This window comes from Enterobacter sp. JJBC (assembly GCF_036936505.1).
GTDB classification, from domain to species: domain Bacteria; phylum Pseudomonadota; class Gammaproteobacteria; order Enterobacterales; family Enterobacteriaceae; genus Enterobacter; species Enterobacter hormaechei_C.
In genome coordinates this window covers 345137-402807 of sequence record NZ_CP136935.1, presented here as the reverse complement: position 1 = coordinate 402807, position 57671 = coordinate 345137, and the positions used below count along the sequence as shown (strand labels likewise).

Below are 57671 nucleotides of genomic sequence, written 5' to 3'. Positions count from 1 at the left end.
CTTCAGCGCTCTGTCGCGAGGTGGCGTATATTACGCTTTCCTCTTTCAGAGTCAACCCTGATTTTCAGGATTTTTTCTCTTCAACCGACCGGGTTGTTTGTGAAGTGATTCACATCCGCCGTGTCGATGGAGGCGCATTATAGGGAGTTCCCGAGCGACCGCAACAGAAAAGTTGCAAAAAAATGACTGATTGCTGTATTCCCCAGCAAAACCCCGCCTTATACCTTTTTACGCACAGACTTATCCACAATCCATTGACGATCCCGGTGTGATCCAGCGATTTGAACACTATACTAGCGGCAAATATTTCTCTCGCGGGTCAACCTCATGACGACACAACGACTTCAACGTGACTGGCGTCTCCCAACCGCCGGGCTCGCCGTGCTGGTGTTACTTATGGCAGGTTTTGCACTGCATGGGCACTGGAATGCTTTTATTCAGTGGTGCCTCGCCACCCAGATCACCCTGCACCGTTATCTGGTGATGTATTTGCTGCAACTTAATAATCATCAGTACAGCGGTGGGCTGTGGTTGTTAACCGGTGCGTTTCTTTATGGTGTACTCCATGCCGTTGGACCGGGACACGGCAAATTCATCGTCACCACGTATCTCACCACCAATAAAGAGAGCCAGCTCGCGGCGCGCGTCGTACCGTTTATCGGTAGCCTGATGCAGGGCGTCAGCGCAATCGCCTTTGTCTTTATCCTGGCGGTTGGATTGAACTTCGCGTCAGGGGATATCAGCACCAGCCGTTGGTACGTCGAGAAAATCAGCGCCCTACTGATTGCCGCCTTCGGTGCATTTATCATTTATCAGGCGCTCAGCAGCCTGCGTCCGCGCAAAATGGCGATTAGCGCCATCAAGCCGCTTCACCAGCATAATGAACATTGTGGCTGCGGCCATCACGGCGTAGGGGTGGATCTGGCTAAAAGCGACTGGAAAACCCGTCTGGGCGTGGTGCTGGCCATAGGCGCACGCCCGTGCAGCGGGGCAATTATGATCCTGATGTTCTCGAATGCGCTCGGCATTATTAGCTGGGGGATTGCTGCTGTGATGACAATGTCGCTGGGCACGGCGCTGTCGATTATGGGGCTGTCGCTGGCAGTACGTTACGCACGTGAACGCACAGTAGCCTGGTTTGGTGGCGGCACGTCCCTGAACTGGATAATGCCGATGGTCAAAATTGCCGGAGGGGTTGTTCTGATACTGTTCGCGACGGTCCTGTTTCTGACGGTGATCCCCGTCAGCGCTGGCGGCGACTACATCGCCGCAGGATGCTAATAAAAGAAAACCCGCCAGCGGCGGGTTTTTTTATCACTCGTTAATTCTCGGATGCTGGTCAACCAGGCGAGAACGTTTTTTCTGGAGCGCCTCGATCTCTGCGTCAATATCTTCAATCTTCTGCTCTACATTATCGTAGTGCTCACGCAGGATCTCTTTCGCTTCCTGAATATCAGACGCCGCAGGCGTTGCCCCTTTCAGGGGACGATTCGCCGTCTCCTTCATGGTAATACCGGTAATCAGGCCGACCACCGCAATGACCATCAGATAGTAAGCAGGCATCATCAGGTTCTGCGTGCTCTCCACCAGTGAAGCAGCAAGTGTCGGCGTCAGGCCCGCAATCAGAACGGAGATATTAAAGGCTGCCGCCAGCGCACTGTAGCGAATATGCGTCGGGAACATTGCCGGCAGCGTAGAAGCCATCACCCCGATGAAGCAGTTGAGGATCACCGCCAGCATCAGCAGACCGGCGAAAATCAGCCCCAGCACATTGCTGTTAATCAGAATAAAGGCCGGAATTGCCAGTGCGAACAAGGCGACGCTGCCGAGAATAATGAATGGCTTACGGCCAAAGCGGTCGCTCAACAGACCCATAATCGGCTGCACAAACAGCATACCTACCATGATGGCGATAATAATCAGCACACCGTGGTCTTCCGAGTAGTGCAGGTTATGCGACAGGTAGCTCGGCATGTAGGTCAGCAGCATGTAATAGGTGACGTTGGTGGAAATCACCAGACCAATACAGGTCAGCAGGCTGCGCCAGTGTTTGGTCGCAATCTCCTTGAACGACACTTTCGGGCCATCCTGTAACCCTTCACGGTCACCCTGCTCCAGCTTTTCAACGTGCTGCTGGAACGCAGGCGTCTCTTCCAGGGCGTGACGCAGGTAAAGCCCAATGATGCCCAGCGGCAGCGCCAGGAAGAACGGAATACGCCAGCCCCAGTCAAGGAAGTTCTCTTCACCCACTACGGTTGAGATCAGAACGACAACCCCCGCGCCCATGACGAATCCGGCAATCGAACCAAAGTCCAGCCAGCTGCCCATAAAGCCGCGTTTACGGTCCGGAGAATATTCGGCGACAAAAATCGATGCACCGGTATATTCGCCGCCAACGGAGAAGCCCTGCGCCATCTTACAGATCAACAGCAGAATCGGCGCCCATATACCAATAGTCGCATACGACGGAATAAGGCCGATACAGAATGTACTTATCGACATGATGACAATGGTAATAGCCAGGATTTTCTGGCGACCATATTTATCACCCAGCATGCCGAAGAAAAGACCACCAAGAGGGCGAATCAGGAAGGGAACGGAGAACGTACCCAGCGCGGCAATCATCTGCAAGCTGGGATCGGCACCGGGGAAGAACACTTTACCAAGTGCATAGGCCACAAAGCCGTAAACACCAAAATCGAACCACTCCATCGCATTACCGAGCGAGGCCGCTGTAATCGCTTTGCGCAGTTTCGCGTCATCAATAATGGTGACATCGCGCAGCGTGATGGGTTTTACTTTTTTCCTTCTAAGCATAGCTTTCCTCGTAGACTCAGCCCCGTCCGTTTCACAGCGCATTTTGCAAGCTGTGAACCAGAGATCCGCTCCATGCGAATCTCCTTATTCAAGCGTAGCAGGTTTACTTACATTGACGTTTTACCTCAATACAACCGAACCTGTTGACGCCTGTCTGGGCAGTTAAAGACCTTTTTACCCTACCAGCGTTTATATATGTGATCAACTTCACATATATTTTTCCTGTTCGTAAGATGCCTTCAGCTTTTGTCAATTCACGATAAGTAAGGTCATTCTCAACCCCCTTATCAAACAGATCTTAACGCCCGTTATTATTCATTCCCAAACAAAATACAGACACATTTCTTCACAGCGAATTTACACAAAATTTAATTATTAACCATGGGCAAACCTGTTTCCATTCAATATGTGACGGAGATAACTAAAACAGCGTTTCGTTTTGATTGAATCGCAATTCCAAAGATCGCATGATAAATCCGAACACGATATCTCAGCGGCTTTCAAATGAAGGAATACTGAACGCCTTAATTTCACTTTACAGCATAAGTAACGAATCGATTGGCCTCCAAAAAGGCAATCATTTGAATTTGTTGATCTATTTTTTGAGATTTCCGCCAGCCACGCGGGCGAGATGTGAGGGTTAATGATGAAGATTAAAGCAACTATAGAACGCATCCCGGGCGGGATGATGCTGGTCCCGCTGGTACTTGGCGCGATATTAAATACGCTGGCCCCGAATACCGGTGCTTATTTTGGCGGTTTTACAAAAGGTATGATCACCGGAACGGTACCGATTCTGGCAGTCTGGTTCTTTTGCATCGGCGCATCTATTAACTTGCGTGCAACAGGTACGGTATTACGTAAATCAGGGACGTTGGTCATTACTAAAATTGCGGTCGCCTGGGTTGTTGCCATGATCTGTGCGATGTTCATTCCGGAGAATGGAATTCAGACTGGCTTCTTCGCCGGATTATCCGTTCTGGCCATTGTCTCAGCAATGGATATGACCAACGGCGGTCTCTATGCCAGCCTGATGAATCAATATGGCACCAAAGAAGAATCGGGCGCGTTCGTGCTGATGTCCCTGGAGTCGGGTCCACTGATGACGATGTTGATTCTGGGTTCTGCTGGCCTTGCCTCCTTTGAACTACACCATTTTGTCGGGGCGATCCTGCCGTTCCTGATTGGTTTTGCGCTGGGTAACCTCGATCACGATCTGCGCGATTTCTTCAGCAAAGCCACCCCGGTACTGATCCCGTTCTTCGGCTTCGCGTTGGGCAATACCATCAACCTGAACGTAATTCTGGAAACCGGCCTGCTGGGTATTGTGCTGGGTGTTGCCGTCATCGTCATCACGGGTATTCCGCTGATTATTGCAGACCGCGTCATCGGGGGCGGCAACGGAACCGCGGGTGTGGCCGCCTCTTCGGCCGCAGGCGCTGCGGTAGCCAACCCGGTGATTATCGCCCAGATTAACCCGGCCTTTGAACCCGTAGCCGCTTCCGCCACGGCTCTGGTTGCCGCCAGCGTGATTGTGACGGCAATTCTGGTCCCTATCATCACGGCACTGTACGCCAGACGCTTTGGGCATGTGCCTGAGTCCCGGACAGAACATGAAGCGGTAGAAATGCACCACTAACCCTTTCGCCCCCCTCTTTAAAAAGAGGGGGGCAATCACGTACCAAATATCTCTTCCACCATGCCATCCACAAGCCGTTTTGCCGAACAGAGTCTTGGCATCCCCAGCGCGACCGTTTGCCAGCTCTGCGTCACTGACCAGCTCACCGGATGTTTTTCCGCCTGACACCAGTCCCCCAGCCAGCCCAGCATATCTTTATAATCAATCAGACCGGGAGAAGCGGGCGTCGTCAGCCACTGATGGTAAAAATGCCGGGTGGTGGGAGAAGCATTAATCTCCTGTGCCAGATAATTTGCGGCCATGCTGCGCAGGTTATCTTTCAGCATGGCCGCCACATCACTATTCGCCAGACGACAGGCATCGCCAAACGCCCCCCAGCGCAACTCTTCCAGCACGATAAAGCAGCGGCCAGCCAGCGACCAGCCGTCATACTGCCCGGCTCGCCAGCGGGTAAAAATTTGCTCGCTGTGCTCACCCGCCTGAACCGTAAGGCCTCGCTGCGCGAGCGCTTTCTCTTTATAGGCGGCACGCTGGTTGAAATGTGCGGAGAGCTCCTCGTACTGTTGCAACAATCCGGGAGGTTGAGGGAGGCGTGGATTCACCTGCTGGCGCAGGGCTACCAGCCTGTCGGACATACGGGTCAGCGCAAGGTGTCCGGGGTCGAGCATACCGGCAAGTTTCTCCGCCAGACCCAGCCGCAGTGCTGCATTTTCGTTGAGCATTCCCGCCATTGCCCACGGCCGCAGCCGGGTCTGCGTAATGATCTCCTGCGTCAAACGCTCACGAAATTGTAGTTGCTGTGGCCCCAGGAGGGCGTGACGTGCAGCATCCGCCCCCTGGACCAAATCGACCATAAATTTTGGATGAATACACTCCAGCGTCCGCCCGGGACCGTCCAGTAGCTGTGTTGTCATGGTTGCTCTGCCGCGAATAAGGTTTGAATATCATCGCGTAACAGTCGGGTATCTTCCTGAATCCACGCCGCAGTGGTCATACTTTGCTTCAACAACTGGCTAAGCGCCCGGGTTGAATGCTCATTCTGCTGCCGAACGGCAAGGCTATCACGCAAGCTTTCCTGTAACCCGGTCAGGCACAACGAAAACTCTGCAAAGAACGTTGCCATACCTGCCGTAACAGAGACATCGACCTGCGCGGCCAAAGCTTTACGAATTTGATCGCAAAACTGATCGGTATGTTGCGTAAATTTGCCATGAAGCTGAGCGATGTCGATGACATAGCGTGTGCGCGTCACGACATACTCCTCCCAGCCCCAGCCGGGATTATTGAGCCAGCGCGAGACGGTATTACGTACGCTGCCTGCCCCTGCTGGCTGACTGGCGGGAGGGGTGTCCTGCACAATGGCATCATTAAATAACCCGCGCGTATTGAAATTAAGCTGGTTTGCCTGAAACGCCGGGAAGCTAATCCGCGCCCGAAATCCGGCATGACTGAGCTGTTCCTTAATTCGCGTCTCGATGGGTCGCATCGCCTCATTCAACGATCGGGCGAGCGTAGACTCCAGCTGATCGAAGCGTAACGCCAGCTCCCGGCCAATTCTGCTCTGCGCATTCAGCATAATCTGCTCGCATGACGATCGGATCTTGCTCAGGACAATCTGCGCATGCCCTTCATCGTCAAGCACCAGCTGCTGGATCGCATCCGCGTCGTCTTCACGCAAACTGGATGGCTCGCGGCCTGCTAAGTCAAGAATAGACGGGCGGCTAAAAATGTCGCCCAGCGCCTGGTGAAGTTCATCTTTCTGGCGAAGCAGAAAAGCATCCGTTGCGTTGAGCGCCTCTTCAACTTCATGCTGGACCTCATCGCTCACCACGCTCTGCCGCTGACGCAGCATCGTCATATCCTCTTCCAGGCGCGCAATATTCAGCTCCAGCTCATCAAAAGCGACCGTCAGTCCCTGATGGCGAAAGTCCAGGTATTCTCTGGCATTTTGCGCATAGTTCAGCAGCTTATGCGATGCCGACCGTAAAGCGAACAGTGAGGCGTTGGCGTAAGCCGCGTAAATCAGTTTGCGGATGGGCTGTTCGAACAGCGAATCCTCCCACAGCAGATCCGCCGCATGGCGAATATGGTCAATATCGTCCAGGTCGGCCGTTCGCCAGCGGCGGCCCAGCGCGGCCTCGGCAAAATCCTGTACCCAACGCTGATCCTGATGATCGGGAAGGCGCCCATGGACGTTCATCTCATAGCGGGCGCGGTTTGCCAGATAGGCCCACATGGAAGAGACCGGATAAATTTGCCCCGGAGAAATATTCCCTTTCATCAGCGTGCCGGAAATCATCGCCCGCACCTGCTCTTCATCGTCGCTATTACGATCTTTCTGATCGAATTTGTTGACCAGGGCGTAAAGCGGCACGGATTTCCCGGCAGCCGAAATTGCCTGACGAACCTCAGCATCAGAAATGGATTTAAGCTGGGTGTAGTCCATCACCGCCAGAACGGCGGAGGCGCGCGCCAACTGCTCATTGAGCATTTTTTGCAGGTGCGGCTGACCGGCCTCGTTCGGCCCCGGCGTGTCGAGCAGCGTCAGTTGCCCCAGGTGCGCATCCAGACCGGCGAGATGCACAAACTCCACCTCAATCACCGGAATATGTTCAATCGCGGCATACTCAGAGAACGGAAACTCCACGCCTAGCGCCTGAGAAAGCCGCACCAGATCGTTCAGGCTTTTCAGACAATGAAAGATGGGCTCCGCGCCCAGGTGATGTTTTTCAAACGCCTCACCTCTTTCTATGCGCTCCAGCAGCGTATTCATGTCCTTGTCGATTTCCAGACGCCGCGCCAGCTTGCCGCGATCTTTATCGCACAGTTTTTTCTGCAACTGGGTAATCAGGGTATCGATGGGCGAAACGTGCAAAAAATGCAGCACCGGCTCCTTCTGGCCCGGCGTATGGCGGATCAGCGTGGGAAGCGCCGTCATCGGACGATTGCGGTTCGGCAGCACTTCCGTGCCCACAATCGCATTAATGGTGGTCGATTTTCCCGCTTTCATGGTACCCACAATCGCCAGTACCATTTCGAGGCGGGTTATTTTGCGTAATTCATTATTCAGCATCGCCTGCTGAGCGTCGACACCTCGTGCGCTAAAATGCAATGGCAAAACGTTGTTATTAACGCCGCTCATGGCAGCGGTTGTGCTATCCAGTTTTGCAATCGGCATAGATTTTAATGAATCAAGATTGTTCAGAGCGAGCTGTAACAAACGTTCAGCTTCCTGGCTTAATTCAAATATGGTCTGTGTGTGCATGATAAAAGCCTTCCCTTAACGCAAATTTATTACTTTTATTAAGCCACGATGTTTTAATTATACTTTTCAGGCTTATATGATCACGTATGGAAAACATGTTCATTTAATACAACTAACTGAAGATAATGAGAATTTAAAACCCACCCTCGTAATACGTGTAAAACATCCCCTGGCCAGAAAGCCAAAAGTGAATAGACAAAACGCATTTTCAGGAAACATCAGGATATATCATCGTTATTTACCCACCAAAAAAGAGAGGTATTCCCTGACGCCAAAAGATGTATGTCGTCAGAGGAGGGTAGATAAATAACGGCTTGTTCCTTCACCTTATCCGAAATGGCACAGCGTAGCAATTTGCTGTAATAAAATATTCGATACATTTAGCATGATTACGATCTCTGCCGTTCAGGGCATACGCTTCTCTTAATTCACTGACAGTTCGTGTCATCGCTTGCGCATTTATGCGCTATTTTTATAAAACAATATCACCGACAAAAGTGGGGATTTGCGTTATACTCGCTGCCTTTTTCGGCACACTGCCGTCATTTAGCTGGCGTTTTCCAGCGTGTTAACACTTTTGAGGATACCCACATGCAACTTCCACACTGCCCGAAATGCAATTCTGAATACACCTATGAAGACAATGGCATGTTCGTTTGCCCGGAATGCGCCCATGAATGGAACGATGCGGAGCCTGCGCAGGACAGCGATGCGCTGATCGTGAAAGACGCGAATGGCAACCTGCTGGCAGACGGCGACAGCGTTACCGTTGTGAAAGATCTTAAGGTAAAAGGCAGCTCCTCCATGCTGAAGATCGGCACTAAAGTTAAAAATATCCGTCTGGTTGAAGGCGATCATAATATTGACTGCAAAATTGACGGCTTCGGTCCGATGAAACTGAAATCTGAGTTCGTGAAAAAGAACTGATTGTCCCGCCCGGTGACGCTTCGCTTACCGGGCGTTCGGGAACTACACTTAACGGGCTTTTCTTACGTGAGGTAAAGATTATGCCGTTAAGTCCCTACATCTCTTTCGCCGGCAACTGTGCGGAGGCGACGGCCTTCTATCAGCAGGCCGTCGGCGCAGAACTCCTCTACAAAATCACCTTCGGCGAAATGCCCAAAGACGAAAACAGCGAAGAAGGCTGTCCGTCAGGCATGAACTTCCCGGATACCGCCATCGCCCACTCTAATGTCCGCATTGCCGGCAGCGATATCATGATGAGCGATGGTCTGCCACCCGGTAGCAGCACGCAGTACGCCGGATTTACGCTGGTGCTCGACACGCAGGACGTGGATGAAGGCAAACGCTGGTTCGACAACCTCTCTGATGGCGGCAATGTCGAAATGGCCTGGCAGGAGACTTTCTGGGCGCACGGATTCGGGAAAGTCACCGATAAATACGGCGTGCCGTGGATGATTAATGTCGTTAAATCATAGGCCGCATAAGCGCAGCGCATCCGGCAACAGCGCCCGGTCGCGCTGCGCTGGCCGGGCCTAGGGTGATTGTCATCAAACTCCCCTCAACTCTTCAAACTCCCGCAACCAACACTTAACCTGAATGTCATATTGATGCGCCAGCATGAGGCCACATTTATCGTGAGGCCGGGCACATGCAAACTGTCATTCGCGTCGAGAAACTGAGCAAAACCTTCCATCACAACAAGGCGCTGCATGCCGTTGATCTGACCGTCCAGCAGGGCGAAATGGTGGCGCTGTTGGGGCCGTCTGGTTCAGGTAAATCCACCCTTCTTCGTCACTTGAGCGGCCTGATTACCTGTGACAAAACGCCGGAAAGCCGCGTCGAACTGCTGGGGAACACCGTGCAACATGCGGGGCGTCTGGCGAGCGATATTCGCAAAAGCCGCGCTCAGACGGGCTATATCTTTCAGCAGTTCAACCTGGTGAACCGCCTGACCGTGCTCGAGAACGTGCTGATTGGCGCGCTCGGCAGCACCCCGTTCTGGCGCACCTGCCTGCGCTGGTTCTCCCTATCCCAGAAGCAAGAAGCCTTACAGGCGCTGACCCGCGTCGGCATGGCGCATTTCGCCCACCAGCGCGTCTCCACGCTCTCCGGCGGACAGCAGCAGCGCGTCGCCATTGCCCGCGCCCTGATGCAGAAAGCCAAAATTATCCTGGCCGATGAACCTATCGCCTCGCTGGATCCGGAGTCCGCCCGCATCGTGATGGAAACCCTGCGCGACATCAATCAGAACGACGGCATCACCGTGGTGGTGACGCTGCATCAGGTGGATTACGCCCTGCGCTACTGCGAGCGCATCGTCGCCCTGCGTCAGGGACATGTGTTCTTTGATGGCGCAAGCCACCAGTTTGATAACGAACGTTTTGACCATCTCTACCGCAGCGTAAACCGCGTCGAAGAGCGCGCGCAGGCTGCATAACGACCCATAACGAGGAATGGAAATGAGCTATAAAACGGTTGCCGCGCTGGCCTTCACCAGCATGTTCAGCATCAGCACCCTGTTAAGCCCGGCCCACGCCGAGGAGCAGGAAAAAGCACTGAACTTTGGCATCATTTCGACAGAATCACAGCAGAACCTGAAACCCCAGTGGGAACCGTTCCTGAAAGATATGGAAACCAAACTGGGGATCAAAGTGAACGCGTTCTTCGCCCCGGATTACGCGGGCATCATTCAGGGAATGCGCTTCAACAAAGTCGACATCGCCTGGTATGGCAACCTCTCTGCTATGGAAGCGGTAGATCGCGCGAACGGCCAGGTGTTCGCCCAGACCGTTGCGGCAGACGGCTCTCCGGGCTACTGGAGCGTGCTGATCGTTAACAAAGACAGCCCGATCAACAACCTCAACGACATGCTCGCCAAACGCAAAGAGCTGACCTTTGGTAACGGCGACCCGAACTCTACCTCCGGCTTCCTCGTCCCTGGCTACTACGTCTTCGCGAAAAACAACGTCTCCGCCAGCGACTTTAAGCGCACGGTTAACGCCAGCCACGAAACCAATGCCCTGGCCGTGGCGAATAAGCAGGTTGACGTTGCTACCAACAACACTGAAAACCTCGACAAGCTGAAGACCTCCGCGCCGGAAAAGCTGAAGGAAATCAAGGTTATCTGGAAATCACCGCTGATCCCGGGCGACCCGATCGTGTGGCGCAAAAACCTCTCCGAGAACACCAAGGACAAGGTCTACGACTTCTTTATGAACTACGGCAAAACGCCGGAAGAGAAAGCGGTTCTGGCACGTCTGGGCTGGGCACCGTTCCGCGCGTCCAGCGATTTGCAACTGGTGCCGATTCGCCAGCTGGCGCTGTTCAAGCAGATGCAGGGCGTGAAGGACAACAAAGGCCTGAAGGACGAAGAGAAGAACAGCAAAGTGTCGGAAATTCAGGCGCAGCTGGACGATCTTGACCGCCTGACCGCCGCGCTCGGCGCCATGACCAGCGTGAATAAAGCGGTGCAGTAACGCCTTTCTCCCTCTCCCTCAAGGGAGAGGGGACTAAACCCAAAGGAGCCAACATGCAAACCATCACCCTCCCGCCGCCAAAACGCAGCTGGTTCTCGCTCATAAGCTGGGCTGTTCTGCTGGCGGTGCTCGTTATCTCCTGGAAGGGCGCGGAGATGGATCCGCTGCTGCTCTTCAGGGACTCAGGCAACATGGCGACCTTCGCCGCCGACTTCTTCCCACCGGACTTCAGCCAGTGGCAGGACTACCTCGGTGAAATGGCGATCACCCTGCAAATTGCCGTCTGGGGCACCGCCCTCGCCGTGATCCTCTCCATTCCGTTTGGCCTGATGAGCGCCGAAAACATCGTGCCATGGTGGGTTTACCAGCCGATGCGCCGCCTGATGGACGCCTGTCGCGCCATCAACGAAATGGTCTTTGCGATGCTGTTCGTGGTCGCCGTCGGCCTGGGTCCGTTCGCGGGCGTGATGGCGCTGTTCATCCACACCACCGGCGTGCTCTCCAAGCTGCTCTCCGAAGCGGTTGAAGCCATCGAGCCCGGCCCGGTGGAAGGCATCCGGGCAACCGGAGCGAACAAAATCGAAGAGATCCTGTACGGCGTCCTGCCGCAGGTGATGCCGTTGCTCATCTCCTATTCCCTGTACCGCTTCGAGTCCAACGTTCGCTCCGCCACCGTGGTCGGCATGGTGGGCGCAGGCGGCATTGGCGTCACCCTGTGGGAAGCGATTCGTGGTTTCCAGTTCCAGCAAACCTGCGCCCTGATGGTGCTCATCATCGTCACCGTCAGCCTGCTGGATTTCCTCTCTCAACGTTTGCGTAAGCACTTCATCTGAGAAGCGAGGCTTTGATTGGTATGCACTTATCCAGACATCCGACCAGTTACCCCACCCGCTGGCAAGAGATTGCGGCAAAGCTCGAAGTGGAGCTGCGCACGCACTATCGCTGCGGAGACTACCTGCCTGCCGAGCAGCAGCTTGCCGACCGCTACGAAGTGAATCGTCACACCCTGCGTCGTGCCATCGATCAACTGGTGGAGCGCGGCTGGGTCCAGCGTCGTCAGGGCGTCGGCGTGCTGGTGCTGATGCGTCCGTTTGACTACCCGCTCAATGCCCAGGCGCGTTTTAGCCAGAACCTTCTCGATCAGGGCAGCCACCCCACCAGCGAAAAGCTGCTGTCTGTCCTGCGCCCGGCCTCCCGCCACGTGGCGGACGCGCTGGGGATTCAGGAGGGCGACAACGTCGTTCACCTGCGCACGTTGCGCCGGGTGAACGGCGTGGCGGTCTGTCAGATCGACCACTACTTCGCGGACCTCACCCTCTGGCCCGTTCTGCAACATTTCGCCAGCGGTTCCCTGCATGATTTTCTTCAGGACGCGACGGGTATCGTGCTCAAACGCACCCAGACGCGCATCAGCGCCCGCCGCGCGCAGGCGAAAGAGAGCAAGGTGCTGGAGATCCCCAACATGGCCCCGCTGCTCTGCGTGCGCACCCTCAACCACCGTGACGGCGACGTCAACGCAACGGAATACTCCGTCAGCCTGACCCGCGCCGACATGATTGAATTTACCATGGAGCACTGAATGCACTTCGACACCTCCACTCGTCAGCGCTGGATGCGCGTGCTGGCCCACAGCCAGCCTGCTGCGCTGGCTGCCCGCATGAACGCGCTCGGCCTGACGCCGGATTACGACACGATCCGCGCGCCGGAGATCGGCCTGGTGCAGATCCAGGCACGCATGGGCGGCACCGGCGAGCGCTTCTTCGCCGGCGATGCCACCCTCACCCGCGCGGTGATCCGCCTGAAAAGCGGCACGCTGGGCTACGGCTACGTACTTGGGCGCGACAAAACGCACGCCGAGCGCTGCGCAGCGATCGACGCGCTTTTACAGGAACAGCCGCATTTTCAGACGTTAATGGAAACCCTTATTGCCCCGCTGGAAGCTGACCGCGCCGCACGCCTTGCCGCGCGTCAGGCCGAAGTAAATACCAGCCGGGTCGACTTCTTTACGCTCGTTCGCGGAGACAACGCATGACGCTTCAACCTGCTTTTACCCTGGCCGTCCAGGATGCCCAACAGAGTTTCCGTCGACTGCTGAAAGCCATGAGCGAGCCGGGCGTCATTGTCTCGCTGCACCAGCTCTCCCAGGGCTGGCTGCCGCTGAACCTCGCCTCTACCAGCGTGCTGCTGACGCTGGCGGACAACGACACCCCGGTATGGCTGTCAGGGGCATTGCTGAACGATATCGCCAGCCAGAACCTGCGCTTTCACACCAACGCGCAGCTGGTCGATCAGCCCCAGCAGGCGGTCTTCGCCGTGGCCGACGAGCAAATCAGCCATGAGCAACTTAATGCCCTGAGCGAAGGCAGCGCCGTCGCACCGGAAACCAGCGCTACGCTGATTTTGCAGGTCTCCAGCCTGAGCGGTGGCCGCATGCTGCGCCTGACGGGGGCAGGGATCGCCGACGAGCGGATGGTCGCCCCCCAGCTGCCGGAGTGCATCATTCATGAGCTGACCGAGCGCCCGCATCCGTTCCCGCTCGGTATCGACCTGATCCTGACCTGCGGCGAGCGCCTGCTGGCGATCCCGAGAACCACTCACGTGGAGGTGTGCTGATGTACGTTGCCGTCAAAGGGGGCGAGAAGGCGATCGCCGCCGCCCATGCCTTGCAGGAGCACAGACGCCGGGGGGATGACGCCTTACCCGAGCTGAGCGTCGCCCAGATTGAACAGCAGTTAAACCTGGCCGTCGACCGCGTGATGACCGAAGGCGGCATCGCAGACCGCGAGCTGGCGGCGCTGGCGCTGAAACAGGCCAGCGGCGATAACGTGGAAGCCATCTTCCTGCTGCGCGCTTACCGCACTACGCTTGCGAAGCTGGCGGTAAGCGAGCCGGTGAAAACGGCGGAAATGCGTTTAGAGCGCCGTATTTCTGCGGTGTACAAAGATATTCCTGGCGGCCAGCTGCTTGGTCCGACCTACGACTACAACCATCGCCTGCTGGACTTCACTCTACTGGCGAACGGTGAAACACCGCAGCTCAGCGTCTCTGACGCTGAACAAGACGCCTCTCCGCACGTCTTTAGCCTGCTGGCAAACCAGGGGCTGGCGAAGGCGGAAGAGGACACCGGCAGCACACCGGATGACATCACCCGCACGCCGCCGGTCTATCCCTGTTCGCGCTCGTCCCGCCTGCAACAGCTGATGCGCGGCGATGAAGGGTATCTGCTGGCGCTGGCCTACTCCACGCAGCGCGGCTACGGGCGCAACCACCCGTTCGCTGCAGAGATCCGCAGCGGTTATCTCGATGTCGAAATTGTGCCGGAAGAGCTGGGTTTTGCGGTGAACATCGGCGAACTGCTGATGACCGAGTGCGAAATGGTCAACGGTTTTGTCGCGCCAGAGAATGAAGATCCGCATTTTACCCGCGGCTACGGGCTGGTGTATGGCCTGAGCGAGCGCAAGGCGATGGCGATGGCGCTGGTTGACCGTGCGCTCCAGGCGCCGGACTACGGCGAGCATATTGCAGGCCCGGCACAGGACGAAGAGTTCGTGCTGGCCCACGCGGATAACGTTGAGGCCGCCGGCTTTGTCTCGCACCTCAAGCTGCCGCACTACGTCGATTTCCAGGCCGAACTGGAACTGCTGAAACGCCTGCAACGGGAGCGCGCCAATGGCTAACTTAAGCGGCTACAACTTTGCCTATCTGGACGAGCAAACTAAACGCATGATCCGCCGCGCCATCCTTAAGGCTGTGGCGATCCCCGGCTACCAGGTGCCGTTCGGCGGCCGCGAAATGCCGATGCCCTACGGCTGGGGCACCGGCGGTATTCAGATCACCGCCAGCGTGATCGGCGAAGCGGACGTGCTGAAGGTCATCGACCAGGGGGCAGACGACACCACCAACGCCGTGTCGATCCGCAACTTCTTTAAGCGCGTAACGGGCGTCAACACCACTGAAAAAACCGAAGACGCGACGCTGATCCAGACCCGTCACCGTATTCCGGAGACCCCGCTGACTGAAGATCAGATTTTGATTTTCCAGGTGCCGATCCCGGAGCCGCTGCGTTTTATCGAGCCGCGGGAAACCGAAACCCGCACCATGCACGCCCTGGAAGAGTACGGGATCATGCAGGTCAAACTGTATGAGGACATCGCCCGCTTCGGCCATATCGCCACCACCTACGCCTATCCGGTGAAGGTGAACGGCCGCTACGTGATGGACCCGTCGCCGATCCCGAAATTCGATAACCCGAAGATGGACATGATGCCCGCCCTGCAACTTTTTGGTGCCGGACGGGAAAAACGCATCTACGCCGTACCGCCGTACACCCGTGTGGAGAGCCTGGATTTTGACGATCACCCGTTTACGGTGCAGGAGTGGGACGAGCCGTGCGCCATCTGCGGCTCGAAGCATAGCTATCTGGATGAAGTGGTGCTGGACGACACGGGCAAACGGATGTTTGTCTGCTCCGACACCGATTACTGCCGCCAACAGAGCGAGGCGAACAGCCAATGAAACCGCTGCTTTCGGTTAATAACCTGACTCACCTTTATGCGCCGGGCAAAGGCTTTAGCGACGTGTCGTTTGAGCTGTGGCCGGGCGAAGTGCTGGGCATTGTCGGCGAGTCCGGCTCCGGTAAAACCACCCTGCTGAAGTCCATCTCCGCGCGCCTGACGCCGCAGAATGGCGACATTTTGTATGAGGGCGTGTCACTGTATGGCATGAGCGAAGCCGAGCGCCGCCGCCTGCTGCGCACCGAGTGGGGCGTGGTGCACCAGCACCCGATGGACGGCCTGCGCCGTCAGGTATCGGCGGGAGGCAACATCGGCGAACGGCTGATGGCCACCGGCGCGCGCCACTACGGCAACATCCGCGCCACGGCGCAGCACTGGCTGGAAGAGGTTGAAATCCCCGCCTCGCGCATCGACGACCTGCCGACCACCTTCTCCGGCGGCATGCAGCAGCGTTTACAGATTGCCCGCAATCTCGTCACCCATCCGAAGCTGGTGTTTATGGATGAACCGACCGGTGGGCTGGACGTCTCCGTGCAGGCGCGCCTGCTGGATCTGCTGCGCGGCCTGGTGGTGGAGCTGAACCTGGCGGTAGTGATTGTCACCCACGATTTAGGCGTTGCGCGCCTGCTGGCGGACCGCCTGCTGGTGATGAAGCAGGGTCAGGTGGTGGAAAGTGGGCTGACCGATCGGGTGCTCGACGATCCCCATCATCCGTACACCCAACTGCTGGTGTCCTCGGTATTACAGAATTAAGAGGCCAACATGATCCACGTTGAAAATGTCAGTAAAACCTTTGTGCTCCACCAGCAAAACGGTGTCCGCCTGCCGGTACTGCAAAATGCCTCATTAGAGGTCAGCAACGGCGAATGCGTGGTGCTGCATGGCCATTCCGGCAGCGGAAAATCCACCCTGCTGCGCTCCCTGTACGCCAATTATCTGCCGGACGAAGGCCATATCCATATCCGCCATAACAATGAATGGGTTGATCTGGTCCAGGCTCCCGCGCGCAAAGTGCTGGAAGTACGCCGCTCGACGATCGGCTGGGTCAGCCAGTTCCTGCGGGTGATCCCGCGGATCTCCGCCCTGGACGTGGTCATGCAGCCTCTGCTGGATCTCGGCGTGCCGCGCGAAACCTGCGCCGCTAAAGCCGCCAGCCTGCTGACGCGTCTCAACGTACCGGAGCGTCTGTGGCACCTCGCCCCGTCGACCTTTTCCGGCGGCGAGCAGCAGCGCGTCAACATCGCCCGCGGTTTTATCGTCGATTACCCGATTTTACTCCTGGATGAACCCACCGCCTCGCTCGACAGTAAAAACAGCGCAGCGGTGATAGAACTGATCGAACAGGCCAAAGCGCGCGGCGCGGCGATCGTCGGGATCTTCCACGACGACGCCGTACGCCATCGCGTGGCGGACAGACTGCACCCGATGGGGACAAACGTATGATTATCAATAATGTCAGGCTGGTGCTGGAAAATGAGGTCGTGAACGGCTCGGTTGAGGTGCGGGACGGTGTCATCCGCGCCTTTGCCGAAACCCAGAGCCGCTCACCGGACGCGATGGACGGCGAAGGCGGCTGGCTGCTACCGGGGCTGATTGAGCTGCATACCGATAATCTCGATAAATTCTTCACCCCGCGCCCGAAGGTGGACTGGCCTGCGCATTCAGCGATGAGCAGCCACGATGCGCTGATGGTCGCCAGCGGCATCACCACGGTGCTGGACGCGGTGGCGATCGGCGACGTGCGCGACGGCGGCGATCGCCTGGAGAACCTGGAGAAGATGATCAACGCCGTGGAGGAGACGCAAAAGCGCGGCCTCAACCGCGCCGAGCACCGCCTGCACCTGCGCTGCGAGCTGCCGCACCACACCACCCTGCCGCTGTTTGAGAAGCTGGTGGGCCGCGAGCCGGTCTCGCTGGTTTCCCTGATGGATCACTCGCCGGGACAGCGCCAGTTCGCCAACATTGAAAAGTATCGCGAATACTATCAGGGCAAATATTCTCTCAGCGACGCGGAGATGGCCCGTTACGAAGAAGAGCAGCTGGCGCTGGCGGCCCAGTGGTCGCAGCCGAATCGCCTCTCCATTGCCGCTATGTGCCGGGACCGTAATATTGCCCTGGCCAGCCATGATGACGCCACGCACGATCACGTGCGCGAATCCCACCAGCTTGGGAGCGTGATCGCCGAATTTCCCACCACGTTCGAGGCGGCAGAAGCATCGCGTAAGCATGGCATGAACGTCCTGATGGGCGCGCCGAACATCGTACGCGGCGGGTCGCACTCCGGCAACGTGGCGGCAAGCAAGCTCGCCTCGCTCGGCCTGCTGGATATCCTCTCCTCTGACTATTACCCCGCCAGCCTGCTGGACGCGGCGTTCCGGGTGGCGGACGATGAGGGCAACAGCTTCACGCTGCCACAGGCGATTCGCCTGGTGACAAAAAACCCGGCCAGCGCGCTCAACCTTCACGATCGCGGTGAGATTGCCGAAGGCAAACGGGCAGACCTGGTGCTGGCGCACCGCAAGGGCGAGCACGTTCATATCGACCACGTCTGGCGTCAGGGAAAAAGGGTGTTCTGATGGGAAGACTCATCTGGTTAATGGGCCCGTCCGGCTCCGGGAAGGACAGCCTGCTGTCGGCGTTACGGCAGCGGGAACATTCACAGCTGCTGGTAGCGCACCGCTACATTACCCGCGCGGCAAACGCCGGGAGTGAAAACCATATCGCCCTGAGCGAGCAGGAGTTTTTTACCCGCGCCGGGCAAAACCTGCTGGCGCTGAGCTGGCATGCCAACGGTTACTACTATGGCGTCGGCATCGAGATCGACCTCTGGCTGCACGCGGGCTTTGACGTGCTGGTCAACGGCTCGCGGGCGCATCTCCCGCAGGCTCGCGCCCGGTACGAAGCGGCGCTGCTCCCGGTCTGTTTGCAGGTTTCCCCGGACGTTCTGCGTAGCCGGCTGCAAAAGCGGGGGCGCGAAAACGCGCGCGAGATCGACCAGCGGCTGGAACGGGCGGCGCGTTACACCCCGTCGGGTTGCCATCTCCTCAATAACGACGGAAGTTTGCTACAGTCAGTCGAGACCTTTCTATCGCTTATTCGCCAGAAGGAGAAACAACATGCCTGACTGCCAGCTTCGCCCCGCCACCGCCGACGATGCGCCGATCGTTTACGCGCTGATCTGCGAACTTAAGCAGGCCGAGTTCGATCATCAGGCCTTTCACGCCGGGTATCTGGCCAACTTGCAGGATCACAATATGCGCTACCAGCTGGCCGAGCTGGACGGGCAGATCATCGGGATGATCGGCCTGCATATGCAGTTTCACCTGCACCACGCCCGCTGGATCGGCGAGATCCAGGAACTGGTGGTGATGCCGCAGGCGCGCGGATTAAAAGTGGGCAGCCAGCTGCTGGCCTGGGCAGAGGACGTCGCACGGCAGGCAGGCGCCGAGCTGACCGAGCTTTCCACCAGCGTGAAGCGCGTGGACGCGCACCGTTTTTATGTTCGTGAAGGGTATACGCAAAGCCATTTCCGCTTCACCAAACCGCTGTAGAGGTGCGTTATGAGTCTGACGATCACGCTGACAGGAACCGGAGGGGCGCAGCTGGTGCCGGTGTTTGGCTGCGACTGCGCGGCGTGCCGACGGGCGCGTTTACAGGAAAATTATCGCCGTCGCCCCTGTAGCGCGGCGGTGAAATTCAACGATGCGGTCACCTTGCTGGACGCGGGTATTCCACACCTGATGGACGACTGGCCTGCGGGCAGCTTCCAGCAGTTTTTGCTTACCCATTATCATATGGATCACGTTCAGGGGCTTTTCCCTCTGCGCTGGGGCGTAGGCGCCACCATTCCCGTCTACGGTCCGCCAGACGAGGCAGGCTGTGACGATCTGTTCAAACATCCGGGCATCCTGGATTTCAGCCACACGGTGGAGCCGTTTGTGACGTTTGAACTTCAGGGCCTGCGGGTGACGCCGCTGCCGCTCAACCATTCAAAACTCACGTTTGGCTATCTGCTGGAGTCCGCCCACAGCCGCGTGGCGTGGCTGTCTGATACCGCCGGACTGCCGGATAAAACGGTGACGTTTCTGCTAAACAATCAGCCGCAGGCGATGATTGTCGACTGTAGCCATGAACCGCGCCCGGAGACGCCGCGCAACCATTGTGATTTGAATACGGTGGTTGCGCTGAACGAGGTGATTGGCTGTCCGCAGGTGATCCTGACGCATATCAGCCATCAGTTTGACGTGTGGATGATGGATAACCCGCTACCGGAAGGGTTTGAAGCGGGCTATGACGGGATGGTGCTGGCGCTGGACTAGCTTTCTCTCTCTCCCCGTGGGAGAGCGCCGGAACGGATTTTCTCCCTCTCCCTGTGGGAGAGGGCCGGGGTGAGGGCATCAGGCCGCACGGTATCACCTATCGTAATCATCCTCTAACCGCCGCTCATCTTCCTCTAACTGCCGCCGATCGTCGTCGAGCTGGCGCTGACGTTCATCCAGGCGACGGCGTCTGTCCTCGAGCTGCCTGCGGCGATCGTCATACTGGCGGCTGTCCGTACGGCGACGATCGTCATACCGATCATCATCATCACTACGGCTGCTGCCAGGGTTATAGGCGTCGTTAATCGCCTGCTGAATGTTGCCAATGGCATCATCAATCACATCGGCATGAACCTGGCCGGTCAGCGTCAGCAGGCCAAATAACAGAGCGGTAGAGTAACGTTTCATAAAGCCAGTCTCGCAGCGGTTGAGCTGGCTTTACGGTAATGAACGGCGATAGGTCGGAGTAGTGGAGGAATCTCAATTCTGTTCCGCGCGCGCCATCAGACCTCAGGCATTTCCATTGAGCGAACCACGAAAAAGTTCTGCGAGATACCCGCCCCTTTTTCCACCGTTTGCAGATCGTGCACAAACCACGCATAGATTTCTGGCGGCACAGCGTCGAGGGGAAACGGCTGCGGTTTGCCGAGATTCGCCGCGTGGAAATAGTCGAGAAACCGCTTCGCGCGCCGCAACGCTGAGTCATACACCTCAGGTACAATTTCTCTGCGCCTGTCCGCCGGGTTTTGTTCCATACTGTTTCGCATTTTGATTGCTGCATCCTTCACGTCGTCGAGCCATCCCCAGTGCTGTTGTAACACGCTGAGTTCACTGGCGTACTCTCCGGCTCTGTTTTTCGCCTCCTGCGTAATGCCAGCAAACCCCGCAGATGCCCCAGCAGAGGCCAGCGTATCGCCGCGCTGCTTTTCATATTTCATGCATTCCGTGCGGTACTGATAGTATTGACGGCCCAGCCAGTCGATATAGCTGTCCAGATGACGGTTCTGGTTTGCCGTGTTTACTGACGTAAGCGGCAATGCGCTCTGGTACGCCTTTGCCCACTGAAGAACGGACTGATTTTTGACGTTGTCCTGGACGATGAAATAAGCAGCTACATCCGTATCTGTTTTATCAAGCATCTGAAAATAAGGGAAAGGCACGCCCGCCATGGTCGCCTCACGGTACATTCTGTGCAGCGCCACCCGGCAGAGTTCCGCACTCGGTTTCTGTTCGTCCGGTTTCAGCCCCCCGCCGATATCCTCCGCGCACCCGGGATAGAGTTCTTCCTTATGCGCTGGATTACTGCCGGTGCGGTACAAGCAGCGCCAGACGCGGGTTTCATGGGCGGCAACCAGATGCAGGCTTTTCTTTACCGCTTCTGGCAGTGAGGTATCCTGGTCGATAGATTTATCCCCCAGTAATACGCTGATCCCTTTTACCGGACCGCCGAACGCAGAGATAAAGTAATCCACGCCGTTGTTGTTGCTGGCAGATGTACGCCGCGAGCAGTCAAACAACCCGGTAAAGACAATATCGACCGGTATGCCCTGGTAAGTGTATTTATCGCCCTGTTTCTTACAGATATCTTTCAGCAGACTGTCCAGGAATTTACGTGCCAGGGTAGCGCCGAGATCAAAACCGAACAGTGAAACAGAGATGAGCCTGATGGGAACCGGGCTTTTTTTAATAGCTTCTTTGTAGCCTTCTTGAAACGTTAGCTTTGTGGAGGTGATACGGGTATCGACGCCTGTTACCAGCATATCGGCTACCGTAGGATTATCACGCAGCCAGGGCGTTGATTCGATACTAACTTTTTTAACAGCATTTTTAGCCGTATCAAAGGCCAGGTTTTTCCATTCCGTCGGGTTAAGAAGTTTCTTTCCCTGATTTTTTAAAACCTCGTACCAGTTGTCGCCTTTTATAAAATCCATACCCGCTTCTTTGGCCATTTCACCGGGCTGGCCTGTTATATCATCCGTTATGCTGCCCAGACCGCTGTCCATGATGGTATGAAGTTTTTCGGCGATAGTTTCCCTAAAAGGGGTCCCTAATCCTGAAATATAAAATGCATCATAACTTTCTCGAGGAGTGTTTTGCTGTATGCTTGGGAATGCTCTATACAAGCGAGCAATATTGCTGAGGCGATGTTCTGGTGTATCCTTTTCTATATTGCGATGAATCCCATCAAAAAAGAAGCCCACATGCCATATCCGTGAACAGTTACCTAAATCAGCATCTTCCGCCTGCTGGGCCCGGTTTGCCGCGGCGATGAGACTTTCGATATCCATATGTTATTTTCCTTTTTTTAATTCTGTAGTTTGGTCATTAATATCGTGAGAGTCCGGATGATTAAATCCAGTGCTCCACCATAACCGGACAGTTTCTTCAGGCAGGAAATAAACATGGAGATAGTTTTCGCCCCACTGGCGTGCAGGCATAGTCATTACCGTGCGGCGTGTTTCTAATCTCATACCTTTAAGATATTGCTCATGCGTGATATCCAGCGTCCAGATAATTTCTGCTTTATCCCCGCTGATGCTGCCGCAGCAGGTAGCCCCACCGCCGCCATAAGCAAATGCATTCGCACCTGCCACGCCGTTTACGCTAAACTCTAAAATGGGCCTGTCAATTTCGTTGTGAATAATCAGCGTCACTGGCCCTGACGGCGGCCCCCAGATAGCAGCCCACACCGACCAGCCAAGGTAAATCACCACCGGCAATAGCAACACACCCCAGAGCCATTTTCCCCAGCGGGCATAACCCCGGTTCACCGCACCGTCAACTTTATCGAACGTTTTAAAAAATCCCATTTTAATCCCTTAAAATCAGTGCATATTCTGCCGACGTTTTTGCTCCACCCGGGCTGCAATATCGTCAGCCGTGGGACTGTTAAAACCTGTGCTCCACCATAAATAGACTTTGTCACCCGGCAGGAAATAGGTATGGAGATAGTTTTCGCCCCACTCACGTTTTGGCAAAAGAGTTGTTAGCTTGCGAGTCTCTTTACGAAGCCCTGCATTGTATTGGGCTCTTGTGGTACTGAGCGTCCAGATAATTTCTGCCTTATCCCCGCTGATGCTTCCGCAGCAAGTTGATTTACCAGGACCGGTCCCGTACGGATTGCTTTTATCACGCGCGAACGCATTCCCCCCTGCCATGCCATTCACGCTAAACTCTAAAATGGGCCTGTCGAGTTCGCTGTGAATAATCAGCGTCACTGGCCCTGACGGCGGCCCCCAGACAGCCGCCCATACCGACCAGCCAAGATAAATCACCACCGGCAGTAACAATGCCCCCCAGATCCCTTTTCCCCAGCGGGCATAACCCCGGTTAACCGCACCGTCTATTTTCTTATACGTCCTGAAGAATCCCATTCTGTATTTTCATCCCTGAGATTGCGCATGTTTGAATAACACATATTCCAGCGATACTTTTCCCTGAACCACTTTTTCGAGTGCAGCCTGAATATCATCTGACTCCAGGTTCTTTTTTCCGCCATTAAGATGATAAAGAGCATAAAGTTTTTGCTCTGTACCCGCTTTCATTTTCGCCTCTCTGGCCTTATTCAGTGCTTTTATAACCATGTCACGTTGAGCACAGGCGGGAAAATGCTGGCTGGATGGCATTTTCTGCCACGCGGCTAACACTACGGTGACAACAGGTTTATCCGTGATGTGTTGCCATTCTTCATGATTTAGCCGTATGGCACTGTCTCTGGCATTGATTACTGTTGAAGCGGGAATGTGCATCTGCTGCCATTCGTTTTCACCAGGTGCCCACCACTGAGAAATCTCCCTGAATAATAGGCTATGCCACTCACGTTCTTTCAGGCCCGCCAGCAGACGAATGACATCATGCATATAAAAACGCACTAAAGTCGCTGCTCCTTCCGGAGAAATCATTGTGCAGGCCGCAGAAAGCTGAACGGCTAACGCCCCTGCGGATTGTGAAGAGGCGATAACAGCAGTTAACCCCGGCGTTGAGGTAATACGGGCCGTTAACTCCTCTTTATCCCTTATTGCAAACAACCAGGGACCATAATCTCTGGCTTCGGTAAGTTGTGGATGAAGATACAACGAATACATAACTGCTGCGTTTTCGTTATAAAAAGCCTGAAAAGATTCTGTTGTTTGCGCCCCACCTTCCAGTAACAGAAATAAATGTGCGTTTTTCGATTCCGGTAACGCCTGGATCATATTTGTGGCATTCATTTTCTACGCTCCCTGGACAATAGCGTCATTGGCTTTGATGGCATTGAGGAGGCACTCGATGCAAATTGTTCCGTTAAGCGGTAGATACTGACCGGGAAGCAATGGAATAGGTAATGGCATGGTGGCCGGGGCCGCCGCCATTGTTCTCTTTGTTCTCCGCAGGTACGTCGCTGTCGTACCGTACTCAATCTTCCCGGCCTCAAGCCGCAGGTAGCTCCCGCCGCCAATCAGCGTGATGCGCTTTTTCCCGGCAAACGAGATGTCACTTGCTGAGCTCAGCGTCAGCTTTCTCTCCGCAAACAACCGCATGTTCGCATTTTGCGCCTGGACATCGATTGGCCCTTCGCCGGATTTCAGGCTCAGTTGACCGGTGCGGGCAAAGAGCCCCAGTTTCTCCCCGGTAAGCAGGGTCGCATTGCCCATTGCTCCGGCGCTGATATCGCCCCCGGCGTTAATGGCAACGTTTTTTGTGGCTGCCATTTGCAGGTGCTCACCGCTGGTCAGCGCCATCCCTGCCGGGGCCGAGAACAGCACGGCTTCATTGAGCGGTTTCAGCCGCTGCTCAAACATCTGTATCTGGCTGTCGATATCCGCCTTCAGCGCCTGCGCCTGCTCTGCCGCCATCTCCAGCTGCTGAAGCTGTTTCAGGCAGACGTCGATCTCCCTGAGTGCCGTGCTCATCTCCAGCACCCCGCCTGCGGCCTTCTGCTGCCCGTCCGCGGTGACAAACAGCCCCTTTGCGACGCGAATAACGCCGTGCTCATCGGTCCGGAGTTCAAAGCCTTTGCCCCGGGGCTGCTCCTGCGCGTCCACCAGATGCCCGCTGTTCAGCTGCGTTTTGCCGTACTCCGTGGCGAGCTTGATGTGCTCCTCCCCGCGCTTATCCTCCATCCGCAGCTTGTTGTTGGCGGGCGTGCGCAGCACGTTGCGGGTGTGGTTGTCGCGGGAGACAGGGTCCGGATGTTCAGAATCGTGCAGGGCATATGCGATATACGGCAGGTCAATATCACCGTTGCTGTATGCTATCGCCACTTCGGTCCCGTCGGTGAGCGGCGTGTGCCAGCCCAGCGTGTCACCGGCATACGGTTTCGCCATCCGCAGCCACAGGTAGCTGTAACCGGCTTCCGTCCCCTCCCGGTCGAAGTCGAGCTTCACCCGATAGCGGCCCTGCTCGTCAAGGTGAGCGTAAATATCATTTTTCTCCCGGCTCTCGACCCGGGCCGGAAGCGTGCCGTGGATTTCCGGACGCGGGATGTCCGCAGGGCGGAAACAGTACCGTTCGGTGTAAGGCATGCCCCACACCGACACGTGCAGGCGGGAATCACGGGCCCCCCGGAAGGTCACAAGCGTGAGGACAACACCCTCTTTCAGGGCATCAATGACATCGCCCTGCGGCTCCAGCACCTGCCCGGGCGTGAGGTGGGCAGCATTGCTGAACAGGTGAATGCGGGCTGATTTGATGAGTTCCCGCTCGTGGTGGATGCGGGCATAAAAGGCCCCGGATTCGGTTTCCGGCTCCGGGCTGGTGTCATCACCCGCCTCACGGTAAGGCGCGGCGTAGCGGTAATGCTCCCCGGTGGTGACCCCATCATGACGCACGCTGACCGTCGCATCCATCGGCGTGGTGGCTGTCCGGTAGTTGTAATCCCGCGTGGCGACGGTGCCGGTGAAACCCCTGTGCCAGGTCCGCACATCCCAGACCGATTCCGCCGCGCCGTCAAACAGACCCGAGGGCTTGCGGTACGGCAGCCGCACGTCAAACCGGTAGTTAAGCTGGCTGTCGGCAAATATGTACGTATCCAGACCGCGCACGTCGTCCATCTCCGTACGCCAGTAAATGCCCACCTCGGACAGAATACGCCGGATAAACTCAAGGTCCGTTTCCCGCCACTGGGTGATAATTTCACGCGGCGGGTAGGTGCGCGCCAGCCTGAATTCAAAATCAGGTCCCTCCAGTCCGTGCTTGCGCAGCACCTGCTCCACCACTTCCGGAACGGACTGGTTCTGAAACACGGCGCACTGCCGGGTGTATCCCAGGAGCGCCAGACGGGAACTGAGCGTGAGCCGGTAGTGAGACTGGTCTTTTGATGTGGACAGCCATTCCAGGCGGGTGACGATGCCGTGGACATTTTTGCCGCTTCGCATCCGGAAGGTGGCATATTTCATCAGCACCTGTTCCGGAGGAATGCTCGCCTGTGGGGTGGTGAACTCGATGTCCCACCGGAACGGCTCGCTCAGGGCTTCCCTGCCACGAAAACGCAAAACATCCGGCTTCACTGGACTGTCAAAAATATCCAGAAAGTAACGGGTCTGTCCGTCAAAAAGCGCCAGCCAGTTATCCATAACAAAAACCTGATAATAAATAGGGTTAAATCAGGATGGTTACATGCCGAGACGGGACTGTAAATGACTGAAACAGGAGTTAAATTCTGAAAATGAAGGACAAATCAAATTACCATCACCTTCCGCAGCGCCTGCGCCAGCTGTGCGCGGGTGAACGGTTTTCGCAGTAACTGAACGTCCGGCAGCTGTGGGTTATGCGCCGGGCGCAAATCCTGCCCGCTGATCAGCAGCACCGGCAACTGCGGATAGTGGCTGCGTACATGGCCGATCACCTCCGCACCGCTCAGGCCGCCCGGCAGCATCAGGTCGCTGATAAACATGTCGATATCCGGTGATGCGTCCAGCATGTTCAGCGCCTGCTCGCCGTTTTCGGCTTCGAGCGTCAGGTAGCCAAGCTGGTGCAGTTGCTCACACAGGGTCTGCCGCACGCCCGCCTCATCTTCCAGGACCAGCACAAGCAGCTCACTTTCTGCCGGGGCCGTGGTCGCCAGCGCGGCATCATTGGAGAACGCGGGCAGCGTCGAGCGCGGCAGCTGGAGCCGCACGGTGGTTCCCTGCCCCGGCGCGCTTTCGATCTCAACGCGCCCCCCGGACTGACGCACAAAGCCGTACACCATCGACAGCCCTAATCCGCTGCCGCTGCCGGTCTGTTTGGTGGTGAAGAACGGTTCAAAGACCTGCGATTTCACCTCCTGCGACATCCCACAGCCGTGGTCAATCACCTCCAGCGCGACCATATCCTGCCTGCGCCCGTCGCTGCGGGTCACACGCTGGTTCCAGGTGCGGATTTTAATCACACCGTTTTGCCCCTCCATTGCATCACGGGCGTTCATCACCAGGTTGATAATGGCATTTTCCAGCTGGCTGACGTCAATCCATGCGGGCCAGGCCGGGGTTTGCGCTTCAATATCCAGCGTCAGCGTGGCGGGAAGGGAGTGCCGCATCAGCTCGCTCAGGTTCTCCAGCAGCGGCTTCATCTCTACCGCATGGGGTTGCAGGGATTGCTTGCGCGAGAAGGCCAGCAGACGCTGGGTGAGCATGGCCCCGCGTTCCGCGGCTTTGAGCGCACGAGTGATGCGCGGCGCGTCCGGTGACGCTGAATCGGTCAGCTCCAGACTGCCGATAATCACCGCCAGCAGGTTATTAAAATCATGCGCCAGACCGCCCGTCAGTTGCCCGACCGCCTTCATTTTCTGGCTGTGCAGCAGCGCCTCCTCCAGCCCCTGACGTTCGATGCGGTCGACCTCCATCTGCGAGGTCTTCTCCTTAAGCAGCCGCGTGGTGTGCTCCAGCGAAGCGGTATTGCGTGCAAAAACGTTAAACGCGCGCGCCAGTTCCCCCAGCTCATCACGCCGCTGTAGTGCGGGCACCGACACATTCTGCTCTCCGTGAGCGAGACGCGACATTGCCCTTGAGATAGCCGTCAGGTTGGAGCCCAGATTGCGATAAATATACCAGCAGGCGCAGCCGGTGATGATCAGCGCCAGCACCGCGAAAACGCTGATAAACACGCTGATGGAGCGCAGCTCCTGGTGACTTTGGGCGGTACGCAGCCGGGAGGCCTGCGCCACCTGTTCAACGTACTGATTGATGTCGCGGTTTAATATCGCTACCAGCGCCTTGATGTGGAACATGTACCAGCTGATGGACAGATCGCTCTCTTCCAGCTGCTTCGACAGTGGCGCGAGCTTGCGCAGCTCATCATTAAAATCCGGGAGCACCAGGTTGACCACCGGTTGCAGGGCGCTCGCGGGTAACATCGCGGTTACTGCATCCAGCTGCTGCACCGTGGCGCGCGGTGAAGGGGTATCAATGGCGGCAACGATCAGCCTGTCCATCTCTGCAAGCTGCCGGGCGTCTGGCACATTGCTCGCGTAACGACGGTTGATATCCTGCAAATGACGCAGGTAGCTTTGGCTTTGATACAGCGCGCTGAGCAGCGCGTTACGCTCCAGATGCCGTTTTTGCCCGCGCTCCAGCATTCCCGTCACGCTCTGCTGTAACTCATTGCTCCTGCGAATAATACGCGTCACCAGCGCCGGCTCCTGCTGCGCCAGCGGCGCATCGGCAAGCTGCTCCAGCGAGTGGCGCAGCGCCATTTGCGTCTGTTTAAGCCGCTCAGCTTCGCCTTTGTACTCCAGCGCACCGACCACCTGCGACAGCCGCACCGCCGCCGTTGCCACATTGGCCGTGTCGCGCGCGAGGTTCATGCTGCCGGTCATGTCATCCAGCGTTTGCTGCTGCACCTGCTCCTGGATCTGGCTGGCATGACGAAAGCCGAGCACCGCCACGCCGCTGACCATCAGCGTTACCGCCACCACCAGCAGGTTAAATATCAGCAGGCGACCGCGGGCGCTGGTGAAGAACGGGGGGCGTGATGGCATGGGTTTGGGCTCCTCTGCGGTTTGGTGCCCTCACCCTGGCCCTCTTCCCACAGGGAGAGGGAAAAGGAAAATGTGATGGCGATTAGCTATTCATAACTATGACAAATATGAACAGCTTCTGACATTTTGCATTTACGCGCCTGTGATGAAGTGCAGATATCGACATTCACAGGAGATCCGCCATGAGCAGAACCCCGGTTTTAGAGATGCGCCACATTGCCAAAACCTTTGGCAATTTCCACGCGCTCAAGGGCGTGGATTTGACGGTTTTCCCCGGTGAGATCCACGCGCTGATGGGGGAAAACGGCGCCGGAAAGAGCACGCTGATGAAGATCCTCGCAGGCGCCTATACCGCCAGCAGCGGCGACATCCTCATCGACGGTCAGCCGTTTCACATCAAAGGGCCGAAGGATGCGCTGGCCGCAGGAATTACCCTGATTTATCAGGAGATGCAGCTTGCTCCTAACCTGACCGTGGCGGAAAACATTTTTCTCGGTAGCGAGCTGTCGCGCGGCGGGCTGGTCCAGCGCAAAGAGATGGCTGCCCAGGCCCAGGCGGTCATTGACCGTCTGGGCGCGCAGTTCAGCGCCACCGACCTGGTCATGAAACTGACCATCGCCGAGCAACAGCAGGTGGAGATCGCCCGCGCGCTGCACCGCAACAGCCGCATTCTGGTGATGGACGAACCTACCGCCGCCCTCTCCTCACGCGAAACCCACCGTCTGTTCGAACTGATTTTGCGCCTGCGCGATGAAGGGATGGCGATTATCTACATCAGCCACCGCATGGCGGAAGTGTATGAGCTTTCCGATCGCGTCAGCGTGCTACGCGACGGGCAATACGTCGGCAGCCTGACGCGCGACAAGCTCAACGCCTCCGAGCTGGTGCGCATGATGGTGGGTCGTCCGTTAAGCGACCTGTTTAACAAAGAGCGCGATATTCCGCTCGGCAGCCCGCGTCTGAACGTGCATCATCTCACGGATGACAAAAAAGTGCAGCCGTGCAGTTTGCAGGTGCGCTCCGGTGAAATCGTCGGGCTGGCAGGGCTGGTCGGCGCCGGGCGTTCTGAGCTGGCGCAGCTGATCTTCGGCGTGCGCAAAGCCACCGGCGGCATGATTGAAGTGGACGGCGAACCGGTGGTGATCCACTCCCCGCGCGCGGCCATTGAGAACGGCATCGGTTTTCTCACCGAGAACCGCAAGGAGCAGGGGCTATTTCTGGAGCTGGCGGCGCAGGAGAACATCACCATGGCGACGCTGGAGCGCGACGCCACCTTCGGCTGGCTGAACCGCAAAAAAGCGCAGTCGATTTCCGATGACGCCATCGCCCTGCTCAATATCCGCGTGCCGCATTCTCAGGTGCGCGCAGGCGGGCTCTCCGGCGGCAACCAGCAAAAACTGCTGATCTCCCGCTGGGTGGCGATAGGCCCGCGCATTCTGATTCTGGACGAACCCACGCGCGGCGTGGACGTCGGGGCAAAAAGCGAGATCTACCGCATCATGAACCAGATGGCGCGCAAAGGGGTGGCGATCCTGATGATCTCCAGCGAGCTGCCGGAAGTAGTAGGAATGAGCGACCGGGTGTACGTGATGCGGGAAGGCAGCATTGCGGGTGAACTGCACGGGCGCGACATCTCTCAGGAAAACATCATGACGCTGGCAACCGGCGTGAACGACACACATCATCAGGCGGTGTAATTATGACAACTCCAACCCATCCGCAGCAGGTGGCGAAATCCGCCTCTGCCAAAAAAATGCTGATGAGCGATCTGATGCAAACGATCGGCATTTTGCCGATTTTAATCCTGATTGTGGCTGTATTTGGCTTTATCGCTCCGAACTTTTTCACAGAAAGTAACCTGCTCAATATTACCCGGCAGGCGTCGATCAACATTGTTCTGGCGGCCGGGATGACCTTCATCATCCTGACCGGCGGGATTGACCTCTCCGTGGGCTCGATTCTGGGCACCACGGCGGTGGCGGCGATGGTGGTCTCGCTTATCCCTGAATTTGCGATGCTCTCCATTCCGGCGGCGCTAATGCTCGGTATGGTACTGGGGCTGTTCAACGGCGCGCTGGTGGCCTTCGCCGGACTTCCGCCATTTATCGTCACGCTCGGCACCTACACGGCGCTGCGCGGCGCGGCCTACCTGCTGGCGGACGGCACGACGGTCATTAACTCCAACATCAACTTCGAGTGGATCGGCAATAACTACCTCGGCCCGATCCCCTGGCTGGTTGTGATCGCCCTGGCGGTGATTGTGGTGTGCTGGTTTATTCTGCGTCGCACAACCCTCGGCGTTCACATCTATGCGGTCGGCGGCAATATGCAGGCGGCGCGCTTAACGGGCATTAAGGTCTGGCTGGTGCTGCTGTTTGTCTACGGCATGAGCGGCCTGCTCTCCGGTCTCGGCGGCGTCATGAGCGCTTCACGTCTCTACAGCGCCAATGGCAACCTCGGCACGGGGTATGAGCTGGATGCAATTGCGGCGGTGATCCTCGGCGGCACCAGCTTCGTCGGCGGGATCGGCACGATCACCGGCACGCTGGTCGGTGCCTTGATCATCGCCACCCTCAACAACGGCATGACGCTGATGGGCGTCTCCTACTTCTGGCAGCTGGTGATCAAAGGGGCGGTGATCATCATTGCGGTGCTGATCGACAAATACCGTACCCGACACCATCAAAGTGCATAACAACAATACCCTACGTGAGGAATACAGCATGAGATTGAAGCCCTTAGTGACCGCGCTCTGTGCTGGCGCGCTGCTGGCCGCAACCCCGTTTGCGCAGGCAAAAGATCTGAAATCCATCGGCGTGACGGTGGGCGACCTGGCTAACCCGTTCTTCGTGCAGATCACCAAAGGTGCCGAGCTGGAAGCGCGCAAGCTGGCGGGGGACAACGTCAAGGTGACGCTGGTCTCCAGCGGGTACGATCTGGGCCAGCAGGTGTCGCAGATTGATAACTTCATTGCGGCGAAAGTGGACATGATCATCCTCAACGCCGCGGATTCCAAAGGGATCGGCCCGGCGGTAAAACGCGCCAAAGAGGCGGGGATCGTGGTCGTGGCGGTTGACGTGGCGGCGGAAGGAGCCGATGCGACCATCACCTCCGATAACACCCAGGCGGGTGAGATGGCCTGTAAGTACATTACCGACCGCCTGAAAGGTAAAGGCAACGTGGTGATCATCAACGGGCCGCCGGTTTCTGCGGTACAAAACCGCGTGGAGGGCTGCCAGACCGAGTTCAGGCGCCACCCGGATATCAAAGTGCTCTCGGATAACCAGAACGCCAAAGGCAGCCGTGAAGGCGGGCTGGAGGTCATGACCTCCCTGCTGGCGGCTAATCCGAAGATAGACGGCGTATTCGCGATTAACGATCCTACCGCGATCGGCGCCGATCTGGCCGCGAAGCAGGCGCAGCGCAACGAGTTCTTTATCGTTGGTGTGGATGGCAGCCCGGACGGTGAAGAAGCCCTGAAGCGCGAAAACTCCCTGTTTGTGGCGACGCCAGCGCAGGATCCGCAGGTGATGGCGGCGAAGGCGGTGGAGATCGGCTATGACATTCTTCAGGGCAAACCTGCGCCGAAAGAGCCTGTGCTGATCCCGGTGACGATGATCGATAAAAAGAACGTCGGCACGTATAAGGGGTGGACGGTTAAATGATCCTTTTCCCTCTCCCACCGGGAGAGGGAACTGTTTTCAAGGAGTCCCCATGAAACGCTCCGACATCAATGAAATCCTCGGCCATACGCGGCAGTTCTTCTCCATGCACGACGTGCATCTCCCGCCTTTTGCCAGCTTTCCGCCGACAAAATGGCAGCAGCTTGACCAGGCCGCATGGCAGGAGGTGTTTGACCTCAGGCTCGGCTGGGACGTGACGGCATTTGGTGGCAACAACTTCGCTGCACAGGGGTTAACGCTGTTCACCCTGCGCAACGGCTCCCCCAACGGCGTGCCCTATGAAAAGTGCTATGCCGAAAAAATCATGCACGTCCGCGACGGCCAGGTGACGCCGATGCATTTTCACTGGCGCAAGCGGGAGGACATCATTAACCGCGGCGGCGGGAATCTGATTATTGAGTTATGGAATGCGGGCGCGCATGAAGAGACCGAAAACACCGACGTGACCGTTACCGTCGACGGCTGTCGGCAGACGCACACGCCCGGCAGCCAGCTGCGCCTCACACCAGGGGAGAGCATCTGCCTGACGCCCGGCCTGTACCACAGTTTCTGGGGTGAACGCGGCTTTGGCGACGTGCTGGTGGGCGAAGTGTCGTCGGTCAATGACGATGAACACGACAACCACTTTTTACAGCCCATTGACCGCTACAACACCATTGAAGAAGACGAACCGGCGGTGCTGGTGCTGTGCAACGAGTACAACCTGTTTCGGATATAAGGAGTGAATGATGCCATTGATTTCTCTTGCCGATGGTCTGGCCCACGCCAGGGAACACCGCTACGCCCTGGGCGCGTTCAACGTGCTCGACTCCCACTTCCTGCGCGCGCTGTTTGCCGCCGCGAAACAGGAACGCTCGCCGTTCATCATCAACATCGCCGAAGTGCATTTTAAGTACGTGTCTCTGGAGTCGCTTGTCGAAGCAGTGAAGTTCGAAGCCGCCCGTCACGATATTCCCGTGGTGCTTAACCTCGACCACGGGCTGCATTTTGAGGCCGTCGTGCGCGCCCTGCGCTTAGGGTTCAGCTCGGTGATGTTCGACGGCTCGACGCTGAGCTATGAGGAAAATATCCGCCAGACGCGGGAAGTGGTGAAGATGTGCCATGCGGTGGGCGTCTCGGTAGAGGCGGAGCTGGGCGCGGTCGGGGGTGATGAAGGGGGTGCGCTTTACGGGCATGCGGATGAAGCCTTCTTCACCGATCCGCAGCTGGCGCGCGAGTTTGTCGATTTAACCGGTATCGACGCGCTGGCGGTCGCCATTGGCAACGCGCACGGCAAATACAAGGGCGAGCCGAAGCTTGATTTCCCGCGTCTGGACGCCATTCGACAGCAGACGGGCCTGCCGCTGGTTTTACACGGCGGCTCTGGCATAAGCGATACTGATTTCCGCCGCGCCATCGAGCTGGGCATTCATAAAATCAACTTTTATACCGGCATGTCGCAGGCCGCGCTCGCCGCCGTTGAGCAGCGCATGGCAAACCGCCAGCCGCTGTACGATGAATTTGCAGAGCTGCTGCTGGGCATTGAAGAGGCCATTACCGATACGGTTGCGGAACAGATGCGCATCTTCGGCAGCGCGGGGCAGGCATAATGGAACGCAAAGGGATTATCGCCGCAGGCAACATGCTGGTGGATCACGTCCACCAGATCGTACAGTGGCCGGAGCGCGGCTGGCTGGCGGAAATCACCCACAGTGAGCGCTCAACCGGCGGTGCGCCGCTCAACGTTCTGCTGACGCTGGCGAAAATGCACGTCGGCCTGCCGTTACAGGCGGTGGGGCTGATTGGGGAAGACAGCGACGGAGACTATATTCTGGCGATGCTCGACCAGTATCACGTCAATCGCCAGCGCGTGCAGCGTACAACGTTCGCCCCAACGTCGATGTCGCAGGTGATGACCGACCCCAGCGGACAGCGCACTTTTTTCCACTCGCCGGGCGCCAACCGCCTGTTGGATCTTCCCGCCTTCGATCATTTAGACGGATCGCTGAAGATCTTCCATCTCGGCTACCTGCTGCTGCTCGACAGCCTGGACATGCCGGACGAGGAATTTGGCACCCGCAGCGCGCGGTTACTGGCACAGATGCGCGATCAGGGGTATGAAACCTCGCTCGATCTGGTGTCCCGCAAGGGCGATCCGCGCTATCAGCCGCTGGTGCTCCCTGCCCTGCGCCATCTTGATTATCTGGTGATTAACGAGCTGGAAGCCGGTGAGTTTAGCGGGCTTGAGATCCGTGACGGCCATGATGCGCTGAACATGGCCCATATCGCCGACGCTGCCACACAACTGCTGGCGGCAGGCGTGCGACAGCGGGTGGTGATCCACTGTCCGGAAGGGGCATGGGGTGAAGCGCCGGGTGAAAAAGGGCAATGGGTTCCGTCGTGGAAGCTGACGCAGGACGAGATTATCGGCAGCGTCGGCGCGGGCGACGCGTTTTGCGCGGGCTTTTTATACGGCTGCCATGAATCCCTGCCGCTGACGGAGAGTATTTATCTGGCGCACGCCTGCGCGCGGGCCAGCCTGCTGGCGGCTAATGCAATTGACGGCGCGAAAACGCTGGCCGAGCTTCAGGCGTTTATTCAGGAGAACGGTCAGGCGGCTTTCTCATGATGGGAAACGTCCGTGGCAAAAACATAGCCCAGACCGCGAATGGTTTTGATCAGCAGAGGCTGGTGCGGATTGACCTCAATTTTTCGCCGTAGCCGCATGATCAACACGTCGATAGTGCGGTCAAAGACCTCGGCGCTTTCGCTGTGGGTCAGCTTCAGCAGCTGTTCACGACTCAGTACCCGGCGGGCGTTTTGCGTTAATGCCAGCAGCAGGCCATATTCGCCTTGTGTTAACGGCACGGTATTACGCTGCGGATCGCTCAGCTCGCAGCGGGTGGTGTCCAGCGTCCAGCCGTTAAAGGCAATACCTTCAACGCGCGGCGCAGCAGGCTCCGCGTCCAGCGCGCCGGTACGACGCAGCACCGCCTTAACGCGGGCGACCACCACGCGCGGATTGAACGGTTTTCCGATGTAATCATCAGCGCCCATTTCCAGCCCGACGACCACATCTGATTCACTTCCCAGCCCCGTCAGCATTACCACCGGTAGCGATGGTCGCTGCTTTTGCAGTTGCAGTAAAACCTGTAATCCATTGATATCCGGCAGCATCATGTCCAGCAGAACCAGCGCAATGCCGGAGTCCTGCTGGACACGGTTCACCGCGTCCTGCCCAGAGTGACACGTCAGTACGGTAAAGACGTGCTCGCTGAGCACATCCTGTAGCAGTTCGCAGACTGCGACATCATCGTCAACCACCAGAATCGCCGGTTTCATCGCATGCTTCCGTCAGGGAATTATGTTAAGTCTGAACCATTCTGCCGCCGGCTCCAGCCGAATTGTTTTTTACGTGACGGAAATTCAATCCATGTCACATCCCCTGCCCTTTCGACACGTCAATTTTGACGATTGGCTGTTTTTCGTCAGGGTTTTGCCCCGCAAAGGGTCGTAAAGTCAGGAAATACCCATAATAAAAACATGGCATAGAAGCTGCATATTGGGCAGGTAAGAACTGTTTAACTGGAGCAAAGTGATGAAAAAAGTCGTCACGGTTTGCCCTTATTGTGCCTCAGGTTGCAAGATCCACCTGGTGGTCAATAACGGCAAAATCGTCCGGGCGGAAGCGGCGCAGGGTAAAACCAATCAGGGCACGCTGTGCCTGAAAGGATATTACGGCTGGGATTTTATTAACGATACCCAAATCCTCACCCCGCGCCTGAAAACCCCTATGATCCGCCGCGAGCGCGGCGGCAAGCTGGAAGCCGTCTCCTGGAATGAAGCGCTGGATTACGTCGCCACGCGCCTCAGCGCCATCAAGGCCAAGTATGGCCCGGATGCGATTCAGACCACCGGCTCCTCACGCGGAACCGGGAATGAAACCAACTATGTGATGCAAAAATTCGCGCGCGCCGTTATTGGTACCAATAACGTCGACTGCTGCGCTCGCGTCTGACACGGCCCATCGGTTGCAGGTCTGCACCAGTCGGTCGGTAACGGCGCAATGAGTAATGCCATCAACGAGATAGATAATACCGATCTCGTCTTCATCTTTGGTTATAACCCGGCGGATTCTCACCCTATCGTCGCGAACCACGTTATTCGCGCTAAACAGAATGGGGCGAAAATCATCGTCTGCGATCCGCGCAAAATTGAAACCGCGCGCATTGCGGATATGCACATTGCATTGAAAAACGGCTCAAACATCGCGCTGTTGAACGCAATGGGGCACGTCATTATTGAGGAGAATCTCTACGACCAGGCGTTTGTCGCGACCCGTACAGAAGGCTTTGAAGAGTATAAGAAAATAGTCGAGGGCTATACGCCTGAATCCGTCGAAGCGATAACCGGCGTCAGCGCGCAGGAGATTCGTCAAGCGGCCAGAATGTATGCCGGGGCAAAAACCGCCGCCATTCTCTGGGGCATGGGCGTGACCCAGTTCTACCAGGGCGTGGAAACCGTGCGCTCGCTCACCAGCCTCGCGATGCTGACCGGCAATCTGGGTAAAGCGCATGTGGGCGTGAACCCGGTGCGTGGTCAGAATAACGTGCAGGGTGCGTGTGATATGGGCGCGCTGCCGGACACCTATCCGGGCTATCAGTACGTCAAATTCCCGGAAAACCGCGAGAAGTTTGCGAAGGCCTGGGGCGTGGAGAGCCTGCCGGCACACACCGGGTATCGCATCAGCGAGCTGCCGCACCGCGCGGCGCACGGTGAAGTGCGTGCGGCCTACATCATGGGTGAAGATCCGCTCCAGACCGACGCCGAACTGTCCGCAGTGCGCAAAGGCTTTGAGGATCTGGAGCTGGTGATTGTTCAGGATATCTTTATGACCAAAACCGCGGCAGCGGCGGATGTGATTTTGCCGTCGACCTCCTGGGGCGAGCATGAAGGTGTCTATACGGCGGCAGACCGCGGCTTCCAGCGCTTCTTCAAGGCCGTCGAGCCGAAATGGGATCTGAAAACGGACTGGCAGATCATCAGCGAAATCGCCACCCGCATGGGCTACCCGATGCACTACAACAACACCCAGGAGATCTGGGACGAGTTGCGGCATCTGTGCCCGGACTTTTATGGGGCAACCTATGAAAAAATGGGTGAGCTGGGCTACATCCAGTGGCCGTGCCGGGATGAGTCAGAATCCGATCAGGGGACGTCATACCTCTTTAAAGAGAAGTTCGACACCCCGAACGGGCTGGCGCAGTTCTTCACCTGCGACTGGGTCGCGCCGATCGATAAGCTCACCGACGAGTATCCGATGGTGCTCTCCACCGTGCGTGAAGTGGGCCACTACTCCTGCCGTTCCATGACCGGCAACTGCGCCGCGCTGGCGGCGCTGGCGGATGAACCGGGTTACGCGCAGATCAACACCGCCGATGCCGAACGGCTCGGTATTGAAGATGAAGCGCTGGTGTGGGTGAATTCGCGTAAAGGCCGCATCATTACCCGCGCGCAGGTCAGCGACCGTCCGAACAAAGGGGCAGTCTATATGACCTACCAGTGGTGGATTGGCGCCTGCAACGAGCTGGTGACCGAGAACTTAAGCCCGATAACCAAAACGCCGGAGTATAAATACTGCGCCGTAAACGTGGAGCCCATTGCGGATCAACACGCTGCGGAACAGTATGTGATCGACGAATATAACAAGCTGAAAGCCCGACTGCGCGAAAGCGCAATGGGTTGAAGCCGTTAATTTATCGTTGAATAAAGGGAGTGATATATTCACTCCCTTTTTATTTCCGATTAATTCATAAGAAATAGAAATTATTATTCTGGAAAGCGGCTCGCAGAAATAATGTAATTTACGCAGAATAGAATTACATCTTTGCATTTTAATTCAGAGGGATAAGATGTGCGGCGGGTGCTTAAGACTTTCTGTCTTGAGCATTGTTGAGGGACAGAAAGTAGAAAGCCCCGGGAAATTTTCATTTACCCGAGGCTACTCCCTCAACTCCAACAAGTTGAGAGTAGCCTCTTATTCTTTTTTTGACAAGGAGTAAAAGGCATGACGCCATTAAAAACTGCGTTAGGCATCGTCTTTATTGTTTGCCTGACGATAGTGATCTTTACCTTTATTACTCGCGGCAGGCTCTGCGAGTTTTCAATAAAGAGTGAACATCAGGAGGTGGCGGCGAAATTAGCCTGTAACGCAGGCTAACCTCTTCGGGCGGAACGCGTGTTCCGCCCGGCTTGTGGGATGCTGAGGTCTTAACGCACCCGTTTTTTTCTTCTGTCGCCGCGATTATACTGCGCGGCGTGTACCCAGATGATAAGAATCCATGAAAATCCTTTTTCTGATGTTGTTATTTTTAACCGCGTTTGCCCATGCCGATGAGATAGGCAGCCAGTATAAAAAGCAGGCTGAAGCGGGCGATGCGCGCGCGCAGTATTATCTCGCCGATACCTGGTTCAGTTCCGGCGACAGCGCGCAGGCGGCGCTGTGGGCGGAAAAAGCGGCAAAAGGCGGTGATGTCGACGCCATGGCGCTGCTGTCGCAAATCCACTTTTCGCAGGGTGACTATGCGCAGGCTAAAGCCCTGGCCCAACAGGCAAACATTGCGGGCAGCAAACGCGGCGCGATCATGCTGGCGCGTGTGCTGGTGAACACGCAGGCGGGCAAAACCGACTACCCGCAGGCCATCGCACTGCTGCAATCGGCGACCGAAGACATCGATAGCGACTCGGCGGTAGACGCGCAACAGCTGCTGGGGCTGATCTATGCCAACGGCGTTGAAGTTCCTCAGGATGACGTGCAGGCCGCATCGTGGTTCAAGCGGAGTTCGGCTCTGTCCCGGACGGGCTATGCGGAGTACTGGGCAGGAATGCTGTTCAGGCAGGGTGAGAAAGGCTTTATCACACCGAATAAGCAGAAAGCGCTTTACTGGTTAAACCTGAGCTGTACCGAAGGGTTTGATACCGGGTGTGAAGAGTTTGATGCATTGAGCGGGGAGTAAATTGTTGCCCGGTGGCGCTGCGCTTACCGGGCCTACGGCTTATGTAGGCCCGGTAAGACGAAGCCGCCACCCGGCTTTTTACATCACTGGTCAGCCGTTTTATCAAAACGACCCAGTACCTCGCGTTCATACGCCAGCGCTTTTTTACGGTCGAACTTGTGTTCCCACTTAGCGATTACCAGTACCGCCAGGGCATTACCCACCACGTTCAGCGCGGTACGCGCCATGTCGAGGATACGGTCCACACCGGCAATAAACGCCAGGCCTTCCAGCGGAATACCGACGCTGCCCAGCGTCGCCAGCAGCACCACGAAGGAGACGCCCGGCACGCCTGCGATCCCTTTTGAAGTCACCATCAGCGTCAGAACCAGTACGATTTCCTGCCACAGCGACAAGTCAATGCCGTACAGCTGCGCGATAAAGATCGCTGCAATACTCTGATACAGCGTTGAACCATCCAGATTGAAGGAGTAACCGGTCGGTACAACGAAGCTGGTAATGGACGCCGGCGCACCGTAGGCCTCCATCTTCTCAATGATACGCGGCAGTACGCTCTCGGAGCTTGCCGTGGAGTACGCCAGAATCAGCTCATCCTTCAGGATGCGGATCAGGATCCAGATGCTGAGCCCGCACAGGCGCGCCACAATGCCCAGCACCACCAGCGCGAAGAACAGAATCGCGAAGTGCACCAGAATCACCAGCTTCGCCAGCGGCCACAGGGAGGCAAAGCCGAAGTTCGCTACGGTCACCGCAATCAGCGCGAATACCCCGACTGGCGCATAACGCATCACCATGTGGGTGACTTTGAACATGGTTTCGGAGATAGAGCGGAACACGGTCACCAGCGGTTCACGGTGCGTCGCGGGCAGGGAAGAAAGCCCCAGGCCAAAGAGTACCGAGAAGAAGATGATCGGCAGCATCTCGCCCTTCGCCATGGACGCGATAATGTTGGTCGGTACCAGCGAGAGAATAGTCCCCATCAACCCATGCGAATGGCTCTGCACATCGGCGGTTGTGCTTTGGTATTTCGAAATATCCACCGTCGCCAGCTGCGACATATCGATCCCGGCACCAGGCTGGAACACGTTCGCCAGGGTGATGCCAAGTACGATGGCAACCGTAGTGATCACTTCGAAATAGAGAATGGTTTTAACGCCGATGCGGCCTAACTGTTTCGCATCACCAACACCCGCGATACCGACCACCAGCGTCGAGATCACAATCGGCACAACAATCATCTTGATCAGATGAATAAAGATATCGCCCGCAGGGGAGAGAAGGTTCGCAATCAGCCACTCGCGACTGTCGCTATGATAATGGAGGTAACTGCCCAGCAAGATGCCCAGCACAAGGGCCAGCAGGATCTGCCAGGCCAGGCTGACTTTCAAATTTTTCATAGAAACTGACTTCCTCAATGAAATCTCCGCACCATCAAAACTGCATGAATATGGAGACATACTGAAAGGGTATGAATTGTGTTGCGTTGGTTTATGGGATTTTTTAACGCGCCGTATGAGTATCATTTGCACGGCATGCTGCGCAAGCCTTAAAGAACAAGGCATTTCACTGCAAAAAGTGTCATTGTCGGTAATTTATAGCAATTCGCATAAATAACCGTTTGTTATACAAAATATTTTCACTTCAAAAAAGTGAATAATTCTTCAGATGAATTATTTCCCTTCAAAGTTTCATTCGCTCAATTTTCATACTCTTCAGACATTGCGTGATCTGTCGCCCAAATACTAAACAAAGCTTGTAAAGCCCCTACTATTAACGTTTTTGCGACATATTATTAACATCTTACAAGGAGAAAAAAAGCCATGAGCCAAATACACAAACACGACATTCCCGCAAACATTGCGGACCGTTGCCTGATAAGTCCGGAGCAGTACCAGGAGAAATACCAGCAGTCCGTTTCCAGCCCTGACGCGTTCTGGGGTGAGCAGGGTCACATCCTCGACTGGATCAAACCTTATCAGAAGGTAAAGAACACCTCTTTCGCGCCGGGCAACGTCTCCATTAAATGGTATGAAGACGGCACGCTGAACCTGGCGGCGAACTGCCTGGACCGCCATCTTGCCGAACGCGGCAACGAAACGGCTATCATCTGGGAAGGCGACGATGCCTCTCAGAGTAAACACATCTCGTATAAAGAACTGCATCGCGACGTGTGCCGCTTTGCCAACGTGCTGCTGGCCCAGGGCATTAAAAAAGGCGATGTAGTGGCGATCTATATGCCAATGGTGCCGGAAGCGGCGGTGGCGATGCTGGCCTGCGCGCGCATCGGCGCGATCCACTCCGTTATCTTCGGCGGCTTCTCGCCGGAGGCGGTTGCCGGGCGTATTGTCGACTCGAATTCGAAGCTGGTGATCACCGCTGACGAGGGCGTGCGCGCCGGGCGCGGTATTCCGCTGAAGAAAAACGTTGATGAAGCGCTGAAAAACCCGAACGTGAAATCCATCAGTAACGTCATTGTCTTCAAACGCACGGGCGGCAAAATCGACTGGCACGAGGGGCGTGACCTGTGGTGGAGCGATCTGATTGAAAAAGCGAGCGACCAGCATCAGCCGGAAGAGATGAACGCGGAAGATCCGCTGTTTATTCTTTATACCTCCGGCTCCACCGGCAAGCCGAAAGGCGTGCTGCATACTACCGGCGGCTATCTGGTTTACGCGGCCACCACCTTTAAATACGTTTTCGACTACCATCCGGGCGACATCTACTGGTGTACCGCCGACGTGGGCTGGGTCACCGGCCACAGCTACCTGCTGTACGGCCCGCTGGCCTGCGGCGCAACGACGCTGATGTTTGAAGGCGTACCGAACTGGCCAACGCCGGCGCGTATGTGCCAGGTGGTTGATAAGCATCAGGTCAACATTCTCTACACCGCGCCAACGGCGATCCGCGCATTAATGGCGGAAGGCGATAAAGCCATCGAAGGCACGGACCGCTCTTCCCTGCGCATCCTCGGCTCCGTGGGCGAGCCGATCAACCCGGAAGCCTGGGAGTGGTACTGGAAGAAGATCGGCAACGAGAAGTGCCCGGTGATGGACACCTGGTGGCAGACCGAAACCGGCGGCTTTATGATCACCCCGATGCCGGGCGCCACGCAGCTGAAAGCCGGTTCGGCCACCCGTCCGTTCTTCGGGGTACAGCCTGCACTAGTGGATAACGAAGGCAATCCGCAGGAAGGCGCCACCGAGGGCAATCTGGTGATCGTCGATTCCTGGCCTGGCCAGGCGCGTACCCTGTTCGGCGACCACGAGCGGTTCGAGCAGACCTACTTCTCGACCTTCAAAAACATGTACTTCAGCGGCGACGGCGCGCGCCGGGATGAAGACGGTTATTACTGGATCACCGGACGCGTGGACGACGTGCTGAACGTCTCTGGCCACCGTCTGGGCACGGCGGAGATTGAGTCTGCGCTGGTGTCGCATCCGAAGATTGCCGAAGCGGCGGTTGTCGGCATTCCGCACAACATCAAGGGCCAGGCGATCTACGCCTACGTCACCCTGAACCACGGCGAAGAGCCGTCGCCAGAGCTGTATACCGAGGTGCGCAACTGGGTGCGTAAAGAGATCGGCCCGCTTGCCACGCCGGACGTGCTGCACTGGACCGACTCGCTGCCGAAAACCCGTTCCGGCAAGATTATGCGCCGTATCCTGCGCAAAATCGCGGCAGGCGACACCAGTAACCTCGGTGATACCTCAACGCTCGCGGATCCTGGCGTGGTGGACAAACTGCTCGAAGAGAAGCAGGCCATCACAATGCCTTCATAATTTTTTTCTCCCTCTCCCCTCACCCTAACCCTCTCCCCATAGGGGAGAGGGGATAAAACAAACCAACCTTACTTCTGGAGATTTCTGTGATGAATAACGATATTTGTCAGCAGATAGAGAATAGTGCGCACTACAGGGAGCTGGTCGAAAAACGGCAACGGTTTGCCTTCTTGCTTTCCATCATCATGCTAATTATCTACGTCGGCTTTATTCTGCTGATCGCCTTTGCGCCGCACTGGCTGGGCACCCCGCTGCATGAGGGTACCAGCGTCACGCGCGGTATTCCGATTGGGATTGGCGTTATCATCATTTCGTTTGTGCTCACGGGTGTGTACGTCTGGCGTGCGAACGGTGAATTCGATCGTCTTAACAGAGAAGTTCTGCGCGAGGTAAAAGCATCATGAAGAGAATTCTGACGGCGCTCGCCGCCACACTTCCCTTTGCTGCCCATGCAGCAGATGCCATTACCGGCGAGGTCCAGCGCCAGCCAACCAACTGGCAGGCGATTATCATGTTCCTGATTTTCGTGGTGCTGACGCTGTATATCACCTACTGGGCGTCGAAACGCGTGCGCTCCCGTAACGATTACTACACCGCGGGCGGCAACATTACCGGCTTCCAGAACGGTCTGGCGATTGCGGGAGACTTTATGTCTGCCGCCTCGTTCCTTGGGATCTCCGCGCTGGTGTATACCTCAGGGTATGACGGCCTGATCTACTCCCTCGGCTTCCTCGTCGGCTGGCCGATCATTCTGTTCCTGATTGCCGAGCGCCTGCGTAACCTGGGGCGCTATACCTTTGCTGACGTCGCCTCCTATCGCCTGAAGCAGGGGCCGATTCGTACCCTCTCCGCCTGCGGTTCGCTGGTGGTGGTGGCGCTGTACCTGATTGCGCAGATGGTGGGCGCGGGTAAGCTGATCGAGCTGCTGTTCGGCCTGAACTACCACATCGCGGTGGTGCTGGTGGGCGTGCTGATGGTGATGTATGTCCTGTTCGGCGGCATGCTGGCCACCACCTGGGTACAGATCATCAAAGCGGTACTGCTGCTGTTCGGCGCCAGCTTTATGGCCTTTATGGTGATGAAGCACGTTGGGTTCAGCTTCAATAATCTGTTTACCGAAGCCATGTCAGTGCATCCGAAAGGGGAAGCGATCATGAGCCCGGGTGGGCTGGTGAAAGATCCGATATCCGCGCTCTCGCTCGGTCTCGGCCTGATGTTCGGTACCGCAGGTCTGCCGCATATCCTGATGCGCTTCTTCACGGTGTCAGATGCGCGTGAAGCGCGTAAGAGCGTGTTCTACGCCACCGGGTTTATGGGTTACTTCTATATCCTGACCTTTATTATCGGCTTTGGCGCGATCATGCTTGTGGGGGCGAACCCGGCGTTTAAAGACGCGGCGGGCGCGCTTATCGGCGGTAACAACATGGCGGCGGTGCATCTGGCCGACGCGGTGGGCGGCAACCTGTTCCTTGGCTTTATCTCTGCCGTGGCCTTCGCCACCATCCTCGCGGTGGTTGCAGGGCTGACGCTGGCCGGCGCGTCGGCGGTCTCGCATGACCTCTACGCCAACGTTTTCCGTAAAGGCGCGAGCGAGCGCGATGAGCTAAAAGTCTCCAAAATCACCGTGCTGGTGCTGGGCGTCGTCGCCATCCTGCTGGGGATTTTGTTCGAGAAGCAGAACATCGCCTTTATGGTCGGGCTGGCCTTCTCGATTGCGGCAAGCTGTAACTTCCCGATCATTCTGCTCTCAATGTACTGGTCAAAACTGACCACCCGTGGGGCGATGATTGGCGGCTGGCTGGGGCTGCTGACGGCGGTGATCCTGATGATTCTGGGCCCAACGATTTGGGTGCAGATCCTCGGTCACGAAAGCGCTATCTTCCCGTATGAATACCCGGCGCTGTTCTCCATTGCCGTGGCGTTTGTCGGTATCTGGGTCTTCTCGGCTACCGACAATTCGCCGGAAGGTAACCTGGAGCGCGAGAAATTCCGCGCCCAGTTTATTCGTTCACAAACCGGTCTTGGCGTTGAGCAGGGCCGCGCGCACTAAACCTTTCTCCCCGGCCATTCTGGCCGGGGAGCTTAAAACATCACCCACGCCACCAGCGGTGCGATCAGCACCATCGTGACGCCCGAAAGCATCATCACCAGGCTCGCGACAACGCCCTCCTGCTGTCCCAGCTCATAGGAACGTGCCGTGCCCGCGCCGTGCGACGCCGCGCCAAATCCCGCGCCTTTGGCCATTCCTTCCCGAATAGAAAGCCGCAGAAACAGCATATCGCCCACCGCCATCCCAAAGACGCCCGTCACCACCACAAACAGCGCCACCAGATCCGGCTGGCCACCGAGCGGTTTGGCGGCTGCCAGCGCAAACGGCGTGGTCACCGAACGCACCGCCAGGCTGCGCTGGATTTCATCCGACAGGGTAAACAGGCGCGCCAGCCAGACCGAGCTGCACACCGCCACCACCGTCGCGGTGACGACGCCCGCGCTGAGCGACATCCAGTGGCGTCTGATAATAGCGAGGTTGTCATAAACGGGTACGGCGAAGGCGATGGTCGCCGGGCCGAGCAGCCACAGCAGCCAGTGGGATTCGCCAATGTAGTTCTGCCAGGAGATATGGCCGAAGACCAGCATCAGCACCAGCAGGATCGGCGTAAAGACCAACGGCATCAGCGGCAGCGCGCGAAAGCGGCGATACAGGCGCTTGTTGGCAAAGTAGATGACAACTGTCGCAATCAGGCACAGCAGGCTTATCTGAAAGTTAGTCATGCTTCTGCCTGCTGATTTCAAAGCGATACACCTTATCCACCACCCAGGCGGTGGCGCCCAGCACCATCAGCGTGCTCAGGGCGATAACCGCAAAGATGCGCCAGCCGTCGACCATCAGCAGTTGTGCATAATTCACCACCGCCACCACGGCCGGCACAAAGAACAATAGCATCTCCGCCAGCAGCCAGCGCGCCCCGGCGCGCACCCAGTTAAGGGGCAACGCGCGACAGAGGATCAGCGTCAGCATCAGCACCATCCCCACCAGGTTGGCGGGTAAAGGCAGATGCAGCCAGTCGACAAGATATTCCGCGAAAACAAACAGTCCCGCGTAAAGCAGTACCTGAACCGGTACCTGAAGTCGTTGCACAACGGCAGGCGTAACACGGCTTAACGCCACGGCCATGGGGGTTTTCCTCAGAAATGAGACGAGGCGCCAGTATAGTGAGCGTACGGTATCGACTGAAATGAATTAAAATCATCGAAGGTATAGTTTCGAGGAATAATCATGGACATAAGAACGCTGCGCTATTTTGTCGAGGTGGTTCGCCAGCAAAGTTTTACTCGCGCAGCGGAGAAGTTATTCGTAACCCAGCCGACCATCAGCAAGATGCTGAAAAACCTCGAAGATGAGCTGAACTGTACGCTGCTGATCCGCGACGGGCGCAAGCTACTGCTGACCGATACCGGTCGCGTAGTGTTCGAGCGCGGGCTGGCCATTCTGGCAGAGTTCCGCCAGCTGGAGGCCGAGCTTGGGGACATCAACCACCTGACAAAAGGGCTGCTGCGGCTCGGTATTCCGCCGATGGTCGGCATGATGATGGCCGGGCCGATAAGCCTGTTTCGTCAGCGCTATCCCGGCGTTGAGCTAAAAATTTCTGAATTTGGCGGCCTGACCGTGCAGCAGGCGGTGATGAACGGTGAACTGGACGTGGCCATGACGGCCCTTCCCGTAGAGGAGGAAAGCGGCCTGGCGACGCTGCCGCTGTTCAGCCACCCGCTGTGCGTGCTGGTGCCGCGCTCCGGCGACTGGCTGAAGATAGACTCAGTAAAACCCGAGCTGCTCGGCGAACACCCTCTGCTGATTTACAACGAAGATTTTGCCTTAAGCCGCCAGCTGATGGCGCTGTTTAACCAGCACAACGTAAAGCCGCGCATTGCGGTGCGCAGCGGCCAGTGGGATTTTCTGGCGGCGATGGTACAGGCGGGCGTGGGGATTGCCATTCTGCCGCAGCCGATCTGCGAGCGGCTGGATAAAAACACGCTGCGCTGGATCCCGCTGGAGAGCGACCTGCACTGGCAGCTGGGGATGATCTGGCGTGAAGGGGTCTATCTGTCGCACAGCGCGCAGGCGTGGTTGCAATGCTGTGAGGGGTTTTGGGTGCCCTGACCCCTCACCCCAACCCCTCTCCCCATAGGGCGAGGGCTAGGGTGAAGGGGCAAAGCGCGCTACTGATTCTCTATCAACAACGCTTCCAGCAGGTCCAGATCGTGCAGCAGCTTTTGCAGCGTCTCGTTACTGATCTGCCGCGTCGCGCGCAGGTGATACAGCTCGGCACGCTCGGAGCGCAGCGCCGCCAGGCGGAAACGGCGTTCGAGGTTCTCTTCCTGCAACGAACTTTCCACGTCGTTACGTCCGTCAGCACGGCGACGCAAATTACCAATCACGCGTGAACTGACTTCCTTCAGCAGCTGATTATCAATGTTCTCTTCGGCATCGGCGGCCAGACGCTCCTCCATTTTCTCGATGGCGACAATCGCCACTTCCGCCGTCGCCGCACGGGCAATCCGCTCTTCTTTGTGCTGCTGCGAGGAGTCACCCGCGTCAATATGTTGCAGCAGAATCGGCAGCATAATCACGCCGACAAACAGCGAGAAGAGGATCACGCCCGCCGCCAGGAACACCAGCTCGTAGCGCGCCGGGAAGACGTCGCCCGTCGGCAGAAGCAGGGGAATGGAGAGTACACCAGCAAGGGTGATCGCCCCGCGAACGCCCGCGAAAGAGGCAATCAGCAGCTCGCGCGTGGTCCACGAGCCAAACTCCATCGGCTTTTTGGTCAGGAAGCGAACGCTGAATTTCTTCATCGTCCACAGCCAGCCGAAACGTACCAGCATCAGCGCAAGGTAGATGAGTACGATATCGGTAAATAGCATCCAGACTTCAACGTTTGGATCCGCTTCGGCCGCAATCAGCGAGGATTCCATAATGCCCGGCAGTTGCAGGCCCAACAGCAGGAACACCATGCCGTTAAAGACAAACTCGAGCATCGCCCAGGTACTGTTTGCACGCAGGCGCATCGCCAGCGGTGCGCGGCGCATCACGCCGGAGCGGGTGATGGTCATCCCCGCAGCTACCGCCGCCAGAATGCCCGACACGCCGATATGTTCGGCAATCAGGTAAGAGGCGAACGGCAGCAGGAACAGCAGGACGATCTGCGTCGCCGGTTCATCACCACCCCAGCGGCTAAGGAAGCGCAGCGAGCGTCCGTACAGCCAGCTCACTACGAAGCCCGCGAGGATACCGCCAATCGCCACCTTGAAGAATTCCAGGGTCGCGCCGCCTACGGTAAAGACCATGGTGCCCATGGCAACCGCCACGGCAAACTTCAGGGCGACCAGGCCAGAGGCGTCGTTCATCAGCGCCTCGCCCTGCAAAATGCCCATGATTTTCTTTGGAATGCGCCCTTCACCCACAATGCCGGACAGCGCCACGGCGTCGGTAGGCGACAGCACGGCAGCCAGCGCAAAGGCGGGGATGAGCGGGATCCCTGGTACGGCCCAGTAGATCAGGAAACCAATCCCGACCACGGTGACGACCACCAGCGCCAGCGCCAGGCCGAAGATCTCTCGCCCGTGCTCCAGAAATTCGCGCGTCGGCGTTTTCCAGCCATCGGCAAACAGCAGCGGCGGGATAAACAGCACGAGAAACAGTTCCGGATCGAACTCCACGTGCAGACCGAACGTCGGCCACGCCAGCAGCGCGCCGATAGCTATTTGCATTAAGGGCAGGGGGACCTGGAAGGGCAGTACGCGTGTAACCACCCCGGATAATGAGACCACAAGGGTCATGATGAGTATTGTGAAGAAAATTTCCATGCGTTCCCTGTTTGCTGTGTTTCTTATAAGCCAAACCTGAGGCGTCGTGCCTCTTATTCTATCCTCTCCAGAGTAACGTAAAAGGCAACAGGATGAGTCCTGAAAATAAAAACGGGCGGCCTTAGCCACCCGTTTTCGCATAAAAAGTCAATTCAGATGGCCCAGCCGCCCGCGTAGAACGCCACCAGCGCAACGGCGATGACCACGGTCCCAATGTTCAGCTTGCGCCACTCACCGGAGACCAGACGCCCAATCACCAGCGAGGCGAAGCCGATCATAATGCCGGTCACGATGTTACAGGTCAGCACGATGAATACCGCAGTGATCAGGCCGGACATGGCATCAACAAAATCCGCGAAGTCGATTTTCGCCACGTTGCTCAGCATCAGCAGGCCAACGTACATCAGCGCAGGTGCGGTCGCGTAAGCTGGCACCAGATAAGAGAGCGGAGAGAGGAACAGGATCAGCAGAAACAGTACGCCAACGGTGATGGCCGTCAGGCCGGTTTTACCGCCCGCCGCCGTACCCGCTGCGGACTCGATGTACACCGCCGCAGGCGCCGCACCCACCAGACCAGAGAAAACGCTGCTCAGGGAGTCGGTGGTCAGCGCTTTGCCGCCGTCAATAATCTGTCCGTCTTTATCCAGCAGGTTCGCCTGACCGGCCACCGCGCGGATGGTGCCGGTGGCGTCAAACACCGCGGTCATTACCAGCGCCAGCACGCTTGGCAGGATCACCGGGTTCAGCGCGCCCACAATATCCAGGCTGCCAATCAGGGAGTTGCCTTTGTCATCGCTCAGCGACGGCATGGCGAAAATCCCGGAGAAATGAACGGTCGGGTCGAAGATCAGGCCGACGATGGACACGCCGATAATGGTCAGCAGAATGCCGCCCGGCACTTTCAGTTTTTCCAGGCCAATGATCACCGCCAGACCCACCAGCGACATGATCACCGGGAAGCTCGCGAAGTTACCCAGCGCAACCGGCAGGCCGTCCAGCGGGTTCTTGATGACCAGGCCGACGCCGTTGGCAGCGATCAGCAGCAGGAACAGACCAATACCGATGCCGGTGCCGTGCGCCACGCCCTGCGGCAGGTTGCGCAAAATCCAGCTACGAATGCCGGTTGCTGAAATTACGGTGAACAGCACGCCCATCAGGAACACGGCGCCGAGCGCTACCGGGACGCTGATCTGCTGGCCCAGCACCAGGCTGAAGGCGGTAAACGCGGTCAGGGAGATGGCGCACCCGATCGCCAGAGGCAGGTTCGCCCACAGGCCCATCACAATCGAACCCACACCCGCAACCAGGCAGGTGGCAACGAAGACCGCCGCTGGCGGGAAGCCCGCTTTGCCGAGCATGCCCGGCACCACGATGACGGAGTACACCATCGCCAGAAACGTGGTCAGACCGGCAACAACTTCCTGGCGCACGGTGCTGCCGCGAGCAGAAATTTTAAACATGGCGTCAAGTGAACCGCCGGTACGCGCAGATGGCGTAGACATAGAAAACATCCCCTGAGAGTTTTTTAGGAAGTCCGTAAGCGAGGTGGAGACGCCACTGCCAGCTAAACGTCAAATCCTTGTGTTGCGTTTGCGACGAAAGGGCGTCACAGAAAAAGCAAACGTTTAGCTCCGCGCTTACAAACGGGTGGTCAAATTAAGGCAAACGATTATCTAGCCTAATACCCGCCCTTTTCAACTGAACTTTCTCGTTTTTCGCTAAAATTGCCTCATGACGATGAAGAATTAAGCAGAGGATGCGCAAACGTTATCGTCCATGCGCAATTTCGTTACATTTCATCCCTCGCCGGGGATCGTCAGCGGGCCGCCTTTCGCAAGCGTTGTCTGCCAGCCCGGACGTGCCTCCACTCTCTGTTTCCACGCCGCTATGTGGTCGAGATTGTCGATGCCGCCTCTCGCCAGCAGGGCGAAGAGGGGAAAACTCATCTGGATATCAGCCATGGTCAGCGTGTCGCCGGCAAACCAGCTGTTTTCGGCAAGATGATCGTTAATAAAGCGCGCATGCGTTTCCAGCTGGCGGTTGAGATACGCTTTTTGCACCCCCTGCCCCAGCGCCTTACCCAGCGTGCGCAGGCCAAACGGGACGGGTGGTTTGCCGAGGCTGTTAAACACCAGCTTCATTAACAGTAGCGGCATCAAAGACCCTTCGGCGTAATGCAGCCAGAAGCGATACTGCACTTTATGGGCGGGATCTAACGGTTTGAATCGTGACGCCGAATCGTACGTTTCCTGAAGATATTCCAGAATCGCACCTGATTCGGCCAGAACCAGTCCGTTATCTTCGAGTACCGGGGATTTTCCCAGCGGATGCACTTTTTTGAGCGAGTCTGGCGCGAGCATGGTTTTTTCGCGCTGGTAGCGCACGATGTCGTACGTCAGACCCAGCTCTTCCAGCGCCCAGAGGACACGATGTGAACGAGACTGATTAAGGTGGTGGACCGTTAGCATGATGTTCTCCGATGATTCATACTTTTTAACTATAGAAAACTGAACAACTTCACGAAAAAAATTCGGCTAAAATCTCACCGTCTCCGGTGGCAAAAACGGCGGCCGGGCATAAAATTAAAGTGTCAGTACAAACCGGAACCTCCTTCACAAGCTCGACACGAGGGGTACTGATGTCGGGGGAAACCCTCCCGTGAGCCAGCGGGATAGAGAGAAAGACAAAGACCGGAAAAAACTAAAGCGCCCTTAGTGGCGCTTTAGTTCTTTATGTTTGTTGCCGGGTGGCGGCTGCGCCTTACCCGGCAAACACCTCTCAATCCTCCTCCAGCAACCGTGCCCCTGTTCCCTGCTCGCCCAGCCTGTCACCCGGGTTACGCAGCGGGCAATCGCTACGTGATAAACACCCGCAACCAATGCAGCCATCCAGTTCATCGCGCAGGGCCACCAGCGTGTGAATACGACGATCCAGTTCTTCTCGCCACTGGGACGACAGCTGCTTCCACTCTTTCGCGCTCAGCGAGTGTCCTTCCGGCAATACGCCGAACGCGTCACCAATGGTGGCCAGAGGAATGCCGATACGTTGCGCAATTTTGATAATCGCCACGTAGCGGAGCACATCGCGCGTGTAGCGCCGCTGGTTTCCGGCGTTACGGATACTTTTTATTAACCCTTTGCTTTCATAGAAGTGGAGCGCCGACACCGCCACACCGCTTCGCTTAGCCACTTCACCGGGGGTTAACAGTGCTTTGATGCGCGGTAATCTCTTTTCCATAAAACCTCTTTACCTCAAGTTAACTTGAGGAATTATACTCCCCCGCAGAGAAAATGACGAATCAACCAGGACAGATGTCTCCACAGAGGGGTAACCTTATGTCGCATCAGCAAATTATTCAGACACTTATTGAATGGATTGATGAACATATCGACCAGCCGTTGAACATTGATGTGGTCGCTAAAAAGTCGGGCTATTCGAAATGGTATTTACAGAGAATGTTCCGCACCGTAATGCATCAAACGCTGGGTGATTACATTCGCCAGCGCAGGCTCCTGCTGGCGGCGCAGGCGTTACGCTCAACGCAGCGGCCCATTTTTGATATCGCAATGGATCTGGGCTATGTGTCGCAGCAGACCTTTTCCCGCGTCTTCCGCCGCGAGTTTGACCGTACGCCGAGCGACTACCGCCATCAGCTCAATTAATGCGTGTTAACGCAAGGGTTGCTGCTGCCAGGCCATAAATGCCTGGGGCGGCATCGCTTTCGCGAAGTGCCATCCCTGGCAATACTGTACGCCACGCTTCAGCAGCCAGCTCACCTGCTCCCCCGTCTCGACCCCTTCCGCAATGGTTTTCAGCCGCAGGCTTTGCGCCATCTCAATGATGTGCTCGGCAATCAGGTGGCTGGTGCTGTTGGTGGTTAAGGTATCGATAAAGGATTTGTCGATTTTCAGGATATCGACGTTCAGCGAATAGAGGTTATGCAGGTTAGAGTAGCCGGTTCCGAAATCATCAATCGCCACTTCATACCCCGCCTGACGAAACGCCTGAATGACCGGCGTGGTTTTCGGCACGTCAATAAACCCCCGCTCCGTCACCTCAATTTTGATCTGCTGCGCGCGAACCGAGTAAAAGCGGGCTTTGTCGGAGATCAGGGCGATAAGACGTGAAGAGTGGAAATCTGACGCCGACAGGTTAATCGAGACATACAGATCGGGATGAGCGGCAAGAAAATGGCCCAGATCGCTGAACACCTCCTCCACGACGTAATCCGTAATGCGCTCAATCATCCCCTCTTTTTCTGCCAGGGGAATAAATTCCGCCGGGCTCATAACCTGACCGTTGAATCCAGGCCAGCGCAACAACGCCTCTGCCCCCACGCACTGGTTATTTTTAATATCAATAATGGGCTGATAATGGACGCACAGCTGGCGTTTATTCAGCGCCCGGTGCAGAAGTCGGCCAGGCGAATTGAATTCACGGTGTGTACGCGACCACACCAGCAGAATAATAATGCTGCAAATTATCCCTAGCGGTAGCGTCAGGGTAGCCTGATGATAAAGCGTTTTATAAAAACGGGCACTGGAGGTTGAAACGATGGCCGCAATGGGCCGCTGCTCTGATTTTACGATCGTATAAAAACGGTCATCTTTCTGAAAAGTCGTTTCCTGATGTCGAAGCATCGAATGCAATAAAGAAATATTGGCTTTCTGGCTCACAGAAAAGAATGCATTGCTGACGGTGTCATACACTCCCCACGACAGGGAACGATCGTCTGACATCACCTCACTATACGAAAGCGGGTTGACCACTGCGACATAATTTCCGCGCTGCATATATATCATTTTATAACCATTAAAAAATGGTGTATCGCGAAAATAATAGATAGCAACGTCGGGTTTACGTGTGTAATTGGCAGCGGGGATGATGTAAGGATGCTCCGGCGTAAAAAGGGTCGAGCAGAGAAAGTCCTGGCCATCAGCATAAATTAAATCGGCAACAAAAAGGCGACCGCGGGAAACGTTCAACATATATTGACGATGCTCCGGCGTACACACTTTGCCCTGATATTTTTCCGCGTCTTTCCGGGCCAGGTCAACCTGTTGAATAACCCGTTCAGTTTTATTTAAAGCAAGTTCAGCAAACGTGCGCAGCTGGGCGCTGATTTCCGACACTGCACTAAGCTGGGCAAACCATAGCGCAAGCATCACCGGCAGCATAACTACCATGATAATCCCGACCACTTTGAGCATTTTGCGCCGCGCGCTACGATTCATTTCCCGCTCTGTATCCCTGCATGTTGTACGCCTGTAGCAATGAAGACCGGCTGCTTTGATAAACAGGTGATTACGTTGCATGAATCATAGGAAGTTAGCAACTGACTTTTGGTATTAAAAATCCTAAAATTCGTGATGCCGATAATATTTTCCCGTAAGCCAAACTAAAAGTATTCATTTCGTTTCTGATAAGGAAAATAATTACCCGCGACAGGTGTGGAAAATTCGCTGGCTGAAATAGCCTGCTCTTTGTTCTTATGCTGATTTATAAATAATCAGACGCCAGGACCGTTTTTCCTCTTCCCGTACGCTTGGCGTCATATAATGCCTTATCGGCACGCATCAGTATGGCAGAAGTATCTCGTTGCCCCTGACAGACTTCAACCACCCCGGCGCTGAAGGAGAGTACCAGCGTTTTATCGCCCACACGCAGCGGTTTTGAGATCAGCGCGGCACGCAGGCGAGAAGAGAGCAACGTAGCGGCCATACCATCCGTACGCGCCAGCAGAAGAACAAACTCTTCGCCCCCCACCCGTCCCAGCGCTGACCCGGCCGGGCTCACCTCGCGAATACGGTCGCAAAAGTGAATCAATGCCGCATCGCCAACCTGATGTCCCCACCGATCGTTAATCTGCTTGAAATAATCGAGATCGAACATCAGGAGACAGAAGTGGCTACTGACATCCTGCGGCGAACTGGCTGCCAGCGCCATTTTGAGCTGCTGTAAGATTGTCGAGCGATTCAGACAGCCCGTCAGATCGTCCGTGGTGGCTTTGACGGTCAGCTGCTGTTCTGCTTTTTTACGTTCGGTGATATCCAGGCCAATATTGAGAATGGAGTTATCCGGCAAAAGGATGTTTGACCAGAGAATCGTTAACTGCGTCCCGTCTTTACGCACCGGGTGCCATTCGTACATATCCTTAAGTGGTGCGAAACGAACCGACTCCTGCACGCGCTGTCGCTCCTCGGGATCCGGATAAAACAGGGCCAGTGGATCGGGGTGCTCGTCGATTTCAGTCATACTCCAGCCAAAGACTTTTTCGCATTCGGCATTCCACAATACACACCGGTTATGCCTGTCAAAGGCGTTCATTAATACCGGCGCACGCTCAAATAAGGTTTTATATTGCGTGACGACGCGCTGCATTTCTTGCGCCGTTTTTTCCCGCACGATGATGTCATCAAAATAATCTTTTAGCTTCTCAACCAATACCACCACGATATTTTTCAGTATCGGCAACGAGGTAAGTTTTCCATTAAAAGCCAAAAAGAAATAACCACTGCACTGTCTGCCATGCGCTGAGAGTTTACACAGGACGCCGCTTTGCAGCCGCGCATAGCCCGGGTGCTGAGGGGAAAATACCGCCCGGCCAATATGCGCTTTCCAGTAGATAACGCGCCAGGCGCGGTGATGCCGCTGCAACAGGGTGCTGGCAAGAAAATCCGCCACGTTGAAGGCGTGACACGTCACGTCGCCGGCACAAACCACGCGCGGCCCGTCTGCGGATTCGACACTGACCCACGAGAGATTTGCCCCCAGAGCGCTGTTGATGGTTTCCAGCATTTCCACCGGCGAACACTGCGCGTTGAGTTGCGGCATCAGCTTCGCCAGGGCGTGCAGCGCCTGCATGCTGTCGTTAATAATCTCGCGTCTTTGTTCTTTCATTATCTTTTCGCAGGTCATTAATCGAGAGAGCAACCGCAATAACTCATATCTGAATAAAAGAATAAGACCACGAAATCAAAGAGCATGCTGAGTGTAAAACAAAGAATATAAAATCCAAAAAAGGCAATTAATTCAATGCGATGAATTATTTCTGCGGGTACATTTATTGTTCCACACAAGCATAATCCATAGACATACTGCTGTAAACGCTATACAGCCGAAGGTGTTTTGCAAAGGTTTTGCTATCTGAATGAATTAAAAATAAAAATTCCGACCAGACGCGGATACGAGCGACGACGATATATTTTCCCTGGTAATAAACCCACTTTTACCTCACGCGGATACTGGCTAATAAAACAGCAAATGTGATATAGTTCACACATCTTATGTAACGAGAAACATTGTTTCATTCCAGTTCGTCTGTTTTGTCGAGGATGAGTTTTATGGCAACCATTACCACCAGCATGGTGCTCCTGCGCTGGCCGTTGTTGAGCGCGGTTTTGATGTTCCTGGCCAGCACGTTAAACATTCAGTTCCGAAAGTCCGACTACGCAGGTCTTGCTGTGATTAGCACCCTGTTAGGGTTAGGCGCCGCATGCTGGTTCGCAACAGGTTTGCTCGGTATTACGCTGGTGGATATAGCCGCCGTCTGGGAAAACATTAAAGTGGTAATGGTTGAAGCCATGAGCCACACCCCACCAGACTGGCCGATGGTGATTACCTGATAGCCTGTTATAAAAAAACCCAGACATTATCTGGGTTTTTTGTGTTTCACGCGTCTGGATATCAGAACGGGATATCGTCGTCGAAATCCATTGGCGGTTCGTTAGACGGTGCCGGAGCAGACTGCTGCTGCGGACGGGACTGCGCGCCGCCGCTAAACTGATTGCCGCCCTGCGGCTGCTGAGGCTGGCCCCAACCGCCCTGCTGCTGGCCGCCACCTGCCGGTGCGCCGCCGCCCTGACGGCCACCCAGCATCTGCATGGTGCCGCCAACATTCACCACCACTTCCGTGGTGTATTTTTCCTGACCGGATTGATCGGTCCATTTGCGGGTACGCAGTTGGCCTTCAATGTAAACCTGAGAGCCTTTACGCAGATACTCACCGGCCACTTCAGCCAGTTTGCCAAACAGCACAACGCGGTGCCATTCGGTCTGCTCTTTCATTTCACCGGTCGCTTTATCACGCCAGGATTCGGATGTAGCCAGCGTAATGTTGGCAACTGCGCCACCACTCGGCATGTAGCGTACTTCCGGGTCCTGGCCCAGATTACCGACGAGAATCACCTTGTTTACGCCTCTGCTGGCCATGTTCGTGTCTCCTGAATACGTTTCTTAATAGTGTAAACGCGCGAGTGTACCATTTCCATGCGACACTTTGATAGTTGCGTAGCATGTTCCAGAGTTCTCTCGCGGACTCGACATTGTTACACAGTGAATCAGAAAATGCATTCCAATACTGTATATTCAAACAGGTCATTTTGTGTCATAATTAGCCGTTTCTGACAGCCGTTTGT

Annotated in this window: 54 protein-coding genes; 33 read left to right on the top strand and 21 right to left on the bottom strand. The window is 56.4% G+C overall.

The genetic code is table 11. The features are described from left to right. The first annotated feature begins 327 nt into the window (after positions 1–327). Entirely contained in the window at positions 328–1281 is a 954-nt protein-coding gene (locus RY075_RS01925) for a nickel/cobalt transporter (RefSeq protein WP_023324028.1), read from the top strand. A 33-nt stretch (positions 1282–1314) separates the two neighbouring features. On the opposite strand, the gene proP is transcribed toward RY075_RS01925, so the two are convergent. Continuing rightward, entirely contained in the window at positions 1315–2817 is a 1503-nt protein-coding gene (gene proP, locus RY075_RS01920) for a glycine betaine/L-proline transporter ProP (protein WP_003860199.1), read from the bottom strand. A gap of 646 nt (positions 2818–3463) precedes the next feature. On the opposite strand from proP, the gene kdgT reads away from it, so the two are divergent. Then, positions 3464–4456, top strand: coding sequence for a 2-keto-3-deoxygluconate transporter (gene kdgT / locus RY075_RS01915; protein WP_003860201.1), 993 nt, complete (start codon positions 3464–3466; stop codon positions 4454–4456). A gap of 35 nt (positions 4457–4491) precedes the next feature. Here kdgT and RY075_RS01910 read toward each other — a convergent pair whose 3' ends face one another. After that, entirely contained in the window at positions 4492–5370 is an 879-nt protein-coding gene (locus tag RY075_RS01910) for a diguanylate cyclase regulator RdcB family protein (RefSeq protein ID WP_003860203.1), read from the bottom strand. Then, positions 5367–7721: a clamp-binding protein CrfC gene (crfC, locus tag RY075_RS01905; protein ID WP_045337009.1), complete on the bottom strand. Its 2355-nt coding sequence runs from the start codon at positions 7719–7721 to the stop codon at positions 5367–5369. The genes RY075_RS01910 and crfC overlap by 4 nt, the downstream gene beginning before the upstream one ends. A 591-nt stretch (positions 7722–8312) precedes the next feature. Here crfC and RY075_RS01900 point away from each other — a divergent pair. The 16 genes from RY075_RS01900 to phnP all read left to right on the top strand — a co-directional run bounded on the left by RY075_RS01900 (position 8313) and on the right by phnP (position 19994). Then, complete coding sequence (locus RY075_RS01900) at positions 8313–8648, top strand: zinc ribbon domain-containing protein YjdM (RefSeq protein ID WP_003860206.1); 336 nt, start codon at positions 8313–8315, stop codon at positions 8646–8648. Positions 8649–8728: 80 nt separating this feature from the next. Continuing rightward, complete coding sequence (gene yjdN, locus RY075_RS01895; protein ID WP_003860208.1) at positions 8729–9160, top strand: VOC family metalloprotein YjdN; 432 nt, start codon at positions 8729–8731, stop codon at positions 9158–9160. Positions 9161–9333: 173 nt separating this feature from the next. After that, positions 9334–10122: a phosphonate ABC transporter ATP-binding protein gene (gene phnC, locus RY075_RS01890; protein ID WP_032608263.1), complete on the top strand. Its 789-nt coding sequence runs from the start codon at positions 9334–9336 to the stop codon at positions 10120–10122. A gap of 22 nt (positions 10123–10144) precedes the next feature. Continuing rightward, positions 10145–11161: a phosphonate ABC transporter substrate-binding protein gene (phnD, locus tag RY075_RS01885; RefSeq protein WP_023324026.1), complete on the top strand. Its 1017-nt coding sequence runs from the start codon at positions 10145–10147 to the stop codon at positions 11159–11161. 53 nt (positions 11162–11214) lie between these two features. Then, complete coding sequence (gene phnE, locus RY075_RS01880) at positions 11215–11994, top strand: phosphonate ABC transporter, permease protein PhnE (protein ID WP_023302942.1); 780 nt, start codon at positions 11215–11217, stop codon at positions 11992–11994. Positions 11995–12014: 20 nt separating this feature from the next. Beyond that, the gene (gene phnF / locus RY075_RS01875; protein ID WP_003860215.1) at positions 12015–12740 is read left to right on the top strand and encodes a phosphonate metabolism transcriptional regulator PhnF; all 726 of its coding nucleotides are present in this window, start codon (positions 12015–12017) and stop codon (positions 12738–12740) included. Then, positions 12741–13193, top strand: a complete 453-nt coding sequence (gene phnG / locus RY075_RS01870; RefSeq protein WP_003860217.1) for a phosphonate C-P lyase system protein PhnG — start codon at positions 12741–12743, stop codon at positions 13191–13193. Further along, positions 13190–13774, top strand: a complete 585-nt coding sequence (phnH, locus tag RY075_RS01865; RefSeq protein WP_048209965.1) for a phosphonate C-P lyase system protein PhnH — start codon at positions 13190–13192, stop codon at positions 13772–13774. Before phnG ends, phnH begins: the two co-directional genes overlap by 4 nt. Further along, a complete protein-coding gene (locus RY075_RS01860) occupies positions 13774–14838 on the top strand; it encodes a carbon-phosphorus lyase complex subunit PhnI (protein WP_109949080.1) in 1065 nt (354 codons plus the stop codon). The genes phnH and RY075_RS01860 overlap by 1 nt, the downstream gene beginning before the upstream one ends. Beyond that, positions 14831–15676, top strand: coding sequence for an alpha-D-ribose 1-methylphosphonate 5-phosphate C-P-lyase PhnJ (gene phnJ, locus RY075_RS01855; protein WP_006810438.1), 846 nt, complete (start codon positions 14831–14833; stop codon positions 15674–15676). Before RY075_RS01860 ends, phnJ begins: the two co-directional genes overlap by 8 nt. Further along, positions 15673–16428 carry a phosphonate C-P lyase system protein PhnK gene (phnK, locus tag RY075_RS01850; RefSeq protein WP_003860225.1) on the top strand — a complete coding sequence of 252 codons (756 nt, stop codon included), beginning with the start codon at positions 15673–15675 and terminating at the stop codon, positions 16426–16428. The genes phnJ and phnK overlap by 4 nt, the downstream gene beginning before the upstream one ends. A 9-nt stretch (positions 16429–16437) precedes the next feature. Next, positions 16438–17118, top strand: a complete 681-nt coding sequence (phnL, locus tag RY075_RS01845) for a phosphonate C-P lyase system protein PhnL (protein WP_003860227.1) — start codon at positions 16438–16440, stop codon at positions 17116–17118. Then, positions 17115–18251 carry an alpha-D-ribose 1-methylphosphonate 5-triphosphate diphosphatase gene (gene phnM / locus RY075_RS01840; protein WP_003860229.1) on the top strand — a complete coding sequence of 379 codons (1137 nt, stop codon included), beginning with the start codon at positions 17115–17117 and terminating at the stop codon, positions 18249–18251. Before phnL ends, phnM begins: the two co-directional genes overlap by 4 nt. Beyond that, positions 18248–18799 (top strand): ribose 1,5-bisphosphokinase, encoded by a 552-nt coding sequence (gene phnN, locus RY075_RS01835; RefSeq protein ID WP_086531977.1) that lies wholly within the window; start codon positions 18248–18250, stop codon positions 18797–18799. The genes phnM and phnN overlap by 4 nt, the downstream gene beginning before the upstream one ends. Further along, entirely contained in the window at positions 18792–19226 is a 435-nt protein-coding gene (gene phnO, locus RY075_RS01830; RefSeq protein ID WP_015570217.1) for an aminoalkylphosphonate N-acetyltransferase, read from the top strand. Before phnN ends, phnO begins: the two co-directional genes overlap by 8 nt. A gap of 9 nt (positions 19227–19235) precedes the next feature. Next, positions 19236–19994, top strand: a complete 759-nt coding sequence (gene phnP / locus RY075_RS01825) for a phosphonate metabolism protein PhnP (RefSeq protein WP_109949081.1) — start codon at positions 19236–19238, stop codon at positions 19992–19994. A gap of 93 nt (positions 19995–20087) precedes the next feature. Here phnP and yjdP read toward each other — a convergent pair whose 3' ends face one another. From yjdP to RY075_RS01790, 7 genes are all read right to left on the bottom strand, one after another. Further along, the gene (yjdP, locus tag RY075_RS01820; protein WP_063944864.1) at positions 20088–20402 is read right to left on the bottom strand and encodes a DDRRRQL repeat protein YjdP; all 315 of its coding nucleotides are present in this window, start codon (positions 20400–20402) and stop codon (positions 20088–20090) included. Between the two features lie 95 nt (positions 20403–20497). Further along, positions 20498–22282, bottom strand: a complete 1785-nt coding sequence (locus RY075_RS01815; protein WP_063944865.1) for a DUF2235 domain-containing protein — start codon at positions 22280–22282, stop codon at positions 20498–20500. A gap of 3 nt (positions 22283–22285) precedes the next feature. Further along, complete coding sequence (locus tag RY075_RS01810; protein WP_021242928.1) at positions 22286–22804, bottom strand: DUF3304 domain-containing protein; 519 nt, start codon at positions 22802–22804, stop codon at positions 22286–22288. Between the two features lie 15 nt (positions 22805–22819). Further along, positions 22820–23368, bottom strand: coding sequence for a hypothetical protein (locus tag RY075_RS01805; protein WP_109949083.1), 549 nt, complete (start codon positions 23366–23368; stop codon positions 22820–22822). Between the two features lie 9 nt (positions 23369–23377). Then, a complete protein-coding gene (locus RY075_RS01800; protein ID WP_061856757.1) occupies positions 23378–24205 on the bottom strand; it encodes a DUF4123 domain-containing protein in 828 nt (275 codons plus the stop codon). A 3-nt stretch (positions 24206–24208) separates the two neighbouring features. After that, the gene (vgrG, locus tag RY075_RS01795; RefSeq protein ID WP_170851283.1) at positions 24209–26548 is read right to left on the bottom strand and encodes a type VI secretion system Vgr family protein; all 2340 of its coding nucleotides are present in this window, start codon (positions 26546–26548) and stop codon (positions 24209–24211) included. A 104-nt stretch (positions 26549–26652) separates the two neighbouring features. Next, positions 26653–28932 carry a hybrid sensor histidine kinase/response regulator gene (locus RY075_RS01790; RefSeq protein WP_061856758.1) on the bottom strand — a complete coding sequence of 760 codons (2280 nt, stop codon included), beginning with the start codon at positions 28930–28932 and terminating at the stop codon, positions 26653–26655. Between the two features lie 182 nt (positions 28933–29114). Here RY075_RS01790 and RY075_RS01785 point away from each other — a divergent pair, with 182 nt between their 5' ends. From RY075_RS01785 to RY075_RS01760, 6 genes are read left to right on the top strand one after another with little or no spacing between them, the layout of a single operon-like run. After that, complete coding sequence (locus RY075_RS01785; protein ID WP_109948765.1) at positions 29115–30629, top strand: sugar ABC transporter ATP-binding protein; 1515 nt, start codon at positions 29115–29117, stop codon at positions 30627–30629. A 2-nt stretch (positions 30630–30631) separates the two neighbouring features. Beyond that, positions 30632–31627 carry a ribose ABC transporter permease gene (locus RY075_RS01780; RefSeq protein ID WP_003860239.1) on the top strand — a complete coding sequence of 332 codons (996 nt, stop codon included), beginning with the start codon at positions 30632–30634 and terminating at the stop codon, positions 31625–31627. 28 nt (positions 31628–31655) lie between these two features. After that, positions 31656–32597, top strand: coding sequence for an ABC transporter substrate-binding protein (locus tag RY075_RS01775; protein ID WP_003860240.1), 942 nt, complete (start codon positions 31656–31658; stop codon positions 32595–32597). Between the two features lie 49 nt (positions 32598–32646). Beyond that, positions 32647–33333: a D-lyxose/D-mannose family sugar isomerase gene (locus tag RY075_RS01770; RefSeq protein WP_023315234.1), complete on the top strand. Its 687-nt coding sequence runs from the start codon at positions 32647–32649 to the stop codon at positions 33331–33333. Positions 33334–33343: 10 nt separating this feature from the next. Then, a complete protein-coding gene (locus tag RY075_RS01765; protein ID WP_003860242.1) occupies positions 33344–34204 on the top strand; it encodes a ketose 1,6-bisphosphate aldolase in 861 nt (286 codons plus the stop codon). Then, the gene (locus RY075_RS01760) at positions 34204–35223 is read left to right on the top strand and encodes a carbohydrate kinase family protein (RefSeq protein WP_109948764.1); all 1020 of its coding nucleotides are present in this window, start codon (positions 34204–34206) and stop codon (positions 35221–35223) included. Before RY075_RS01765 ends, RY075_RS01760 begins: the two co-directional genes overlap by 1 nt. Here the strand turns inward: RY075_RS01760 and RY075_RS01755 are convergent. Continuing rightward, on the bottom strand, positions 35205–35936 hold the full coding sequence (locus tag RY075_RS01755) for a response regulator transcription factor (RefSeq protein ID WP_003860246.1): 732 nt from the start codon (positions 35934–35936) through the stop codon (positions 35205–35207). The genes RY075_RS01760 and RY075_RS01755 overlap by 19 nt on opposite strands. A 256-nt stretch (positions 35937–36192) precedes the next feature. Here RY075_RS01755 and fdhF point away from each other — a divergent pair, with 256 nt between their 5' ends. The 3 genes from fdhF to RY075_RS01740 all read left to right on the top strand — a co-directional run bounded on the left by fdhF (position 36193) and on the right by RY075_RS01740 (position 39610). Then, the gene (gene fdhF / locus RY075_RS01750; RefSeq protein ID WP_077870377.1) at positions 36193–38340 is read left to right on the top strand and encodes a formate dehydrogenase subunit alpha; all 2148 of its coding nucleotides are present in this window, start codon (positions 36193–36195) and stop codon (positions 38338–38340) included. 321 nt (positions 38341–38661) lie between these two features. Further along, complete coding sequence (locus tag RY075_RS01745) at positions 38662–38814, top strand: Hok/Gef family protein (protein ID WP_003860252.1); 153 nt, start codon at positions 38662–38664, stop codon at positions 38812–38814. Positions 38815–38935: 121 nt separating this feature from the next. Next, entirely contained in the window at positions 38936–39610 is a 675-nt protein-coding gene (locus RY075_RS01740; protein ID WP_003860254.1) for a tetratricopeptide repeat protein, read from the top strand. Between the two features lie 83 nt (positions 39611–39693). On the opposite strand, the gene gltP is transcribed toward RY075_RS01740, so the two are convergent. After that, entirely contained in the window at positions 39694–41007 is a 1314-nt protein-coding gene (gltP, locus tag RY075_RS01735; RefSeq protein WP_003860256.1) for a glutamate/aspartate:proton symporter GltP, read from the bottom strand. A 423-nt stretch (positions 41008–41430) separates the two neighbouring features. On the opposite strand from gltP, the gene acs reads away from it, so the two are divergent. The 3 genes from acs (at position 41431) to actP (ending at position 45439) form a co-directional block, all read left to right on the top strand. Then, positions 41431–43389, top strand: coding sequence for an acetate--CoA ligase (acs, locus tag RY075_RS01730; protein WP_232967744.1), 1959 nt, complete (start codon positions 41431–41433; stop codon positions 43387–43389). Positions 43390–43478: 89 nt separating this feature from the next. Next, positions 43479–43793: a DUF485 domain-containing protein gene (locus RY075_RS01725; RefSeq protein WP_032608251.1), complete on the top strand. Its 315-nt coding sequence runs from the start codon at positions 43479–43481 to the stop codon at positions 43791–43793. Further along, a complete protein-coding gene (actP, locus tag RY075_RS01720) occupies positions 43790–45439 on the top strand; it encodes a cation/acetate symporter ActP (protein ID WP_023324016.1) in 1650 nt (549 codons plus the stop codon). The genes RY075_RS01725 and actP overlap by 4 nt, the downstream gene beginning before the upstream one ends. Positions 45440–45471: 32 nt before the next feature. Here actP and RY075_RS01715 read toward each other — a convergent pair whose 3' ends face one another. Further along, the gene (locus RY075_RS01715; protein WP_022650232.1) at positions 45472–46161 is read right to left on the bottom strand and encodes an LrgB family protein; all 690 of its coding nucleotides are present in this window, start codon (positions 46159–46161) and stop codon (positions 45472–45474) included. Further along, a complete protein-coding gene (locus RY075_RS01710) occupies positions 46154–46564 on the bottom strand; it encodes a CidA/LrgA family protein (protein WP_022650231.1) in 411 nt (136 codons plus the stop codon). The genes RY075_RS01715 and RY075_RS01710 overlap by 8 nt, the downstream gene beginning before the upstream one ends. Positions 46565–46666: 102 nt before the next feature. Between RY075_RS01710 and RY075_RS01705 the strand changes: the two genes are divergently transcribed. Further along, positions 46667–47548 carry a LysR family transcriptional regulator gene (locus RY075_RS01705; protein ID WP_003860268.1) on the top strand — a complete coding sequence of 294 codons (882 nt, stop codon included), beginning with the start codon at positions 46667–46669 and terminating at the stop codon, positions 47546–47548. Between the two features lie 59 nt (positions 47549–47607). Here RY075_RS01705 and RY075_RS01700 read toward each other — a convergent pair whose 3' ends face one another. The 4 genes from RY075_RS01700 to soxR all read right to left on the bottom strand — a co-directional run bounded on the left by RY075_RS01700 (position 47608) and on the right by soxR (position 52491). Continuing rightward, the gene (locus tag RY075_RS01700; protein WP_003860270.1) at positions 47608–49254 is read right to left on the bottom strand and encodes a Na+/H+ antiporter; all 1647 of its coding nucleotides are present in this window, start codon (positions 49252–49254) and stop codon (positions 47608–47610) included. Positions 49255–49406: 152 nt separating this feature from the next. Beyond that, positions 49407–50756, bottom strand: a complete 1350-nt coding sequence (gene ghxP, locus RY075_RS01695; protein WP_023315228.1) for a guanine/hypoxanthine transporter GhxP — start codon at positions 50754–50756, stop codon at positions 49407–49409. 294 nt (positions 50757–51050) lie between these two features. Beyond that, entirely contained in the window at positions 51051–51722 is a 672-nt protein-coding gene (locus tag RY075_RS01690) for a glutathione S-transferase (RefSeq protein WP_003860274.1), read from the bottom strand. A 310-nt stretch (positions 51723–52032) separates the two neighbouring features. Next, on the bottom strand, positions 52033–52491 hold the full coding sequence (gene soxR, locus RY075_RS01685) for a redox-sensitive transcriptional activator SoxR (protein ID WP_003860275.1): 459 nt from the start codon (positions 52489–52491) through the stop codon (positions 52033–52035). A 98-nt stretch (positions 52492–52589) separates the two neighbouring features. Here soxR and soxS point away from each other — a divergent pair, with 98 nt between their 5' ends. Beyond that, positions 52590–52916, top strand: coding sequence for a superoxide response transcriptional regulator SoxS (gene soxS / locus RY075_RS01680; RefSeq protein WP_003860277.1), 327 nt, complete (start codon positions 52590–52592; stop codon positions 52914–52916). Positions 52917–52922: 6 nt separating this feature from the next. On the opposite strand, the gene RY075_RS01675 is transcribed toward soxS, so the two are convergent. Further along, positions 52923–54488 carry an EAL domain-containing protein gene (locus RY075_RS01675; protein ID WP_003860279.1) on the bottom strand — a complete coding sequence of 522 codons (1566 nt, stop codon included), beginning with the start codon at positions 54486–54488 and terminating at the stop codon, positions 52923–52925. Positions 54489–54753: 265 nt separating this feature from the next. Continuing rightward, the gene (locus RY075_RS01670; RefSeq protein ID WP_003860281.1) at positions 54754–56154 is read right to left on the bottom strand and encodes a sensor domain-containing diguanylate cyclase; all 1401 of its coding nucleotides are present in this window, start codon (positions 56152–56154) and stop codon (positions 54754–54756) included. 443 nt (positions 56155–56597) lie between these two features. Between RY075_RS01670 and RY075_RS01665 the strand changes: the two genes are divergently transcribed. Beyond that, positions 56598–56879 (top strand): YjcB family protein, encoded by a 282-nt coding sequence (locus tag RY075_RS01665; RefSeq protein WP_003860282.1) that lies wholly within the window; start codon positions 56598–56600, stop codon positions 56877–56879. A gap of 61 nt (positions 56880–56940) precedes the next feature. On the opposite strand, the gene ssb1 is transcribed toward RY075_RS01665, so the two are convergent. Then, a complete protein-coding gene (ssb1, locus tag RY075_RS01660) occupies positions 56941–57465 on the bottom strand; it encodes a single-stranded DNA-binding protein SSB1 (RefSeq protein WP_003860284.1) in 525 nt (174 codons plus the stop codon). Between the last annotated feature and the right edge of the window lie 206 nt (positions 57466–57671).

What these genes read in the sequence shown, in the direction of transcription:
- RY075_RS01925 (WP_023324028.1), top strand. Translation starts at nt 328, where the DNA reads ATGACGACACAACGACTTCAACGTGACTGGCGTCTCCCAACCGCCGGG.
- proP (WP_003860199.1), bottom strand. Translation starts at nt 2,817, where the DNA reads ATGCTTAGAAGGAAAAAAGTAAAACCCATCACGCTGCGCGATGTCACC.
- kdgT (WP_003860201.1), top strand. Translation starts at nt 3,464, where the DNA reads ATGAAGATTAAAGCAACTATAGAACGCATCCCGGGCGGGATGATGCTG.
- RY075_RS01910 (WP_003860203.1), bottom strand. Translation starts at nt 5,370, where the DNA reads ATGACAACACAGCTACTGGACGGTCCCGGGCGGACGCTGGAGTGTATT.
- crfC (WP_045337009.1), bottom strand. Translation starts at nt 7,721, where the DNA reads ATGCACACACAGACCATATTTGAATTAAGCCAGGAAGCTGAACGTTTG.
- RY075_RS01900 (WP_003860206.1), top strand. Translation starts at nt 8,313, where the DNA reads ATGCAACTTCCACACTGCCCGAAATGCAATTCTGAATACACCTATGAA.
- yjdN (WP_003860208.1), top strand. Translation starts at nt 8,729, where the DNA reads ATGCCGTTAAGTCCCTACATCTCTTTCGCCGGCAACTGTGCGGAGGCG.
- phnC (WP_032608263.1), top strand. Translation starts at nt 9,334, where the DNA reads ATGCAAACTGTCATTCGCGTCGAGAAACTGAGCAAAACCTTCCATCAC.
- phnD (WP_023324026.1), top strand. Translation starts at nt 10,145, where the DNA reads ATGAGCTATAAAACGGTTGCCGCGCTGGCCTTCACCAGCATGTTCAGC.
- phnE (WP_023302942.1), top strand. Translation starts at nt 11,215, where the DNA reads ATGCAAACCATCACCCTCCCGCCGCCAAAACGCAGCTGGTTCTCGCTC.
- phnF (WP_003860215.1), top strand. Translation starts at nt 12,015, where the DNA reads ATGCACTTATCCAGACATCCGACCAGTTACCCCACCCGCTGGCAAGAG.
- phnG (WP_003860217.1), top strand. Translation starts at nt 12,741, where the DNA reads ATGCACTTCGACACCTCCACTCGTCAGCGCTGGATGCGCGTGCTGGCC.
- phnH (WP_048209965.1), top strand. Translation starts at nt 13,190, where the DNA reads ATGACGCTTCAACCTGCTTTTACCCTGGCCGTCCAGGATGCCCAACAG.
- RY075_RS01860 (WP_109949080.1), top strand. Translation starts at nt 13,774, where the DNA reads ATGTACGTTGCCGTCAAAGGGGGCGAGAAGGCGATCGCCGCCGCCCAT.
- phnJ (WP_006810438.1), top strand. Translation starts at nt 14,831, where the DNA reads ATGGCTAACTTAAGCGGCTACAACTTTGCCTATCTGGACGAGCAAACT.
- phnK (WP_003860225.1), top strand. Translation starts at nt 15,673, where the DNA reads ATGAAACCGCTGCTTTCGGTTAATAACCTGACTCACCTTTATGCGCCG.
- phnL (WP_003860227.1), top strand. Translation starts at nt 16,438, where the DNA reads ATGATCCACGTTGAAAATGTCAGTAAAACCTTTGTGCTCCACCAGCAA.
- phnM (WP_003860229.1), top strand. Translation starts at nt 17,115, where the DNA reads ATGATTATCAATAATGTCAGGCTGGTGCTGGAAAATGAGGTCGTGAAC.
- phnO (WP_015570217.1), top strand. Translation starts at nt 18,792, where the DNA reads ATGCCTGACTGCCAGCTTCGCCCCGCCACCGCCGACGATGCGCCGATC.
- phnP (WP_109949081.1), top strand. Translation starts at nt 19,236, where the DNA reads ATGAGTCTGACGATCACGCTGACAGGAACCGGAGGGGCGCAGCTGGTG.
- yjdP (WP_063944864.1), bottom strand. Translation starts at nt 20,402, where the DNA reads ATGAAACGTTACTCTACCGCTCTGTTATTTGGCCTGCTGACGCTGACC.
- RY075_RS01815 (WP_063944865.1), bottom strand. Translation starts at nt 22,282, where the DNA reads ATGGATATCGAAAGTCTCATCGCCGCGGCAAACCGGGCCCAGCAGGCG.
- RY075_RS01810 (WP_021242928.1), bottom strand. Translation starts at nt 22,804, where the DNA reads ATGGGATTTTTTAAAACGTTCGATAAAGTTGACGGTGCGGTGAACCGG.
- RY075_RS01805 (WP_109949083.1), bottom strand. Translation starts at nt 23,368, where the DNA reads ATGGGATTCTTCAGGACGTATAAGAAAATAGACGGTGCGGTTAACCGG.
- RY075_RS01800 (WP_061856757.1), bottom strand. Translation starts at nt 24,205, where the DNA reads ATGAATGCCACAAATATGATCCAGGCGTTACCGGAATCGAAAAACGCA.
- vgrG (WP_170851283.1), bottom strand. Translation starts at nt 26,548, where the DNA reads ATGGATAACTGGCTGGCGCTTTTTGACGGACAGACCCGTTACTTTCTG.
- RY075_RS01790 (WP_061856758.1), bottom strand. Translation starts at nt 28,932, where the DNA reads ATGCCATCACGCCCCCCGTTCTTCACCAGCGCCCGCGGTCGCCTGCTG.
- RY075_RS01785 (WP_109948765.1), top strand. Translation starts at nt 29,115, where the DNA reads ATGAGCAGAACCCCGGTTTTAGAGATGCGCCACATTGCCAAAACCTTT.
- RY075_RS01780 (WP_003860239.1), top strand. Translation starts at nt 30,632, where the DNA reads ATGACAACTCCAACCCATCCGCAGCAGGTGGCGAAATCCGCCTCTGCC.
- RY075_RS01775 (WP_003860240.1), top strand. Translation starts at nt 31,656, where the DNA reads ATGAGATTGAAGCCCTTAGTGACCGCGCTCTGTGCTGGCGCGCTGCTG.
- RY075_RS01770 (WP_023315234.1), top strand. Translation starts at nt 32,647, where the DNA reads ATGAAACGCTCCGACATCAATGAAATCCTCGGCCATACGCGGCAGTTC.
- RY075_RS01765 (WP_003860242.1), top strand. Translation starts at nt 33,344, where the DNA reads ATGCCATTGATTTCTCTTGCCGATGGTCTGGCCCACGCCAGGGAACAC.
- RY075_RS01760 (WP_109948764.1), top strand. Translation starts at nt 34,204, where the DNA reads ATGGAACGCAAAGGGATTATCGCCGCAGGCAACATGCTGGTGGATCAC.
- RY075_RS01755 (WP_003860246.1), bottom strand. Translation starts at nt 35,936, where the DNA reads ATGAAACCGGCGATTCTGGTGGTTGACGATGATGTCGCAGTCTGCGAA.
- RY075_RS01745 (WP_003860252.1), top strand. Translation starts at nt 38,662, where the DNA reads ATGACGCCATTAAAAACTGCGTTAGGCATCGTCTTTATTGTTTGCCTG.
- RY075_RS01740 (WP_003860254.1), top strand. Translation starts at nt 38,936, where the DNA reads ATGAAAATCCTTTTTCTGATGTTGTTATTTTTAACCGCGTTTGCCCAT.
- gltP (WP_003860256.1), bottom strand. Translation starts at nt 41,007, where the DNA reads ATGAAAAATTTGAAAGTCAGCCTGGCCTGGCAGATCCTGCTGGCCCTT.
- acs (WP_232967744.1), top strand. Translation starts at nt 41,431, where the DNA reads ATGAGCCAAATACACAAACACGACATTCCCGCAAACATTGCGGACCGT.
- RY075_RS01725 (WP_032608251.1), top strand. Translation starts at nt 43,479, where the DNA reads ATGAATAACGATATTTGTCAGCAGATAGAGAATAGTGCGCACTACAGG.
- actP (WP_023324016.1), top strand. Translation starts at nt 43,790, where the DNA reads ATGAAGAGAATTCTGACGGCGCTCGCCGCCACACTTCCCTTTGCTGCC.
- RY075_RS01715 (WP_022650232.1), bottom strand. Translation starts at nt 46,161, where the DNA reads ATGACTAACTTTCAGATAAGCCTGCTGTGCCTGATTGCGACAGTTGTC.
- RY075_RS01710 (WP_022650231.1), bottom strand. Translation starts at nt 46,564, where the DNA reads ATGGCCGTGGCGTTAAGCCGTGTTACGCCTGCCGTTGTGCAACGACTT.
- RY075_RS01705 (WP_003860268.1), top strand. Translation starts at nt 46,667, where the DNA reads ATGGACATAAGAACGCTGCGCTATTTTGTCGAGGTGGTTCGCCAGCAA.
- RY075_RS01700 (WP_003860270.1), bottom strand. Translation starts at nt 49,254, where the DNA reads ATGGAAATTTTCTTCACAATACTCATCATGACCCTTGTGGTCTCATTA.
- ghxP (WP_023315228.1), bottom strand. Translation starts at nt 50,756, where the DNA reads ATGTCTACGCCATCTGCGCGTACCGGCGGTTCACTTGACGCCATGTTT.
- RY075_RS01690 (WP_003860274.1), bottom strand. Translation starts at nt 51,722, where the DNA reads ATGCTAACGGTCCACCACCTTAATCAGTCTCGTTCACATCGTGTCCTC.
- soxR (WP_003860275.1), bottom strand. Translation starts at nt 52,491, where the DNA reads ATGGAAAAGAGATTACCGCGCATCAAAGCACTGTTAACCCCCGGTGAA.
- soxS (WP_003860277.1), top strand. Translation starts at nt 52,590, where the DNA reads ATGTCGCATCAGCAAATTATTCAGACACTTATTGAATGGATTGATGAA.
- RY075_RS01675 (WP_003860279.1), bottom strand. Translation starts at nt 54,488, where the DNA reads ATGAATCGTAGCGCGCGGCGCAAAATGCTCAAAGTGGTCGGGATTATC.
- RY075_RS01670 (WP_003860281.1), bottom strand. Translation starts at nt 56,154, where the DNA reads ATGAAAGAACAAAGACGCGAGATTATTAACGACAGCATGCAGGCGCTG.
- RY075_RS01665 (WP_003860282.1), top strand. Translation starts at nt 56,598, where the DNA reads ATGGCAACCATTACCACCAGCATGGTGCTCCTGCGCTGGCCGTTGTTG.
- ssb1 (WP_003860284.1), bottom strand. Translation starts at nt 57,465, where the DNA reads ATGGCCAGCAGAGGCGTAAACAAGGTGATTCTCGTCGGTAATCTGGGC.